30 protein-coding genes and 3 pseudogenes are annotated in these 42529 nt (G+C 45.9%); 7 read left to right on the plus strand and 26 right to left on the minus strand.

Annotated features, from left to right (window positions below; genetic code table 11):
- Positions 1-117: 117 nt before the first annotated feature.
- Positions 118-588: pseudogene (locus GOM71_RS21940) on the minus strand (glycoside hydrolase family 3 N-terminal domain-containing protein); the annotation flags it as partial.
- A gap of 325 nt (positions 589-913) precedes the next feature.
- Positions 914-1885 (minus strand): aldo/keto reductase family protein, encoded by a 972-nt coding sequence (locus tag GOM71_RS21945; RefSeq protein ID WP_156284995.1) that lies wholly within the window; start codon positions 1883-1885, stop codon positions 914-916.
- A 115-nt stretch (positions 1886-2000) separates the two neighbouring features.
- On the opposite strand from GOM71_RS21945, the gene GOM71_RS21950 reads away from it, so the two are divergent.
- Entirely contained in the window at positions 2001-2237 is a 237-nt protein-coding gene (locus GOM71_RS21950) for a MerR family DNA-binding transcriptional regulator (RefSeq protein ID WP_156284997.1), read from the plus strand.
- Here the strand turns inward: GOM71_RS21950 and GOM71_RS21955 are convergent.
- From GOM71_RS21955 to GOM71_RS22000, 10 genes are all read right to left on the minus strand, one after another.
- A complete protein-coding gene (locus GOM71_RS21955; protein WP_367649745.1) occupies positions 2223-2729 on the minus strand; it encodes a cysteine hydrolase family protein in 507 nt (168 codons plus the stop codon). The genes GOM71_RS21950 and GOM71_RS21955 overlap by 15 nt on opposite strands.
- A 445-nt stretch (positions 2730-3174) precedes the next feature.
- Positions 3175-8643, minus strand: coding sequence for a sugar-binding protein (locus GOM71_RS21960; protein WP_216651804.1), 5469 nt, complete (start codon positions 8641-8643; stop codon positions 3175-3177).
- A 36-nt stretch (positions 8644-8679) separates the two neighbouring features.
- A complete protein-coding gene (locus tag GOM71_RS21965) occupies positions 8680-9417 on the minus strand; it encodes a carbohydrate ABC transporter permease (RefSeq protein ID WP_253944976.1) in 738 nt (245 codons plus the stop codon).
- 91 nt (positions 9418-9508) lie between these two features.
- Positions 9509-10393, minus strand: a complete 885-nt coding sequence (locus GOM71_RS21970) for a carbohydrate ABC transporter permease (RefSeq protein WP_156285003.1) — start codon at positions 10391-10393, stop codon at positions 9509-9511.
- A 77-nt stretch (positions 10394-10470) separates the two neighbouring features.
- The gene (locus GOM71_RS21975; protein WP_156285009.1) at positions 10471-11838 is read right to left on the minus strand and encodes an ABC transporter substrate-binding protein; all 1368 of its coding nucleotides are present in this window, start codon (positions 11836-11838) and stop codon (positions 10471-10473) included.
- Positions 11839-12035: 197 nt separating this feature from the next.
- A complete protein-coding gene (locus GOM71_RS21980) occupies positions 12036-13643 on the minus strand; it encodes a response regulator (protein ID WP_156285012.1) in 1608 nt (535 codons plus the stop codon).
- 75 nt (positions 13644-13718) lie between these two features.
- Positions 13719-15515, minus strand: coding sequence for a cache domain-containing sensor histidine kinase (locus tag GOM71_RS21985; protein WP_156285013.1), 1797 nt, complete (start codon positions 15513-15515; stop codon positions 13719-13721).
- A gap of 469 nt (positions 15516-15984) precedes the next feature.
- Entirely contained in the window at positions 15985-17250 is a 1266-nt protein-coding gene (locus GOM71_RS21990) for an acyl-CoA thioesterase/bile acid-CoA:amino acid N-acyltransferase family protein (RefSeq protein ID WP_156285018.1), read from the minus strand.
- A 33-nt stretch (positions 17251-17283) separates the two neighbouring features.
- Positions 17284-17733: a DnaJ family domain-containing protein gene (locus tag GOM71_RS21995; protein ID WP_156285020.1), complete on the minus strand. Its 450-nt coding sequence runs from the start codon at positions 17731-17733 to the stop codon at positions 17284-17286.
- A gap of 30 nt (positions 17734-17763) precedes the next feature.
- Positions 17764-18771, minus strand: coding sequence for a P-loop NTPase family protein (locus GOM71_RS22000; RefSeq protein ID WP_156285022.1), 1008 nt, complete (start codon positions 18769-18771; stop codon positions 17764-17766).
- A 253-nt stretch (positions 18772-19024) separates the two neighbouring features.
- Between GOM71_RS22000 and GOM71_RS22005 the strand changes: the two genes are divergently transcribed.
- The gene (locus GOM71_RS22005) at positions 19025-19780 is read left to right on the plus strand and encodes a response regulator transcription factor (protein ID WP_156285024.1); all 756 of its coding nucleotides are present in this window, start codon (positions 19025-19027) and stop codon (positions 19778-19780) included.
- A gap of 113 nt (positions 19781-19893) precedes the next feature.
- Here GOM71_RS22005 and GOM71_RS22010 read toward each other — a convergent pair whose 3' ends face one another.
- The 5 genes and pseudogenes from GOM71_RS22010 to GOM71_RS22030 form a co-directional block, all read right to left on the minus strand.
- Positions 19894-22572 (minus strand): endo-1,4-beta-xylanase, encoded by a 2679-nt coding sequence (locus GOM71_RS22010; protein ID WP_156285026.1) that lies wholly within the window; start codon positions 22570-22572, stop codon positions 19894-19896.
- 415 nt (positions 22573-22987) lie between these two features.
- Positions 22988-24274 (minus strand): helix-turn-helix domain-containing protein, encoded by a 1287-nt coding sequence (locus tag GOM71_RS22020; RefSeq protein ID WP_367649747.1) that lies wholly within the window; start codon positions 24272-24274, stop codon positions 22988-22990.
- A gap of 30 nt (positions 24275-24304) precedes the next feature.
- Positions 24305-24634 (minus strand): annotated as a pseudogene (locus tag GOM71_RS25055) (response regulator); the annotation flags it as partial.
- Positions 24624-26393 (minus strand): sensor histidine kinase, encoded by a 1770-nt coding sequence (locus GOM71_RS22025; RefSeq protein ID WP_253944977.1) that lies wholly within the window; start codon positions 26391-26393, stop codon positions 24624-24626. The gene GOM71_RS22025 and the pseudogene GOM71_RS25055, both read right to left, overlap by 11 nt.
- Positions 26353-28059: an extracellular solute-binding protein gene (locus tag GOM71_RS22030; protein WP_483311060.1), complete on the minus strand. Its 1707-nt coding sequence runs from the start codon at positions 28057-28059 to the stop codon at positions 26353-26355. The genes GOM71_RS22025 and GOM71_RS22030 overlap by 41 nt, the downstream gene beginning before the upstream one ends.
- Before the next feature lie 668 nt (positions 28060-28727).
- On the opposite strand from GOM71_RS22030, the gene GOM71_RS24770 reads away from it, so the two are divergent.
- Positions 28728-28835 (plus strand): hypothetical protein, encoded by a 108-nt coding sequence (locus GOM71_RS24770; protein ID WP_367649748.1) that lies wholly within the window; start codon positions 28728-28730, stop codon positions 28833-28835.
- 72 nt (positions 28836-28907) lie between these two features.
- A complete protein-coding gene (locus tag GOM71_RS22035; protein ID WP_156285030.1) occupies positions 28908-30404 on the plus strand; it encodes an alpha-L-fucosidase in 1497 nt (498 codons plus the stop codon).
- Between the two features lie 342 nt (positions 30405-30746).
- Here the strand turns inward: GOM71_RS22035 and GOM71_RS25060 are convergent, their stop codons facing one another.
- Together GOM71_RS25060 and GOM71_RS22045 are read right to left on the minus strand one after the other, a co-directional pair.
- On the minus strand, positions 30747-30881 hold the full coding sequence (locus GOM71_RS25060; protein ID WP_156285032.1) for a Beta-galactosidase C-terminal domain: 135 nt from the start codon (positions 30879-30881) through the stop codon (positions 30747-30749).
- A 6-nt stretch (positions 30882-30887) separates the two neighbouring features.
- On the minus strand, positions 30888-31712 hold the full coding sequence (locus GOM71_RS22045) for an AraC family transcriptional regulator (protein ID WP_156285034.1): 825 nt from the start codon (positions 31710-31712) through the stop codon (positions 30888-30890).
- A 126-nt stretch (positions 31713-31838) separates the two neighbouring features.
- Between GOM71_RS22045 and GOM71_RS22050 the strand changes: the two genes are divergently transcribed.
- The 3 genes and pseudogenes from GOM71_RS22050 to GOM71_RS22060 all read left to right on the plus strand — a co-directional run.
- Positions 31839-33683, plus strand: coding sequence for an alpha-galactosidase (locus GOM71_RS22050; RefSeq protein WP_253944979.1), 1845 nt, complete (start codon positions 31839-31841; stop codon positions 33681-33683).
- A gap of 35 nt (positions 33684-33718) precedes the next feature.
- Positions 33719-34522, plus strand: a complete 804-nt coding sequence (locus tag GOM71_RS22055) for a rhodanese-like domain-containing protein (RefSeq protein WP_156285036.1) — start codon at positions 33719-33721, stop codon at positions 34520-34522.
- 27 nt (positions 34523-34549) lie between these two features.
- A pseudogene (locus tag GOM71_RS22060) lies at positions 34550-34657 on the plus strand (transposase); the annotation flags it as partial.
- Between the two features lie 131 nt (positions 34658-34788).
- Here the strand turns inward: GOM71_RS22060 and GOM71_RS22065 are convergent.
- From GOM71_RS22065 to GOM71_RS22095, 7 genes are all read right to left on the minus strand, one after another.
- Positions 34789-35598, minus strand: coding sequence for a polysaccharide deacetylase family protein (locus tag GOM71_RS22065; protein WP_156285038.1), 810 nt, complete (start codon positions 35596-35598; stop codon positions 34789-34791).
- Positions 35599-35749: 151 nt separating this feature from the next.
- Positions 35750-35965: a hypothetical protein gene (locus tag GOM71_RS22070; RefSeq protein WP_156285040.1), complete on the minus strand. Its 216-nt coding sequence runs from the start codon at positions 35963-35965 to the stop codon at positions 35750-35752.
- Between the two features lie 302 nt (positions 35966-36267).
- Complete coding sequence (locus tag GOM71_RS22075) at positions 36268-37959, minus strand: ABC transporter substrate-binding protein (protein WP_156285042.1); 1692 nt, start codon at positions 37957-37959, stop codon at positions 36268-36270.
- A gap of 69 nt (positions 37960-38028) precedes the next feature.
- Positions 38029-38922, minus strand: coding sequence for a carbohydrate ABC transporter permease (locus GOM71_RS22080; protein WP_156285044.1), 894 nt, complete (start codon positions 38920-38922; stop codon positions 38029-38031).
- A gap of 12 nt (positions 38923-38934) precedes the next feature.
- Positions 38935-39894, minus strand: a complete 960-nt coding sequence (locus tag GOM71_RS22085; protein WP_156285046.1) for an ABC transporter permease — start codon at positions 39892-39894, stop codon at positions 38935-38937.
- A 571-nt stretch (positions 39895-40465) separates the two neighbouring features.
- Positions 40466-41980, minus strand: coding sequence for a glycoside hydrolase family 43 protein (locus tag GOM71_RS22090; protein ID WP_483311061.1), 1515 nt, complete (start codon positions 41978-41980; stop codon positions 40466-40468).
- Positions 41981-42291: 311 nt separating this feature from the next.
- A partial coding sequence (locus tag GOM71_RS22095; protein ID WP_173275928.1) for a transposase occupies positions 42292-42529 on the minus strand: 238 nt, incomplete at its 5' end.

The following is a 42529-nucleotide window of genomic DNA, read 5'->3' on the forward strand; positions in this document are numbered from 1 at the left end:
GTGGGAGAACTGTTTTTAGTACGGGGTAATTCCCCAGGGGCTGTCACGTTCTCCCGGCTACCGCCATCATAAAACGACCATTAAAAAAGGCCAACCAGTAATCTCTGGTTGACCTAATAATACGAAAGGATGGTCCCCCTGAATGCCTTTCGAGAGTGCTGCAGTCAGCTTGCCGGCCAACACCGGATCCTCGCCGTACGCTTCTTCCGTCCGGCCCCATCGCGGGTCGCGCTCCATGTCTACCGTCGGAGCCCAGAGCGTCAAGCCGTTAAAAGTCGGATTCTGCTTGTAGAAGCCGCGGGCTTCGTCGCCTATCGCGCTGCCGATTCTGTTAAGCAGCTCTTTATCCCACGTACAACCTAGGCCGATCGGCTGCGGATAACTGGTCGCCTCCCCAAGCCATGCCATGCCGTGTGCCGCCTCCGTGCCATGCTTGTACGCTTGTACGCCCAGACGCTCTACTGCGATCTGATACTGCGGCATAAGCCCGATTTTCTCATCCAGCGTCAGTCGGGCGATCAGGTCGTTCACACGATCCTCGAGCGGCAGGTCTGGATTCCAATATGGGTTGGTCTTGTCAATACTCATTTCGTCACACTCCTCGGATCTCTAAAAACATTAAAGTTACTTATACACCATCTATAACCGACTCGGCTGTTTGATACTCACACCAAAATGCGCGAGCGAAGCGGAGTGAACGCTGTTTCCTATCGCTTACATAGCGATTAATACCCCGTAAACCCGCCTGCACCTCCTAGTATAATAGAGTATTACGAGCATGCCTTGATTTTTGAGACTTAAAATAGCATTATATAGACACATTTTTCGCGACCTCCTAAAAAAAAGCCAACCAGAAAAATCCGGGTGCCTAAGGATATATATTTGTCATTTAGAAGGATCATTACAAGTCAATTTATCTTAATGGTGCAAATCCGCTGACCTCGGACAAGATCTCTTCCGTACGTGCAAGCACTTCGTCTGTCAATTCCACTTCGATTGCTTTAATATTCTCTTCGATTTGGGAAGGACGGCTGGAGCCGATAATGGCCGAGGCCACATTGGGCTGGCGCAGCACCCATGCAAGAGCAAATTGGGATAACGTCGTTCCGAGCTCTGCGGCCAGCTCTTCAAGCTTAACCGTACAAGCGAGCACATCCTCTCGCAGGTAGCTGTTAATGACACCATTTGTCTTGTCATTAGCCGCTCTGCTCTCTTGCGGAATGGCTTGCCCCGGTTTATACTTGCCAGTCAACACGCCTTGCGCCAGCGGCGAGAATACAACCAGCCCCAGTCCTTCCGTTTCGCACTGCTTGACTACATTTTCTCTTTCTATATAACGTTCGAACATATTATAGATCGGTTGATTGGAGATCAAGGGACGCAAATTCAACCTTCCGCCTATCGAAGCCGCATCCGCAATTTGCGCTGCCGACCACTCGCTAACGCCGGCATACAATATTTTGCCTTGAGCCGTCAGATCATCTAGAGCGCGAAGCGTTTCTTCGACCGGTGTATCATTATCGAAACGATGGCATTGGTACAAGTCGATATAATCCGTACCTAGACGCTTTAGACTGGCATCACATTGCTCCATAATATGTTTTCGTGACAACCCCCTTTCATTCGGTCCATCGCCCTGCGGGAAAAATAGCTTCGTCGCAATTACATAGCTGCTTCGCGGATACGCCTTCAAAGCGCTGCCCATCACTTGCTCCGCGCCGCCGTAAGAATTAGACGTATCAAAGAAATTGATGCCTAACTCATAAGCTTTGCGAATACAGGCTTGCGCTGTTTCCTCTGCCGTTGCCGATCCGTATGTCAGCCAGCTTCCAAGGCCGATCTCACTCACCTTAAGCCCGCTTTTTCCAAGTCTTCTATAATTCATCTCATTCACTCCTAATCTGATTTCAAAAAAGATTTATTGATCCATTTCAGCATAAAGGTTAAAGTTGACTTTAAGTCAAGGGTCTATTTGATTTTTTACAGAAAAGGCGGTTCATATGGAATATACAATTAAACAGGTTTCAGAGCGTACGCAATTACCCGCTTCAACACTGCGATATTATGACAAGGAAGGACTGATGCCTTTATTAAAAAGAACCGATCGCGGTACCCGCAAATATTCAGACTGGAGATTTCCCGGGCAGCGGCAAATGACGCAAAGGTTCTCTTATATTTACAATTACGCTATCTCTCTGTCGAATGCCCAAACAAACAGTGTATTATTCCACGAGTGAGGCGATCACCGGATCGGATATTAAATCACGGTCGCGATACGTTGCGACAATAATGTCATCCTTGGAGCTAATAATCCCGTTCTGGAGCATGACACACTTGAAGTCTCTTTCGAGCGCGCCATTATAGGTGAACAACACGCATTGCTCTGCCGCGAATCCGGAGACAATAACCAAGTCGACCCCGCTTTCGTGAAGAATCTGTTCAAGGTCCGTTTTCCAGAAAGCGTTAGCATATTGCTTGGAGATCCGTTTATCGCCGGGATGAATTTCGATCTCGGGCAGGAAACCGATCGCCTCCATATTCGATTCATCCGCTCCTTCCACATCCTGTACATGAATGACGCAATGACCCTTGGACCGCAGCAAATCGGCCACGTAATTGATGTAGATGCAAGCTCTGGGAACCTTAAACTCTTTCATTTTCTCCTGCAGAAAATGCTTTTGCATATCCAAGATCAAAAGCGCCATCTTCATCCTCTTAAACCACTCCATTTCCAACGAGGTAATGGTTAAAGTGTATATATTTACCACACATTCATCAAGATCGATTTTAACGATCATGAAATGCTGGAAACATAGCATGATTTTATCCTGAATCGGCGAACGAATAGCTTTTTTGACTGGTTCAAAAACGAACTTTATGTCCCGAAGAACTACGTGCCGCAGACTCAAAACACGCCCACTTTTCATCTTGTTCTATAGCGGCATTCTTAATACGAGGTACTTCGGGGCCAGACTGTTTTACTATATTCATTAAGAATTTTTTGACGTTTTGGACACAACCCGATGTAAAAAACCGATTCAGTCGAAAGACTAAATCGGTCTTTTCCCTCAGATTATTTACTGTCATCAACGACAATTAAATGATTAACGAGGTCCAAATGCTTGAGTAACCCCCATGCCTTCCATGACTTGCGGCAACCCCCTTCCGCTTTCGTTAAGACTGCAGCAGCTCCGCGACGGCCAGCAGCAACGCCGCTTGCTCCTCCGTCAGACGCTTGCCGGTTAACGCCGCCACCTGGTTCGCGAAGGCGTCAAAGTTGCCATGCTCCGCTTTCGTGACCAGCGAGTTTTCGACGCCTTGCTCGCCGTCGCCCGACACGTATGCTTTGATCAGGCGCACGAGCAAGGCAGTGTCCGGCGCTTCGACCTCGTACGCTGCGGTCGCGGTCCCGACGTTGCCGGCCGCGTCTTCTGCGCTGACAGTTAGTTCGTGCGTTCCGACGCCGAGCTCAATTGCCGGAGCGTTGACGAGCGGGAGGGCGCAAGGGTCGAACACGACGCCGGAGATGGTGTCCGCTGCGGTGCACGTCACAACAACGAGCTCGTCGATCGCGTAGGCGCGCGCACCTTCGAAGGCGATCGACGGTGGCGTCCGGTCAATCCGGACCTCCAGCATCTTCATCTCCTCGACGTTGCCGGCGGCGTCCGCGCTGCGGTATGACACGCGATGAATGCCATCCGCGCTCAGCTCGATCTGTCCTTCGTAAACGCTCCAATCCGTCTCGTCGTCCATACGGTATTCGGTCCGCAGCTCGCCTGCACCGTTATCGGAGGCGGAAAGCGTCACGGTTACGCTTGATACGTGCCAGCCGTTCCGTTCTTCCCCGGCAGCGGCCGCCTCGGTAACCGGCGCTTCTGTATCCGGCTCTTCTGTATCCGGCTCTCCCAAAAGTTGAACCACACCCCAGTGTGAACCGTTCATCCAGGATTCTCCGGTCTCGTCGTGCCACATGATAACGTCCTGACGGCTGCCCTCTGCTTTCGCGTCATTGATCTGCAAATCAAATCCAATTACATGATCAGCCGCAGGAACAACAGCTTTGAATGGGATCTTTGCTTCAATGAAGTAACCGCCATCCACGACTTTGGCAAAAGACTCAAAACCCGCACTGATACTGCCTGGATTAAAGCTTTTCTCATTTAGATAGTTAATACGGTATTGTCCCATGCCTGTGCCGTAGGAGGTTTGTTTACTGTTGGTCTCATCCACAAAGATCTCGACCGAGTCCTTCTCATGCGCGTTGCCGCTGCTGCTGTTAAGCACAGGGTCTTTTACACGCATCAGCACATACAGGTTATTATCGTCCCATAGCACTTTAGCGGAGCCGTCCGCCGGACCGTTCACCATAGTCAGGTGCTTAAGAATCGGCAGCGTGATGGTCGTATTCCAGAGCGGGTCGAGCTCGGAGCCGCCGAGAACAGGCGTACCATATGCGGCGGTCCCAACGCCGCTAGGCAACAGTTGCAGCGCTTTGAACGCGTTACGCAGCGCGTAATACGAATTGTCCGCTGCTTCCTGACTGATCTCAGCATTCGAAGCTGCAGCTTGGGCCTCAGTTAAAGCGCTTGCAAAAGCGTTCCATGAACCGCTAGTATAAATCGTTTGATCTAGGTTATTGGCGTCCTCTATGAGGGCGTTCAGCAAGGTTTTGTCGACCACTTCGTCAATTGCGTTCGCGGATCCGCCTCTGCCTGCCTTAACGTCGTTAAAATAGGCTTCTATTTTTGTAACTTCTTCAGCTGTCAGCACTCTGTCGTAGATAAGAACCTGCAACACTTCACCCATGAAACGGAATGGAGTTGCAGACGACATCGTGTAACCGACGGCCAGATCCGATCTGTTCCCATATAGAGGCTTAGCGTTAGTTCCAGGGGTGCCAATGACGGTGTTATCAACAAATACAGTTCTCGTATTTCCGTTAAGCTGCGCCCGAACACTGACCAGACCGTTTGTAGCTGCGGTTGAAATTTGTTGCCCACCGCCTCCTACGCTGCCATCAGCGTTACCAAAGCGAATATTAACTCTATTTGTTCCAACACCGAGATTAATACCGCTCCAGCCATCGTTGGCGGCCCATGTTTCGTAAGACTCGTTTAATCCGAAGTAAACAAGACCGTTTTGGTCGCTGGAGTTGTTGGCTGCAGTTGTTGGTTTAACCAGCGTGTAAATCGTCATTTCCGTTTTGCCGTTATAATCTTTAAAGCCTGCAGCTTTTAACGGCCTTGAGTTAGCGTCAAATTCTACATACTCGTATACATCTTTCTTTATTTTTGGGTTGCCGTTTGGTATTCCGAGACCATCGCCGCCGCTGCCAGCGACGTTCGCTGGGACAAGCTTCGCTGGGACGCTTCCCATATTAGTCCATCCAGTCACGTTGCCGCTGCTGTCTCGTTCCACACCCTCATCGGCTTTGAGCCATAAATCAAGACCATTTCTAGGAATATCGACAGGCGTCATATCCCTTACTACAACACTAGCGTGCGACTGACTTAGTACTTCGCCGTCTTCCGCCAGTACATAAATGACGTATGGACCTGGCAACATAGGCGCTTTCATCGCGATTACATCGCCAGAAGCTACTGTTTCATCGTCGCCTCCATCAAAATGTCCGCCGCTCGACGAGGAGATCCATATCTTCTTAGTCGCGTCGTTCAAATCGTACGCGAACCTGACAGTCCCGCCAGGGGCTACTGACACGTTAGCCAGGAGCAGCTTATTTGCCACCGATACTGTAGTAGTAAAGTTGATGGTTCTGGAATTCGCCCCCGTCGGAGCGCTGACTACCAAAGTCCAGTTTCCTTCGGTGGCGATTTTGTAACCGCTCACCACGGGATTGCCGTTAAGCGTATAAGTGTTGTCTTCACTTAAAGTCAGCTCAAGAGGCCGTACCGCTGAAACTTCGTAATTTTGCCCGTCTTCCACATTGATCGATGACATGCTCAGGTCGACGTATAACGTATACTTAGAAGCAGCTGTTTCTCTACCGTCATCATATACGATATATAGTTTGTATTCTCCTGGCACAGAGGGAGCTTCGATAAATTTTTCGTCGCCGGCAGCTTTTGTCATCGTACTGCCTTCATTAAAGACGGTTGTGTTCGGAGGCGCAAGCCAAACCGTATCTTCAGCCTTTAGCAGACCTCTGCGGTTCAGCTTTTCCCCCTTAGCCATGATGACGTGGGAAGCCAGCTCAAACTCGGTGTCGGCAATGAGGCTTCTTGGGATCATATGCGTATATTCGTTAGTAAGACCCGAATTCAACACGATTTCGTTGCCTCTAACCGGCCAAATGCGGTCTTCACTTTTGTAATTGTCGTAACCAATTCTAGGAGCGCCATTCTGGTTGTTATTTCCGTCCACGTAACCTCCGACGGCAATCATATCGCTTTTGCGCTTCCAGTTGTTAAACTCATAAAGACGGCTTTGTCCGGGAGCATGCGAGAGCTTTGATTGGACGACGTTGCCTATCATCTTAATGAACGTGCTTCCTTCGTCGGGATGGAACCCGTTCGTCCAGTTGTTGGAGGTCGTGGGTTTGCCAGTTGGATTCGGGTCAAGGAAGTTGTAGTTCATCTCCGTGTAATTAGTCCAGTTGTCAGGATGCCAGTTACTGTTCTTGTCGGTGACGAGGGTATTTGTCAAATTATTGATCGTATCCCATGTCCCTCCACCCGGCATATTACCAGGATCACCTTGCCGTCCCAGAGAGTAAATGGCTCCGGAGTCATTAACGATCGTACAAATTTCCTCTATCCGGTTATAATTAATTTTGTTATTTCTCGAGGTCGTAGTAATTTCAGGAGACCTTGCGAGACTCGTTTCGTGCGTACCATGGTAAGGGCTGCCGTTCTTGTCAGTACCATGAGCGGTAAAGCCGAACCCATCGTACTCGTCCCAGCCCCAGCCGATGCTCATGGCGCCGTAAGTCGTATCATAAATATAATTATGAAGTACCTGCATATTCGTTGTGTAGAAGGAGGCCAGCGCGTTGGCGCCCGGGAATCCGTAGCACGTTCTGTACAAAAAGTTATTTGTAATATAAATATTTTCCGGCACGGCTTCCGTACCCGCCGTAAATTTTTCCTTGTTAACGCCAGCCCAGTTCCGTATTGGCGTTCCAGAGACCGAAACGCTGGATTCATGCTTAATCGGCTCATCGTTTTCATAGATATGCTGCGGATGTCCGATATTTATGCCGGAAGCGAGCGTATCTGCGATATAGTTGCCCGTGACTTCGATATCCTTGACATCGTTTTCCACATGGATGCCATTAAATCCTGTTAGCCGGATCTCGCCATTCAGCACTTTGATGTTCCTCGCTGCGTTAATCATTACCGCTGCCGGCGGTATGTCATACCCTCGGTAGAAAGTCTCATGCCAGTTTATGCTGCTGGGGAAGTAAACGGTGTTCACAATAGAGCCCTGAACGGACGCGTAGCCGCGGGAACTGGTCGTTACCGGACCGGATCCGTCACTAAGTGTATAGGTGCCCGTCAGTTCATACAGTTTGTAGTCGGTATGGGCAAATGTCAGCCCGTTAAAGGTTATGTTTTTGACGCGTCCGTCATCCGAGCCCTCAACAGGGTTCAACCGATCTCCTGCTGGGATTCCTCTAATATCGAGGACCGTTTCAAGCTTTGGAATGACCACGTCGGCGGTATTGATATCCTCGCCTTCAAGCGGGATGTAATAAAGGGTACTTTCCGCCTGATCGAAATAAAAATCTCCGCGTTTGTTGAAGAACTCGAAAGCGTTGCGGATTACTTGATTGTTGCCTGGATTGTATTGCGTGTTATTGCTCAAAGACTGCGAAATCGCCCCATACGGCATCTGGAACCGGAGCATGACACCGCCGGGCTTGTTGCTCGCTGCCGGCGCCTGTTCGATCGACGCGAAGGTGACGAAAGGCCTCGCCCATCTGGCGGTTGAGCCTCCCATGCTTTCGGCTTCGATGTTTTGGGGGTTTTTCGTTTCCACCGTCAGACCTACACTGGCGTCGAATACGATACCCGCCCGGATGTTGCTGCCGTTCTGCCACGCCCAAGGGTTGCCGTCAGCGGTAAAGCTGACAGTGGGGGTGCCGGCGACGGTTCTGTTGGCCGAAACGATTTGCGGGCTCAGCGTCATGTTCGCGCGCTTATCGTTTACATAGATCGCGCGCAACTTTTCGCTCCGGTTCAGTGTCGTTTTATACGCCTTTAAGCTGCCAGTCTGGGTAAGGCCAACGGCTTCTGTCCATACGCCTTTTTCCAGCATTTCACCGCCGCTGATTACCGGCTTCGCACCCGGCGCCGCCTCATAGCGAATCGTGCTGCTTGCACTTCCGGAATCATCCTTGTTAAAAACCAGGGTTTCATCAAGCGAATAAAATCCATCGGCAATTTGAACGACGATATCACCGCCGGTCTTAGGCAGAGTCCTTACTACTGCTTTTGCCTTGGCAAGCGTTTTGTACGGCTTTTCTTTTGTTCCGTCGCCTGCGTTATCATTGCCATTTGCAGCAACATAGATAGTAGTACTTGGCGCACTGTCAGCCGAGACTACCGGCCTTGATAAGGGCAGCATGGAAAATACCATTACGAAAATCATAAGCCAAGTGAACGATCTTCTTCTCACTTCCATAAAACCTCCTTGGATGTAAGTCAATTTTTATCAAATTCACTTCAAAATGGCCCCTGCAGTCAAAGCATTTTCGATCTTCTCGTTGCCTACCAAATAAACGATAATCATAGGCAAACTGGACAGCAGCATACTCGCGCCGATTAACCCCCAATCCGTAACTCCCACATTGACAAAGAAACCAAGCAATCCCACGGTAAGCGGCCGAAATTGATCCTTGGAGGCAATAATAAAAGCTAGCGGGAATTCGTTCCAGATCCGAATGAATATAAGGACGCATTGCGTCACCAGCGCCGGCATCACGATTGGAAATATAATTCTTATATACGTTTGATAGACATTCGCTCCGTCTATGCATGCCGCTTCTTCCAGCTCCTTGGGCAACGAACGGAGAAAGGCATACAGCATCAATACGCAAGAAGCAATAGCGAAGCCGGAATACGGCAGGATAAGACCTAAATAGCTATTTTTGATATGCATCCCTTTTACCAGCTGGAATAAAGGAATAACAACTACCTCGATAGGGACAATTAGTCCCATAGATACATAGAACAGCACCGCCGAATTGAATTTCCATTGCATGCGGCTGAGGCAATAAGCAAGCATGCTGCCCGTTGTCAACGTAATGGCAATTGTGCCTGCGGTATAAATCAAGCTGTTCTCGAAATACGTGTAAAAATGATATTTGGACAGCGCTTCGCTGAAGTTCAGCCAATCCAAGGAAGACGGTACGCCAAAAGGATTGTCGTAAGCTTCGCTTTTGGACTTCAACGACATCGTTACCATCCAGTATAAGGGAAACAGAAAACTGCATCCGACGGCTGCCCAAAACACCCGACTTAATACTTTCAGAAAACTCCCCCCCAGCTTAAAACTCTAGTTTTTCCCTAGCTACGTACCTTTGGATGACAAAGGAGATCAATAGGCATTCCAGAATAAAGATAACGGCAATCGCAGTACCTTTGCCGAACTCGGAAGTATCAAATGCCGTATAATACATCTGGTAGATGACCGTCCTGGATGTGTCGCCCGGGCCTCCTGCCGTCATGACTCTTACATGCGAATAGAAAGCCATCGAGCCTAAGGTAGACAGAATAAGTACGTATTTGATGACATTCTGCAGCAAGGGGATCGTAATTCGTAAGCAGACTTGAACAAAATTGGCGCCGTCGATCAAAGCCGCTTCATAGTAGCTTTTGGGTATGGTCTTGATTCCTGTATAAAACAGCATCGCGTTAAGACCAATATATTGCCATAGAAATGTCAGCCCAATGCTGGGCATTACCGTTTTCTTTTCCGTCAACCACGAATGCGTCCAGGAACTCAACCCTAACGAGTTGAGCATGCTGTTAAACAGTCCCCAATTCGGTTCGTAGAACGCCAGCCAGATCTGGGCAACGACTGTGACTGACAAGATAGCGGGGAACATCGCCGCCGTCTTGAAGAATCGACGAAACTTTGGTGTTTGAGCATCCATAAAAAGCGCAAGCATCATGGATAGGGGCAGCCCCAGCAATAATGAGACGGCTACAATGAGATACGTATTTTTATGAGCGGTCCAAAAGGATGGGGAAGCCATCACATCTTTGTAATTATCTAAACCAACAAAGCCCAAATTTCGAAATCCGTCATGCTTATGCAAGCTCATCCAGATCTCCGGCAGCAAGGGATATACGCAGAATACGGTAAATAGCAGCAATGCCGGGGAAGCAAACACAAATATGGACAATTTGGTGCTAAAGTACTTGTTCATCGTTCTCTCCACCATTTAATTTGTGTCTAAATCCCCCCGGGACTAACCGAAGGGGATTCAGCTGTTATCGGAGCCTTTTACTTGTTAAACCACGTATTCTCTTCCCAAATTTTGTTCATCGCGGCATTAAAATCTTCGGCTGCATACTCGCCCGTTAATAGGTTCGCTCCCTGTGTAGACATTTCGGCAGAGGTTCTCGCATCCAGCGAATTAAGAGCAAAGGACGCGATTTTATTAGGGATCGGATTGTACCAGTCAACGAACTTCTGCATAAGCGGGCTCCTGTTATTTGCCTGATTGCCGGTCTGCAAGGATATTGGCGCTCCTGTAGATTCGAAGTATAGCGCATCCGCCATGGCCAGAAATTCGGCAAGCTTCACGGCTTCTTCCGGATGCTCGGTTTTGCCGTTTACCGCATAACCGTTAACCGGAGAACCCCAGAACTGTACGGTCTGTGCAGGATCATACTTATCGCTCGCGCTTGGGAATGGGAAGAAATCAACCGTTTCATCTTTGGCCAGATTTGGCAGCTCCCAAGTAAACATCCATAACATTGCCGCTTTTTTGGACGTAAACATCTCCATCGCCGGACCGTAATCCAGGTTGGCTATGCCGTCTGGGAACACGCCTTCCTTGACCAGCGTTTCGATGCGGGCCGCCCCTTCCTTGACGGATGGATTCGTAAAGTCCGTTTTGTTGCTGACAAGGTCCGCCATCGCCTGCGGATCCCCGATTTGAATCATTTGCTGCAGCATGAAGAGTTTTGGCCCCCATCCGTCCTTGCCGGGAGTCACAGCTGGAACCATGCCCTTACTCTTGAGCGTCTTCGAGATTTGAATCAGCTCATCGAACGTGGTCGGCACCTTAACCCCTGCTTCCTCAAACATGTCTTTATGGTAAAAGATGACGGGGGTGAAATAGGTGTCGGCTCCGGAGGATAGGCTGTAAATTCCGTTATCGACATGCTTTAACGCATCCGGCACCGCATATTTGTCCAAGAAGCCGTCTTTGGAAATATAGGGTGTCAGATCCAGAATGCTGCCCGTGTTCTTCAGCGGGGTAAAGAAGCCTGCATCGCTCCAGAATACGTCAGGCATATCCCCGGACGAATTCAACGTCTTCAATTTGTTTGCCATATCCTCGCCGCCGCCGCCGGGCTCAAACTCGACTTCAAGATTGGGAAGCGCAGCGGCAATGTTAGGCTTGATGAATTTTTCCATGATGTTGTTGCGATTCTCGTCCGTCGTAATCGTAATAACTCTCATCTTGATTTTTTTGCCGTCCGTCGCAACAGTCTCCTTGTTATCTTCCGTGCTTGCCGCCGAAGGCGACGGACTATCGGACGGCTGGTTGGACTTTGTTTCATTCCCGCTGCTGCATGCCGAAGAAACCAGAAGAATGCTTGCCATAAGGAACATAGTTGCTGCCTTTGACTTCGTTTTCATTGTTTACCTCCCCAATTTGTCGACGCGGATATCGGGTTGACTCTAGTTATTGAAAGCGTTATCAACCTTGAGACAATTTTACGAATCTTCCCAAATTTAGTACAGAGATTATTCTCGGGCCAACAGTAAAATTAACGGCAAAAAAATAGACGATAGAGGAAAGCTTTCACTCTCGTCTTACGTCTGCAGGAAATAAGTTATTGGATTTGATTCACATATTTGCTGGGCGTGATCCCCATATATTTTTTGAAGCATTTGCTGAAATAATTGGCGTCCGCATATCCCACCCGGTTCGCTACGCTTTGGATAACCTTCTCTCCCTGATCAAACAGCTCTTTTGCTTTAATGATCCGTATTTCGGTCAGGTAGTCATTGATCGTAAAGGTCGTCTCCTTTTTGAACACAAAGCAAAGATGATTGTAATTCATATGAACGCTTCTCGCGATGTCTTCGATTCGCAATTCCTCATTGCCGTAGTGCCTCGAAATATACGATTTAACCTCCTCTATGACTTTGACGGCTTTATTGGTTTTGCGGCTATGCACATGATCCATCGCCTTTAAAATCAAAGCACGCATCCACTCCTCCAATTCGTTGAAGGTCTTCATTCGCTGAACATGTTGTATCATGTCGGGTTGCCTCGTATCTCGGAAGACATCCTCAAAGCTTTGCGACGCTTCAGCCAAAAATTCAAGGCATGTGGAAACGATTTCGATTCCGGCAAGGAGCAGCATTTCCATAGAAGCTTTATGAACGCGAGCGTCATGAAAAAAACGTATGAGCCACTCTTCCGTCTCGGCGATATTTCCGATTCGCATGAGCATCAGCAAGCCGCTTCTTTTTTCCACCGAGAACAACCCGGCCTTCATCCCGGTTTCCGCATGTAAGGAATGAACGAACACCTTGTTTCCGCCCCATACAAACCGATGCTTCAAGGCGATCAACGCTTCCTTATATGAACGCGGGATCGACTCAAACGTATCGCAGCCAATGCCTAATCCGATCGTTATCGTACAGGCCATATCGTTCTGTACGTTTAATCGAATCCTTTCACAAATCGTTTCCAGATTGTTGAAGGAGCCGTCAGGCGATCCTAGAATCATAACCAGACGCCCGTCATGATCTTGGCAACTCATACAGTGAAAGGCGTTTTGCATATATTGCTTAGCGATTTCTTGCACCTTGGCTTTATAAACGGGCATACTCTCATCAAGATGGTTCTCATCGATTTCATCCAGATCGACGACAACCGCCCGATAATGCAATCCTTCGAGCGGTATTCCCCAGTCGTGCAATCGTTCCTGTTCGGATCGCGTTCTAGAGCTGCCGCTGCCCTGCAACCAACCGTTTAGCACTTGCTCCTTTATGACAGACAAACCTTCGCTCGCCTGCTTTCTTAAGTCGTCCAATTCAAACTCTCCCAGACGCTCTGATTGTATCAGCTCCTTCATATCCATTAAGGAGCTTTGGAGTTCTTCTTCATTAATCGGTTTCAGCACGTAGTTAAAAACCCCCAATTGCACGGCCTGTCTGGCATACGCAAATTCGCTGTGACCTGACAAAACCAGAAACTTTGTTTTCTGGTCGCGCTCCTTGGCTTTATGTATAAACTCCAATCCATCCATAATCGGCATATTCATATCGACCAACACGACATCCGGCTCTACCTCGGGCATCAGCTCCAGCGCTTCCGCCCCGTTTTTTGCTTCCCCCGCGATTTCAAAGCCCAGCTCACCCCATGGCAGCGAAATCTTCAAGGCTTGCCTGAAGTAATATTCATCATCGACGATCAGCACTTTGTACATGATCCGACCTCCTGTTCTATTCAATCCTTAACATGCGGATACTAGAGATGCCAGCCACATGGATGCGGGCAGGAGCTAATGATGACGAAGAGGCAGTACGATTATAATTTTTGTATAAACGCCGTATTCGCTTTCAACTTGTAGTCCGTATCTGTCCCCGTACAGCATTCGGATCCGATTGGATACGCTTCTGATCCCAAATCCGCCGGTTTCATCAGGAACGCCGGACCCTTCCATTATTGCCTTGGTTTGATTCTTGTGCATTCCAGCCCCATTATCGTAAATTTCGATTTCCACATTGTTGCCGCAACGCCTTCCTGTAATGCGTATGATTCCTTTTTCCTTTTTGAGCTTCAACCCGTGATAGATGGCATTCTCCACGATTGGCTGCAAAGTCAGCTTTGGTATCGAATATGTCATAATTTCATTGTCGATTTCCATCGTATACGCCATATATTCCACATAACGAAGCTGCTGAATTTCCAAATAACTTTCCGTTAAACGCATCTCTTCACCTATCGATATAATATCGTTGCCTTTGCTTAACGAGATCTTATAGAAATTCGCCATGTATTGGGCTGCCGTTATGGCTTGCTTCCCAAAGCCCAGCTTAATGAGCGAAATAATGGTTTCAACCGTATTGTACAAAAAATGAGGCTTCACTTGCGATTGCAGCAATTTAAATTCGATCTCGGCCTTTGTCCTTTGTTTCTCGACGTTCTCGGCCATAAGCGCCTCAATGCGGTCCATTAAATTATTGAAGCCCTCGCTTAAATATCCAATTTCATCTGTTGATTGGTACGAGCTTCTGACTTGCATCTTTCCCGTTCGGATTTCTCTCATTGTCTTGGCAAGCCGGAAGATGGGCCTCGTGATTGATCGGGACAATAAAAAGGATACAATTAATGCCAGCAGCAAGCATGCTGCGCCGATCCCGATAATCAGTTGATTGATTTCCTTCCGCTCCGAAGTAATATCATCCATAGGGATAGCGCTTACAATTGTCCATTGCAACGGTGCGAAGCGATGAGTGAGTATCAACTTTTCTTGACTTCCGCTGCCTTGAATAAAGCTTGCGTCTTTACCATCGTCGGGAATGCTTATGGAGACGGCTTCTTTGAAATCCCGGTATAACATGGCTTTATTCTGTGCGGAAATAATTCGGCCGGCGGAATCGACGATATAAAATTCCCCGCCCTTATTTTTTCCTTCCTCGTAAATCGAAGCAATAGTCGTTTCTTTCACGTATAAAAAAACGCTGCCTATCGTTTTACCGGTATCTTTGTGAATGACCGTTTTGGAAACCGCAAATACATTGTCTTCACCTTCATACAAGAATCTGAATTTGATCAAACCGGTCCAAGCGGGCAAATAGACACGATCCTCCGCGCCATAACCGTTACCGAATATGCGGGAAGCGTATGCGTTATCGGCAAACCCGACGTCTGCCCAGTAATGATTCGAGGTGAGGATGCTTACCGCTTTAATTTTAGTGTTAGGCTCCACTATATTGCTGATGGTCTCTGAAAGGGTTTTGTTTATCGAGAGGTTATTTAAGCCTTCAACCGGTTTGCTCGCATCGAACTCATTGTTTAATAAAAAATCGTTATAAAGCACGTTCTGCAATCGATAATCGCTTGCCAAAATTTTGGAATAATCTTCAATTGTAAATAACAAGGTTTGAAGGTTGTTATTGATGAGCACAAGTTCCCGGGATGAATTATTGATCGCTTTCTCAATAATAGCCTTCTGTGAAATCGTGTTGGCAAAGAACGACTGAGTGGAAATAAGTACGACAATGATTAAAATATTCGTTATGAATATTTTATTTTTAATGGAAATCCCGCCTATATACTTCGAGAACCCTTTCATCTCGTGATTACTTCCTTTCTCTTATATAAGAAAGTTGATGTGAAGTGCGTGGATACAGCGCCTTTACATCAGAATAGCAGAGGTTTATTTAGTGTCAACTTGAAATGTTCGGATGCTTCCCCTTCTTTTTGGTGTTACTTATGATTTTAATTTACAGGTTAAAGGCAAACGGAGAAATTCGAATGATTCTGGAGAAGCGTCAGCGTTCGCTTTTGCTCGGGGATTCCAACCCTATTTCGTTGATTCAAAGGAATCCCCGAGCAATAGCGATCGGAAGAACATTCGAACTCGCAGGTTGCTGCTTTACCTAAAAAGAGCGGCCGTCTCATCGTCAATTTAATGACTTTTGAGACGGCCCCTTCCGATTTCACTTCTTCGCTTAATAAAATTTCACTTCTATTCTTAGCTTTGGGGCTCTGCTGTTTATCCATGATTTGTAATTGTGAAACACCATAAAATCCATATTATTCTATAAATGTTGTTGAAAAAAATGTAACACTTTATTCCATGAATCTACGGATGCATATGCGTTGTTTTTAGGAGTCCCGCCGTTAAAAAAAGTCTGTGTTGCCGGTACATATGGCAATCCAATCAGATGTCCAGCATTTTCGTATTTGAGACTTTCAAAAGTATATGGGAAATTGTTCGTCTTCATTCTACTCTCGATCATGTCATGATAGTGAAATTGAGGACCATATGCATCGTCTTCGCCACCGATAATCATAATTGGCCCATTGGTTTTTTCTGCTTGGATTGCAGCATTTTTAACGGCTTCCCTATCCTTTATACTTTCAATAAACATCTCCCTTAGCCGTCCGTTTTGCAAATAACTATTCATTTGTTCTTCATTGGCTTTGAATCTTACATAAGGTAAAGCATTACCTCTATAAGACCAAGAGGAAACGTCTTTTGGAAAGGAACGCGGATTGCCTGGAACCCCCTGAAAGACACAGGGATGGGGAGAAGAAGCAACAACTGCTTTTATTTGAGGGATAGTAGCGCCAAGCAATAATGCAAGTTCAGCTCCTTTTGAACGTCCGAAAACACCAATATTGCTTACACTCACATAATGTTGTTTCTGAATCCATTCAACTGCTTTTTCAAAATATTCTAAGGGAATTTCTTGTAACGAATCAGGAAGGTCTTTAAATTTGAAATAGGAAAGGGCTAGAGCAGAAAATCCACGTGAAGCCAAAATGGCTGCAAAATTCCTTGCTGGTGCCAATCCACCCTCTCCGCCTCCAAGAACAACAATTACCGGAGAAGGTTCTGATTTTCGTTGATAATAAAATAATCCATACATACTATCTTCATTTAATAAATGAATGTTTATACTTGGGGATGTATACAACCGTTCAAAGTTGGCGGTTGCCAACACTATTCCATTTGCTTCTGCGGAAAAAGTAATAATTGTTGATGGGACTTGTGCGATTTCTAAAAGGTTTTCAGGAGGTGGGTACTTCATATTGGTCATGTTCATCGACCAAAATAATCCCATTGGATCAATAGCATCATATGTCCCAGAAACAGGTTTTTGCTTTTCCAAATCAATCGAACCGTTTTCATCGGTTACATACGTAGCATAGGATTCTGCCGTTACTTCGATATCGTATAGATGATTCATTTTTGCTCTTATCGTCACTAATTCACTTGGATTAAAGCCAGTTAATTTAATTTTCACCGGCTCATCCACAAGACCTTTTTCAGGGTTGATTTGTATTTTACTATTGATCATATCTATCTCACCTACTCACTTAAATTGCTAGTTTTAGTGCCATTTCTGATATTGTTCTGCAATATTTTCTGTAGTTATTATTATTCTTTGCATATAACGCGAAGGGACTTGAAGGTTATATTTCTTTATTTCCTGATTGATTTCATCAAGCTTGTGCTCAAGGTCAGTCTTGTTCATATTCTCCATCTGATCGATCAATGCTTCTATTGTCTTGCAAATTTCTTTTTGCAGTTCTAACCATGGGGGTAAATAATTAGCATTTTTAAGTATGCTTTGAAATGGATCGCCTTCTGCCACTTTAAGCGGTTTTCCGAAGCCCGGAAGCTCCTTTAAATCGCCGCGTTTTTCATAGTCGGAAACGATCTCATCCATTTGATGATTGAATGCACGTTCCTTCATGATCGTTGCAGGCGCATCTTCCATGACATCTCTTGAAAGTGGGGATATTTTACTATTCGTTTTTTTGCTTTTCTTGAAAAACACGCTTCATCCTCCTTCAAGTCGGGATATGATTTAATGATCTGTGCCGCCATCAAGAATTCTTCTTACATCCTCTAAGGTTTCTTGCAGTGAAATCCATTCTCCGTTTTTTTTAGTATATGACTCTGAGATATAAAACGGCTGTGAAAGATAGGCCTCCAATCTTTCTCCACGGTAGTATTGCTTTAACTCTGATTCAGGCAATTTATCTGCTCGTTCAGATACTACGATTGGTCTTAATTCACGGTACCGTCGCAGCAATTTTCTCGCACGCTGTTGAATGGACGAATGTATTGACCCTAGTTGAGCTCCCTCAAGAATAATAGACGTCGATATAACGGGGTCTACAGCAGGATATAGGCCTCGTGCGGTTAATTCAGAGTCGAATTTTATAAATGTATCCAGCGGGCCGTACGGTAGTTCCTCATCGACTGACGTCCATCCAGTATCCACCAAGATCGTTGTGACTTTTCTTATCCCAGCAGCTTGTAACTTTTCACTAAGGTTAAAAAGTTCTCCTGACAGTACCATTGAGCGATCCGCGCCTAATATCACCTCACTATGTTTTGTGAAGTCCATTATTTCCTTATAGACCTGTTCCAACGTATGACAAGTGACTGCAGATTCTTGAACCACCTCATCAATTCCAATGCTGTCATGAGTTGGTTTCCAAAATATTGTTGCAAAATGATTTTTGTTAAACCGATTCATTAATTCCGCCAACATCACCAATTGACCGGTATGAGGTCCCGCAACTATTCCAACGGTTCCTCCTTTAACAATAGGAGCTAATAAATCTAATACTTTAATCCCGGTTTCAATCATACCCATTTGGCTGCCACGAATAATTAATTCGTCCATTGTACAACCTGCCAGGCTTGCCAACTTCGCTAAGGTTTGAACTTCTGCCCGTCCTATCGGAATTTTACCCGTACATAGATTGGACACGGTTGCTGGCCGAAGACCCATTTCTCTAGCGTTTACCGTTAAGTTAGGAACACGCGCTCGAAGAAGTGACACATTTAAATGAAGGTCATCCATAATCTCCCTCCTAATTACTCTTTATAGTAATATAATTTCTTTTAAAAGTAAACTAAGCATTTCAGGTCAATGACCTGTCAATTTATAGGTTTTCGAGGAATAACGCGAATTGTCAGGCAGCTGTTAACCCAAGAGGTAAACAAATGCATGATGGATAAAGAAATGCACATTGTCACTTGCCTGTGCAATGAACAATAATAAAACCATAATCCGTTCGAGATAAACCTACTTACAGAAAGTGAGGCTCGGCTTTATGTATAAAGCATTACTTGTTCATCCCGACAATATTTCGAGAGAAGAAACCAGACTGCTGCTTCCATGGGAACAGCATGGCTTCCAGCTTGGTGCCTATACGGATTCTCTCTTTGACGCTCAAGCTCTTGTTAAAACACAGATGTTCGACCTAATACTTATAGATCTTAAACCTTCTCAGGCTATTGGAATGCAAATCTGTGAACAGATTCGCGAGCATAGCCGAGTCTCTATTATTCTTTTGGGAGGCAGTGATGATTTCCAGATTATGAGAAAAGCTTTAGCCTTTCAAGTAAGCGATTACATTTCGGATCCGGTACAGCCGGAAGATTTGGCCGCCAGCCTGTGCAGGGTAAAGAAAGAGCTCGATGTTCAGCCCAATCACTCCAAGCGGTTAACCTTACGTTACGAGAATAAAAAAAATCTGAATCCGTCCATCATTGATCTCGTCAAGCAATACGTTCAGGAACAATTGCATGTGAATATTACTTTAAAAAAAATATCAAACATACTGCATTTCAACTGCGCCTATCTTGGCCAAAAATTCAAAGACCAGGAAAACATGTCTTTCAACGAATATCTTCTTCAACAGCGAATGGAGAAGGCTAAGTTACTTCTGGAGAAAACAGATATGAGGATCTACGAAATTGCACATGAAGTAGGATACACGGAAATTGACTGGTTCTATAAGAAGTTCAAGGAATACACCGGCACGAGCGCCAATGAGTACCGCAAGCAAAGCACGGTATATGCGTAATGAATTTATACGAATTGTCATTTTAGTAAGCGCTTGCAATGAAAGGAATGTCTCGTTAAAGTACGAACGAAAAAGCTTTCCAGGTTAATGGAAAGCTTTTTCGTTCGTACCATTTACTTTGTTCCTAACAGCTTCAGCAGTCCAAAGCCGGATGTGTTCGTGAAGGACTGACCGGAACGGTCATTCCAGATCGCCACACTGTCACGGTCCCCGTCTCCGTCTTCATCATTGTTCACCTGAACATCAAAGCCAATGATGTCTCCAGCTGCCGGAGATGTGCCGTTCCATTTAATTGAGGCCTCGACTAGATAACCGTTGGCCGTACGTTTTACTGCGGACACCAGATTTTCGCTTAGCGAGCCCGGATTCACACTTTGCTCGTTGTCGAAGTTAATCCGGTATTGTCCATCATCAGCCTGATAGCTGGCAGTTGCGGCTTTGTTCTGATCAACAAATATTTCTACCGAATCCTGCTCCCATACATTTGGACTTAGCTTGGAAAGCAGCGAATCTGTCACTTCCGCGAGTACGTATAACCGTCCTTCATCCCAGAGCGTTCTGACCTTTGCTTTAGCCCCGTTTGTCCCTTGTACCCATCTGTCAGTTGTAATCAGGTTTGCCTTGCTCCAGAGGGCATCGATATTGCCGTCTATAACTGGCGTGCCCATTTGAGCCTTTGTATCTTGCGGACCTTCTATTAAAGTTAAGACGCCATATTGGGACGTATCGAAATCTTGCGAAGCCGTTCTGTCGTTCCAGGAGGTTTTCGTTACCGTGCTGCCCTCCTTGTTAACAATCCGAACATCAAGTCCAAGCTTTTTATTCAGCGATAAGCCATCAACCGGAATTGCCGCTTCGATCCGGTATCCGTCTGCGAGCTTAACCGCTTTGTATTCAGCAGGTTTACCTGAATTTTCCCCGCTCCGACTGAACGTATATTTCTTGTCATCCGCTTCGTATTGTGTTGTTTTACCGTTATTGCCATCAATAAATACTTCTACTGCATCATTTCCGTTCGTGCTTGTATCCGATACATCAACTGTAATATAAAGATGGTCTGCAGCCCATAACGTCTTGAATTTTGCGACAGGCGCTCCTTCGTTTAGTATGGAAACGGCTGCAGACTTGCTCCATCCATCCCCCAGCTTGCCATCAATAGTCGCCTTGACATTAGCCGCCGTTGTATTCTGAATATCTACCGGAAGCTTGCTTGGATCTACTAATGCCCAGTACGCATATTTCGCCTGCAGCCGTTCGTCGAACAGCAGAGGCCAGTTATTACGGTCGACCGGGAAGGTGCGCAACCAAGTATTCAAATCATCCTTACCCCAGAAAATAACGGCGGTCAGTTGATCTGCGTGCTTCCTGAATACATCGAAAATTTCCTTATACCGCCTTGCCTGCTTTACTTGAAGCTCCAGAGAGAATGTCTCATACGCATCGTTGTCATTGGTATAGACGCTCATATCCAGCTCTGTTACTTGCTGCTCAATGTTCAAATCTGTGAAAGCCTGAATCATGTCATCGAGTTCTTGGGCCTGCGGACTCTCAATGCCTATATGCGTCTGATGACCAACGCCGTCAACAGGAATTCCTTTATCCTTCAGTCGTTTAATTAGATCATGCAGATCCTGCCGCTTGTCCGGCATATTCGTATTGTAGTCATTGATAAACAGCTTCGCATTTGGATCTGCTTCATGTGCATATTGGAATGCCTTCTCAATAAATTCTTCTCCTGCGATCTTGTACCATAAGCTGTTGCGGAGACCGCCCGGCTGTTTATCACCAGGCTCAAGCACCTCATTAACAACATCCCAAGCATAGATTTTGCCTTTGTAACGGCCAACAACATTCTCAATATGACGCTTCATCCTTGCAAATAGCAGCTCTTTACTTGCAAGGTTTCCATTCTCATCGTAGAACACCCATTCCGGGGTTTGAGAATGCCAGATCAGCGTATGACCACGCATGGCTATACCGTTCTCCACCGCAAAATTAACAATCTTGTCCGAGCGTGTGAAGTTGAACTGTCCCTCCTGAGGTTCCGTAGCATCCCACTTCAGCTCATTGCCGGCAGTCAAGCTGTTGAAATGCTTCTTGATCAACTGAGCATCGGGACCATTGGGATCTTCGATCTCATTAACCAGTAGTGCCGTCCCAAGCATGAAATCATCGGCAAATTCATCCTTCAGGGATGGAATATCCTGCTGTATAACAATCGGTCCCGGTTCAGGAAGCTGCTCTATAGAAAAATCATCTATATAGAAATCCAATGTTGGGTTGGAGGATGCTTCAAAATAGACGAAGAGACTTTGGATCGGCTGCTTCAATTGATATTGACCGCTAAACTTCGCCCAACCGTCTGCTGTTACATTCCCGGAAGTAACCCCTTCATAATCCGTTTTTCCGTCCGTAGTACGCTGAACCGTCATCGATACCGACGAGGCAGCTGTTCCTGCCGGAAGCTTGACCCATGCAGTAAGCGCATAGGTTTTCCCTTCCGTCATAATGGAGGTTACATCGAGCTGCATGCCATTCCAGCTTTGTGTCCTTCCTGTTACCTGAAGTCCGTATGACCCTGTGTGGGCAGCGGCTCCTAAAGCTGAGAGCACTTCATTGCCTCCGCGTCCTTGCCAGCCTTGAACCGTGCCATCCTCAAAATCTGTTGCGATTTTCATTGAACTTGCTTCCGCTTCTGCCTGTTTCGGCAGTACGCTGAGCGACAATGACGCCAGCATCAGAGCGATGGCCAACACGCCTGAAAGAGAGCGCTTCAAACCCTTTTTCTTCATAATACACCTCACCTTTCGCTTTTCTTGTATATTCCATAAAACCACCCTTTGAGAGGCCGGCGGGAATATCGAGACGACGTTATTTCTTCCTTCCTTAAAAAGTGTATTGGTTATAGAAAAAGGCAACAACCTGTCGACTTTTGGTATAACACCTGCCAAGGTATAGAAAATGTCGCACACTAATAAAGCAATAAAAGCGCGTTCCCATTTGGAACGCGCTCAAGTTATAGTTACTAGCTGTTTATTAACATAGCGGCAGCAGAAACAACAATTGTCCATACAAATAACAAACTCCACCTATGGGATGGAATTCATGGAACACATTTACCTGGGACATTAATGAACAGTTGATCCGGGATGTTGCCGATCGATATGAATGGTTTATCCGGCTTAAGCCCGGTCATCGCCAAAGCTATCAAGATTGGGTGAGAGCGTCCCGATATTCCTGAGGCGTCATGCCGGTAGCCTTTTTAAAAAATCTTGTAAACGAATGAGCCGCTTCATAGCCCACGCCAACAGCGACTTCACGCACCTTGAGCTCATCCTCCTTGAGCAGCTCCTTGGCTCTTCTCACACGGCAATTATCAATGTATTCAGATAAATTGACACCACATTCCTGTTTGAAAAACCGGGATAAATAAGAAGGATTGAAATAATGGATCTCGGCCAGCCTGACAAGAGACAAATCTTCGCTTAAATGCTCATTGATATAGTCACAGATTCTATCAATGACAGTGGCCGCATTTTCTTTGTTCTCCTGGCTTTTAACTTTAAACAGTTGTTCCGCTGCTTGCTTTAAGTATTGTACGGCTTCTCGCATGGAAGAATGCTCATCCAGGCGCATCAGCTGATAGTAATCACTAATCTCGCTGCTTAGCCCCAACCGGTTAATATGTGCATACAAAATAAGCGCAATTGAATAATAGATTTCAATTTTTCTATGGACAGGACTGTTCGCATACAGCATCACCATGCTTAATTCTTCAAAGATTTCGTTAAATTTTTCGACTTTACCCGCTTCCAGAAACGCTGACAGAACCTCCGCTTTCGGGGCTACTTGTCCTTCATTCTTCTTGTACAGTTCATGCGAATCTTCAAGCTGTTCCCCTCGGTCAGTCACAATAACCGTTATTCCTTCACCGCCGATTTTCATGAGCTGAAGATGACGAAGCCGTTTATATTGCTGGCTCATTTCATCCCATCCGCAGGAAGCACCGCTTATCGTGAAAGCTACAGGCAAACTAAGTGATTGCAAGCAGCTCTCCTGAATTAATTCCAATGTACCTTCCAGATAGCGAACCAGATGATTATAAAACTTCTCTTCCGCATGCTCGGAGGGCTGCAGCAGCAACAAGAGATCCCCTTGACTGTCGACAATACTGATTTGTTTCATTTTCTCGGACAAATAAGAATTGCAGACCATTCGCGCCTTTGCAAGAAGACCGCTTCTTTCAATATAATTGGCGCCCTTCGGATACGATAAGTGTCCCATCACAAGAAGTATAGGAGAAGCAGGATCAAGGCCAATGCTCATTTTATGAAACTCATCAATCAGCCTGTCCCTGTCCAGACCATGCCCTTTACTTTCCTGGAGCAGATGTCGGATGTAATCTCCTTGTGCTATCTGCTCGAGTGCATAGAGCTGTTCGCGGGATTGTTCCAGCAACCGGCTCATCTGATTCTCATACTCAATTTCTTGCATCACTTCCTGAACGGTTCCCGTAACCTTGTCATAGCCCTCCGTCTTCAGCAAATAACGAACATTGGGCATTTGAATCGCTTTATATGCGTAATCAAATTCACTGAAGCCCGTCAGAAAGATTACTTTGCATCTTGGCCAAAAGACTTGAATTTCCTCTGACAGCTCTAGACCGCTCATACCCGGCATACTGATATCGGTCAGTATGATATCTATCCTCGTCCGCGACATCCAATGCAAAGCCTCCTTGGCAGAGTAGGCTTTGCAGACATCAAGCTTTTCCGGGTTAAGTCGATGAAACACCTCGTACAGCGAGTCTGTAATAATGTCTTCGTCATCAACAATCAACAATCTATACAACATCACCGGCCCCCTCAAGCTTGATTCTGATCTCCACCTTCAGGCCATTCAACTCGCTTCTGGACAAAAACAAACCGCTGCCTTCCCAATAGGTCAACATAATACGCCGATGAATGTTGATCATCCCGGTCATTTCTCCGGATCCCCTTTTGCTGTCTAATCTTGCTTGCAGGGCTTCAATCTGCTCGTCGCTGATTGGATAATCACCATTATTCTCAACGATAATTCTCGCTTCATCCTCATCCAAGCCGAAAGAAACATGGAGCAAGCCTTCATTTGTCATTTTCTCCAGACTATGCTCATAGGCATTTTCGATAATCGGCTGAATAATCAGCCTTGGCACCCGGATTCGCTCCATGTCCTTTGGCAGCTCATCGAACTCTACCTTAATTCTTCTGGAGAACCGGAGCTTCTGAATTTCGGTATACATTCTGGAATGTCGGGTTTCTTCCGCCAAGAGAACGTTATCCTCTCCGTTGCGGGTGATGAACCGATAATACTCGCCAAGCTTATTCGTGAAGAGCTCTACGCGCTCCAAATCCCCTGTTTTCGCCAATGAGCTCAGAATAAAAAAGTTGTTGTACAAAAAATGCGGTTTAATTTGGGATTGAAGCTGCTTAAGCTCTGCTTTCTGCATCATCATCGTTTGTTTGAAATCTTGATCGATCAGCGTCTGCAGCTTCTTGACCATCTGGTTGAACCGGTTATACAAATAGCCGAATTCATCCTTTTGCTCATGGTCAATATGAATGTCCAAAGCACCTCCTTCCATCTTTCTAAAGCTCTGCAAAAGCAGCAAAAGCGGCTTATGAACAAACTTGTACGTCGATAACGCATAAATAATGATGGCACAACAGGATGTCAGAGCGAATAACCATGCCCATTTATTAAATCCGCTCAACGGCTTCTTCACTGCCGATTCCGGCAAGTAGGTAACGACAGATAATCCAAGCGGCTCAGAATAAGCCTTATCAAGGTGATAATTCATGCCATCAATCCGCTTGATCAATGTATTTTCATCTGTACGAAGAGCAGCAAATACGTAGCTCAGCAAATCGTTAGAGACCTCTGCGTCACTGGCCAATGTATACCCTGTCATATTGGAGATAAGGAAAGACCCGCTCTCGGGATAAACGCTTATCTGCTGAAGGGATTCTCTAAGCTTATTCATATCCAGTTCAATCTGGACGATAAATATTGGTTCTCCTTCTTTACCTCCATATTTAGCCGTGCTCAAGTAAAGGGAATTATTATAGCTAATGAGACGTGCTTCCTTCTTATCCACCTCATTGTGGAAATAATTGAAGCCGAGCTGGTTGAAATCATCGACCTCGTTGCTTGATGATATCGTCTTCTGAATGGTGCGCACATGCACATAAATATCTTTTATATAAGCGCTGCTATTTTTAATAGAATTAAGCCGATGAAGCAGATAATCGATGCTTGCCTTCTTGTCGGCGTTGTCCATCAAATTCCAGGTAACCGCCAATTTGTTCAGACCTTTATCCTGCAAAATATCATATTGCTGAATTTCCAGCCATTCGATTTCATGGTTCAAATCTTCCAAATAATAAGAAAGCTGAGCCGTCGTATTTTTTGATATTTCATTGCTGGCATTCGTATAACTCCAGTTATACAAATAGACCCCCAGTAGAACAATCGGCAGGATGACAACCAAATTGGTTATTATAAGACGTACAAATAAGGCATTGCGCCATGAATTAGCGAGCAGTCTTAACAAGCGAATACCTCCGTTGTTCATACCACTGATTAACCTCATCTGTTATTTTGTCGCCGCCCAGCTTATACCACTCCTGTACGAATTGGTCGAAATCATCGATTGGTCTGCCCAAAATAATATTCATGTAGGTTTGATCCTGCAGATCGTTAAGAATCTGCTGCTTGTCAATCATGGTATCTGTAGGAGCACCAACAAAACTCTCATACAGCAGCTGATTGTTTTTCTCATACTGATCAATAATGGAAAACGCACCTGTTGGACCATAGGTTTTCAGCCAGCCCCAGCCCGATTCGCCAACGTCTTCTCCAGATAAATACACATCCATTCTCTTTTTGATATAGATAGCTTCGTCCTTCATATTCGCCATGTTACCGGTCTTTCGCGCGTCTTCTATCTGCCTGTAGGCCTCCAGGTTTTTTCTTGTCGGAGACGGGGTAACCGGAGATAACTGCCATACCGGGTATGTCGTGTTGTAAAACTTCTCATATTCTGCGGTCTGCCCCCAGTTCTTCTCCAGATGCAAATTAATTAGCTTCACAACAGCCTCCGGATGCTCATAGCCTTTTTTAACCGCAAAGAATGTGTTTGTGTTGAATTTAAGCGGCACCTTTGGCGCTTTCCCCGTCGCAGAAACAATGGGATACGCCTGCCAATCCGCATTTGGATCGTTGTTCCGGCTTATTTGCACCAGAAAGGAAGCCCACTGCTCCCCGTAGATCATGCCGATCTTTCCATCGGCAACCAGCTTTCTAGCCTTTTCCCCGTCCTTTAAAGCAAATTCGGGGTCTAGCTGACCTTGACTATATATCTTCTGAATCACTTTTAAAGCCGTTTTGACTTCGGGCTGAATTCCGCCATATACAAGCTTGCCTTGCTTATCCTTGATCCATATATTTGGAAAGGCATCGTAACCAGCCATAAGATCAACAAGCCCCATAACCGGATCACCCAAATATTTGGTTGCAGCAATCCCATAAGTATCGTTCTGACTGTTTCGATCAGGGTCTTTCTCGGTAAACGCTTTCGAAATCGCCAATAAATCATCCATTGTTTTCGGCGGTGCCAGCTTCAGCCTCTTCAGCCAGTCCGTTCTGATCCATAACAAATCCGCATCTTCAATCGACGAGCTTGTCTGCGGAATGCCCATCAGCTTGCCGTCAATCGTTGCCGCCTCAAATGGGCCGTCGCCTTCCTCGCTAAGTACTTTTTTCGTTAATGGAGAAGCATAATTATGATACGCTTCCGTCAAATCTTCAATTAACCCTGCGTTGCTGAGCTCTCTAAGCTGCTGGGGGGTCACCTGCACGACATCCGGAATATGGCCGGAAGCAATGGATGCCCCAAGCTTTTGGCGGTATAAATCCCCATTCGCAGTCCATTCGTATTTAATCTTGATTCCCAGCACTTCCTCATTCAGTCTTGTCCAGCGGTTATCTTCCAAAGTTTCTCCAGGCAATTGTTTGATAAATCCGTCCATAACTTCGCTTACTTCTCTTACAAAAGACAGCTCAATAGGCGGATCATAACGGATTAGCGCAGGATCAGCGTTCGTTACCGGCACAGGTGTATCATTCTTAGGCTCTTCCGAAAGCTTTGCATTGTTTTCATTCTCGCATGCTGATAAGACTAACAGTAGAATCAGCGCAGTAAGTATTAAATTTATCTTGTTTATACTAGGCCTTGGTATCCGCAATAGGATTACCCCTTTACACTCAGGCGCAACTGCGACGAGCTGTATGCTATTAATCATCTTGTTTGGAACCTGATAATACAATACATATCTCTTTACGCAGTTACCCATTGTTTACTTTTCATACTATGAAATGTACAGCAGCTGCGAGCTAGTTACAAGTCAAAAAACCGTGCGGGCTGTAACCCGCACGGTCGTTTCGAGCTGAAACTATCATTGCGCTTCCCAGCTGCATGCCGTGAACGAAGTATTTTCGCAGTAAAGGTGTGCAACCGCTTTCGAAATGATCATTTTAATTATCTGACCAGCGGACAAAGCTAAACAATATGCATTTCTTTATTTCGTTACCCGTTGTTTACTAGTTTGAGCGCTTCAGTTCATCCTCCATACCGCATGACAGCCACAGTAGACGCAGCTTTTGCTCTTAAATCTGGATACGGAACCCGTACATGATTTGAGCTGTAATTGAATTTCAATATGATTTTCAGTTCATTTTTTGATGTATTATCAGGAAGGCTACACCGTTAAAATAATAATGACATTGCTTTCAGATGTTGCTCAATAAGGGGGTGCTTGAAATCATCATCTAAGCGCTTGGACTGTACGTCAAAAGCAACACAATTTATAAAACAAAAGTAGAATTTCAATAAGAGCAAAAAAATCATATCTTTAGGACATTCCGACTAACTGATAAGTTTCACTTCTGGAGCGGCGCCGCCAACGAGTATACGATTACGAAGAACGGCACGAGCATCGCGGGCACAGCTTCATAGAGCCTGAAGATTTTACATTCAAGACTTTGCTAGAATAAAGGCTGTATCCATGAAATAGGAGGCCAGTATTGTATGGTTAAAGCGCAAATTGCTAAGGGTCCTTTCGAACCTACATTTGAATCGCTCAGGAAATTCGAGTGTCCGGAATGGTTCCGTGACGCGAAGCTGGGCATATGGTCGCACTGGGGCGCACAATCGGTGCCGATGTTCGGAGACTGGTACGCCCGAAACATGTATTACGAGGGTTCTGAGCAATACCGGTACCATATTCGCCATTACGGACATCCGTCGAAATTCGGCTACAAAGATATCGTTCAGCTATGGAAAGCGGAAAATTTCGATCCAGAATCGCTGATGGACTTGTACGTGGCTGCCGGCGCCAAGTATTTCGTTGCGCAGGCGATGCACCATGACAACTTCTTTAACTACGATTCGAAAATTCACCGCTGGAACTCGGTCAACATGGGACCGAAGAAAGATATTGTTGCGCTGTGGAAAGCATCCGCTTCCCGCCGAGGACTGCCTTTCGGTCTGAGCGAGCATCTGGGAGCGACGTTCAGCTGGTTTAAATTCAATAAGGGTCAGGATAAGGAAGGCCTTTATGCGGGAGTCCTGTATGATGGTAATGACCCTGAATTCGAGGATTTATATTTGCCGAACCGCGAGCATTATGATCCGGACAAGCTGCTGTCCGAGCCGAGACCATGGTATACAACCAATCCTTTGTGGCATCAGCGCTGGCTTGACGTCATCAGGGAAGTCACCGATCTGTACCAGCCGGATTTGCTGTACTCCGACGGCGGTCTGCCGTTCGCCAGCGCATGGGATAATAGAGACGCATCTTTGGACGATCCTTTGTTCGCAGCCGGGCTGCAGGCGGTCGCACACCTGTATAATACCAGCGCCGCGGCTAACGGCGGGGTGAATCGCGCCCTTTTTAATCAGAAAGACCGCAGGCAGGACGTTTACCGCATCGGGATCCTCGACATTGAGCGTAGCCAGTCTCCGGAGATCAGGCCTGACCCTTGGCAGACGGATACGTGTGTCGGGGATTGGTTCTATAATGTCAATACTGTTTATAAAAAACCGGGGCATGTCATCGAAATTCTGGTCGATATCATTGCCAAGAACGGCAACCTGCTCCTCAATATTCCGCAGAAGCCGGACGGTACGATTGATGATGAATGCAAGTATATCTTGCAAGAGATGGCCAAATGGATTCGGGTTTGCGAGGAAGGCGTATACGGCACAAGGCCGTTCCGCGTATCGGGCGAAGGTCTTTCCCGCGTCGTCATCGACCATTTCACGGAGGACAGGGTAGACTGGAACGCAAGCGACTTTCGTTTCACACAAAAGGGAAATACGCTGTACGCTTTCCAAATGCGGTGGCCGGAAGATCATCGCGCCGTCATTCGTACATTGACTCCAGCAGACCAAGTGAAGTCCGTCCGGTTGCTTGGAGCGGGAGATGTTCCGTTCGAACAGGCGTACGGAGCTCTGATCGTTTCGCTGCCGGACAGACGTCCGACACCGTATGTCAACTGCCTAGCGATTGAACTACATTGTTAATTCTAAGCCTATAAGCAAAGCCGGCTGACGTTATCCGATCAGCCGGCTTTATTGTTCATATGGGCAATGGATATTCCTCCAACCGCATATGGGTCCTAGACTACATCAACTTGATTTAGCACTCCACAACCAACTTGATGACGGTATCAAGCGGCTCCCAATTATCTTGAGGAACTTTGATCGATATCCCTCGTTCATCTTGTTCGGTGAAGTTTTTCTCCCAGTCGATGGGCATAATGTTTCCGGTAATTTCATGAGGACCTTCGTCGCATTGAAAATCGCCGATCCATCCGGATCGCGGATTGATTACACATGGGGGAAGCTAAGGCCGATTATTGAAAGTTATATGTGGACGATTTCAATCGCATATGGATCCAAGTCTACATTAGGACCGACGGTTATTTCTTTCAGAAGGCTCCTGTACGTGCCCTTCAGCTCGACCGTTTGCTGCTTTTGCGTCAGATTCAACAGGAACAAATAATATCATTCATAGTTGTTTATAGACTGTTGAAAGATATCTTGTTCTCTCCATTGTGTGGGAGTCATATTAAAGTGTTTTTTAAACAGCTTCGAAAATTCCATTTGATTGTCATATCCGACACTATTGGCAACTTCTTTAATGGTCATGCTGCTTTTTTTGAGTGATTGTGAAGCCATCTCCATTTTAAGAGAAATTATAAATTGTTGTGTGCTTATGCCGCAAATGCTTTTGAAGATACGTGCCAGATGACTGCGGTCTATGTTTAAAAAAAGTGCAATTTCAGCAACGAATATCCTTTTGTGAACATTGCTTCTTATATAGTTTTTTGCATAAGAGACATATGTTTCTGCTAGATTCTCATCTTTCTTTAATAATTTACCCTTCGTAAGTGCCGCGATAAATGACCAAAGATGGCTCATGATTGTTTCGAAGTCACACCAGCCTAAATCTATTATATTCTTAAGTGCGTTTCCAACGCCATTATCATCATTTATAACGTGGTTTTCGTTTGAGAAGCCTGCCACAGTCATAAGCTTTTCCGAAAAGCTGCCGTCAAACTCAATCCAGCGATACAGCCACGGCTCAGTGTCATCTGCCTTATAATATGCAGTTTGTTTCGGATAAATCAGAAAAAGCTGTCCTGCATGTACGTTATAAGCTTTTTTATTAATATGCAATTCGCCTTGCCCGCTGTAAATGTAATGAATTAAATAGAAGTTACGCACTGCAGGTCCAAAGGAATATCCGTTATCACACTGCTGTTCACCATATTGCATGGGATAAATATCAGATGAGATTAAAGGGCTTTTTGCATAATATAGTTTCATTGAAATCAGCTCCCGAAATTAATATATCACATTTCCCCATAATCACTCGATAAAAACATATTTATCAACAAATTTATTTGTCTTATCATAACAATGAAAATGCAAGCGTTTAAGGGAGGGTTTCTTATGGACAAGTTTATGAATTTAAATTCAATATCTGCCTCCGTATCGGCTAGAACGACATCAAGGACTGCTCCGGACGAGATCACGGATCCTGACTATATGTTTCCGGCTTTCTCAAACGGCAAGGTGCTTTTAGATAAAAAGCAGGGACGCCTCCCCGCCATGGGCTGGAACAGTTGGAATGCTTTTGGCAGTAAGAACAACGAGGCACTCACAAAGGCTATGGCAGACGCAATTGTTGATTTGGGACTGGCGGATCTGGGATACAAGTATGTCGTGCTCGATGACGGCTGCTATAAGTCCGAACGCGTAAACGGATTGCTTTCAAATGAAACGATTAAATTTCCAAGCGGCTTTAAGGCATTATCTGATTACATACACAGCAAGGGACTTAAATTCGGCATGTACAATGATATAGGCACAAATCTTTGTGCAGGCTCTGCCGTAGGTACTTGCGGCTTTGAGGATGTCGACACGAGGTCTTATATGGACTGGGGGGTTGACTTTATAAAGGTTGATAACTGCTATTACCTTTGGGACAATGCAACGTTCTCAGACTCAACAAATTCAAAATATTCCTATGCCCCGAATATCAGAAGCATAACGGTTACGGGCGAGGAACTGAAAATAACTTTAAATGCTGTTAAGGACGGTGTGCTTTTAGGCCAGGGTGCATCAAAAAACAGTGGCGACTATGTGACAAATATCGGTACATTCGACGGAACAAACGTGGGTACAACACCTGTGGGCGACCGCTGGGGCGAGCTTGCGTTTACTGTGAACGCACCGGCTAGCGGAAAATACGCCATAACCATAAATTACGCAAGCGGTGAGGAGGATGGCACGGGACGCTGGCTTCAGCTTGCAGTAGGAAACGCAGATCATGAAACTCGATATTTTGATCATTTGCTTCCTCTTACCCAAAGTACAGCTACCTTTGCAGATTCGGAAGAAATAACGGTATCCTTAAATAAGGGTGAAAATATTATACGTCTTATGAACCACAGAAGGCAGGAAAATACCCTTAATTCATATGCGGCTTTGCTCGAAGGCTTGAACAAGGCTGACCCTGACCATGATGTTGTATTCTCCATCTGTGAATGGGGTAAAACACAGCCGCATAACTGGGGATATAAGGTTGGAGACTCATGGCGCATTCTTAATGATATAACCTTCAGTGTCGGCTCTGATGGTAATCCGGGCTCCGCCGAATGGAGTTCAAACCATACCGCAAGTATAACCTCGCAGTACAGCAAGGCGGTTATTATGGACGAGTTTGCCGGACTTGACAAGGGGTGGAACGATCCCGATATGCTTGTAATCGGTATGAACGGAATCACAAATACCATGAGTAAAACTCATATGACGATGTGGTGTATGATGAATTCCCCGATTATGCTTGGAATGGATTTAAGACGGGTTACAAAGGATGACGAGCTATGGACGATTATTGCGAACAAAGATGTAATTGCATTGAATCAGGATACCCTCGGTATTCAGGCAAAAAGAATTTACTGCTCTATCGATAATGCCCATCCCGATACGGCCTATATTGCGAATAACAACCGTGTTGATATTCTTGTAAAGCCTCTTGCGAACGGAGATATTGCAATATCCTATATTAATCTCAGCGACTCAAGAGACACGAAGAAGCATTCCGTTGATGTAAGCCGCATTATCGATTATATTGGGCAGAAAATAATCGATGCTGAAAAATTTAAAAATGCCGCAAGCTATTACCTAAAGGATTTATGGACAGGTGAGATTACAACGAACATTTCAAGCACCTTCTCTGTTACAGGCATTGACGCCTATGACAGTGTTACCATAAGAGTTACTCCTGTTTAACCAGAGAACTTCACGCGAATTATAGGAGGAAACTAATGGAATCAGCAATAGACTTTGATGCGGAAGCCAAACTTCATCTCGAGGATCATGTTACTACAGAACAGTTTGTGACAATGGTAATTAGAAGTTGTAAAGGCAATATAGAGCCAACGCGTGGCTGTTGGTCATCAGGGTATATGGATTACGCTTTGTATAAGGGAATAATAGAGGACTATGATCTAACAAACATAAGCAAACCCATTGAGCGCCGTTCCGCTGCAAGAATCGTTCATGAGGCGCTTTTAACAGAATTCGGAGAAAAAGATGAGTACGAATGGTCGGCGGCAGAAAAACTTAGGGACTTATATTCCTGCCATACCTGCGTTATGCATATAGCGCAGGTGTATGTGAAAGGTATAATGCTCGGGCGTGACCATTACATGTTCGACGCTGCGGGCAGCTTAACTCGTGCGGAAGCTGCAGCAGTTGTTGTAAGAATGCTTGATAGGGAGCAGCGTATTCCTCAGACTGGGGGCAGAGAATTTCAAAGTAAAAATCTGTCCCCCGATGAAGCGAGGGAGCTGATGTTAACTGATCATACTGCAATGCTTGTTGATGTGCGGACTAATGAGGACTATGAAACAGGGCATCTACAGGAAAGCATTTGTATACCGTTACATCATATATCAAATAACCCGTACTCGGTATGTGTGAGAAAAGATATTCCATTAATCCTTTACTGTCAAAGGGGCTATAAGAGTTCTGTAGCGGCACAAGCGCTTATCGATGCAGGCTATAGAAGAGTCTACACGATTCCAGGTATAGAGCAGTATCCGTATGATTTAATAGCAACAACTTAATCAATCGCTGTCTACACGAGCTTGCTACAGTTCAAGGATGCCAAACAACTCGTCGCCTATGCGGGACTAGATCCTGGTATATTTAGCTCAGGGAAGTTTACTGCTTCCAGTAGCCGAATTACAAAGCGGGCTACTAGCAATTCAATACTTCCCCAACACTAAATGGTTGACAAACATTAGCTGGTTTTTATGCGCAAACTTCAATTAAACAGAAAGTTATGAAAATCTAGAGAACATTAATGCAACGCTAGTGGTTGCAACGCTCGCTATCGCAGCCTTTTCGTTTCGCCTGCCGCAATACGGACAACTTCGCCGTCTGCGCTGAACCAAACCTCAACGGCGCTCGGATTAAACACGATGCTTCGATCAACCGTGAAACGGAGCGCTCTGAGCGCATTTTGATAGGACACGATATCCGTCATCGACGCTTTCCAGACCGACTCCTCCCCGCCGAGCAGCTCGCCTGCCTTGTCCACCAGCTCCCAGTTATCATCGTTGTCGAATTCGTAGCTGTGGCCCCAGATGAACAATAGCTCCATCCGGCTGAACCAGCTTTTAGAAGCCAGCAGCTGTTCGATTTTCACCAACATGTCCTTGTGGTGGCAGGTCGGATGCCATCTTAGCGGATCATCCGGCATATGGAAGCCGCCGTGGCTCTGGACAGTGCGGGCATATTCAATACCTAGCACCGGCAGCGCGTGCACAACACGATCGTTGTAGGTGCCGAACGGATAACTCATGCCGCGTACAGGGTATCCCGCAATCGCCTCCAAATTTCGGCGGTCCGCGATCAGCTCCTCCGCGATCTGGTCGTCCGGGGATTGCTCCAGGAATGGATGCGTGACGGTATGGGCCGAAATCTCGTGGCCGCGATATAAGTCCGCCGCTTCTTCGGCACTGATGTATCCTTCCTGACCGAATTTGCCTGAATTCAGATGGAACGTTCCTTTAAGGCCATATCGGTTAAAAGCCTGCACCAGCCTCCTGTCTTGCTCGCGGCCATCGTCAAAACTAAACACGACCGCCTTGCCAAGCCCTCCCGGAAACCGGTCAAATTGAATGCTCACGTTATCCATTATGACTCCTCCTCGAGTGAGTATTAAAATCTCGGTAAGCGTATTCCGCTAACATTTCACCTGAATACCTCCGAACCATTATGCCGGAGATATCAAGCTTCTGAACTAGCTTATTTATTTTCCTGATTGATCATGAGCAACCGTAACGGTGTCAGCTGCCTCCGTAACATTCCATGCTTGATCTGATGTCTGGCCGTACGGCCGCTGCTTCGCTTCCGGTCGAATCCGCTGCGAATGCCCTGTCAGGGAGCGTCAACGAAGGGCACATGCTTACCGTCAACGCGGCGGCCGTCAGCAGAAGTGAAGCGGTCTTGCATAAGGAAATGTTTTGTTTGGTGAATCCACGCGACTTTTCCCTTGTTTTCATCAATCTAGTCTCCTTCTTTAATCGTTTTCTTCTTGCGCTCACGCCACTCGCGTTTGTTCCTTACATAACTACTTTATCAACAGGCTGAATAGTGAACCTTGATTTTTTGGACATGGTATAGCATGATTAAGCCTGGATAAATTTGGTTTTCTTTCGCGAATCATCAGCCCCCTCCGAGTGCTCCTGGCTATCAGCCTCATCCGCCGGTACAGTGCCGGACACCTTGCTTCCGCTTAATATTTATAACGAAGGAAGAGAGCTCACAAAATGAGCTCTCTCCATTCCTTGCTCTTATACAAATCTTATTTCGACCAAAGCTCAACGCGGTCCTTAACCATTTTCGTTAACTCGGCATTCATTTTGGCTACGCCCGCATCTTCTAGATCTTTCAAGAAGGCGTCGTATACTTTATCGAAATCAGCCGGTTTGGCAAGAATCGCTTCTGGAATACGTTTCTTCATAATATCTTGCGTTTTTTGGAAAATAACGTTTTCTTGAGAGCCTGTTTCGAACTGCAACGTCCAAGCCGCACCGTATTTGCGTTCAGGGAACGCATCATCAGAAGGCCACAGATCCTTGTAAGTCGTTGCGCCGTAAGCAGCAAGCGTCTTCTTGTCTTCTTCCGAGTAAGACGTTTGAATTTGTTCAGGGAATGTTGTCGTGTAGTAGTTTCCGGACGGATCCTTCACGCCGTCGCCGTAACGGGCGGATATGTTGTAGTTGCCGATACCCGTTGTTTTCATAAATGTGTTGTTATCGTTTATTTTCTGCTCTTGCACATCGGCAGGAATGACTCGTTTGCCGTCTACCACATTGTAATGCTTGCCTTCAATCCCCCAGTTTAAAAGCACTTGGCCTTCATCGGAAGCAAGGTAGTCCAGGAATTTGATCAAACGAACCGGATCTTGAGCATCTTTCGTAATAGCAATTCCGAGGGCTGGAAGGTAACCAGTACTCTGGAAGGTATGATCTTGGTAAGTGTCGTTTAATGTTACAGGGAAACGAGCATATGTCGAAGCGAATTTGCCTTCAGCTTTCAAAGCGTTCTCAGCTTGGCCGTAATCCCATTGTTGGTCGATAAGACCCAGAACGCGGCCGGAAGCGATTTTTGCTTTGTATTGATCGTATTTTTGAACGAAGCTTTCTTTATCAAGCAAGCCGATATCGTTCATGTGATTCAGCCAACGGAAGTATTCTCTTTCTTCAGGACGCTGGTAGTGCATGATTGCCTCATAAGTATCTTCATTAATGAAGAACTCGCCATTGTCAGGAGCGCCGGTTGCAAGGAACGCCGGATTTGTTGCGGAAATCAGAATTTGCCATTCCCCGCCGTTAAGAGACAAACCGATATTCGGTTGGCCGTCTGCCGTTTTTGGGTTTTTCTCAATATATGCTTTGATTGCCGCTTCGTAATCTTGAACGGTTTTGATTTCCGGGTAGCCGGCTGCTTCAAGCACTTGGTGCTGCAATTGGAAGCCGCTTCCTGAATCAAAGTACGTATGATTAACGCCGGTCAGCGAAAGCGTATAAATCGCGTCATCATCCTTGCTCCAACGAAGTCGGTTATAATATTCGCCGTAAACCTTTTTAATGTTAGGAGCATACTCTTCGATCAATGGACGAAGGTCGATCAAGGCGCCTGCATCAACCATTTTGTTTGTGCTGCTACCCGGCACAACCATATCCGGATACTCATCGCTTGCTATCATAAGCGCGAACATCTCATCTTGGGTGCCGCCGACAGGGAATTCTTCTTTAATTGTAATGCCCGTTTTTTCTTTAATAAATTTGCCGATATCGGATTGCATGTCATCCCAGTTCGAGTTGTTACCGGTTGCCAAGCGAATCGTAATTGGCTCAGCTGCAGGCTCATTTGTTGCATTTGTTGTTTCTTTAGTGTTATTACCGCCTTCATTCGAATTGCTGCATGCTGTGACGAATACGAATACGAGTGCCAACATTAAGTTAAGTGCCATTTGAATCTTTCTTTTCATTTTATTAAGCCTCCCTTTTTTCTGTGCGTGATTTGCATGTATATAACAGGAAACCTGCTATTACCAAAATTAGCTTTTTACTGCGCCAAGTGTCATTCCTTTGACAAAATACTTTTGAAGGAATGGATATACGAGCAAGATGGGTACGGTAACGACGATCGTAATCGCCATCTTAATGGATTCAGGCGATACCGCCGCCATCGTTTGCTGTGCGTTCGGGTCGCGGTAATTGCTGCCCGTCTGCGTAGATAACAGCACCTTCATCAGCTCGTACTGAAGCGTCGTATTTTCCGGGCTCCTGTTATTAAACAAGTACGTATCAAACCAGGAATTCCAGTGTCCGACAGCAATGAACAATGCGATTGTCGCAAGTACGGGTTGGCAAAGCGGAAGGATCACCTTCCAAAATATAGTCCAATCATTCGCACCGTCAATTTTCGCTGATTCTTGAAGCGCATACGGAAGTCCGTCGATATACGAGCGGACAACGAACACGTTCCAAACGCTGAGCAGTGCAGGAATGATGTAAACGTAAAAGGTACCGATCATGCCTAAATTTTTAATTAATAGGAAGCCAGGAATGAGTCCGCCTGAGAAATACATCGTGAGAGCGAACACAACCGACATCCATCTTCTAGCTTGAAAATCAGGACGGCTTAACGTGTAAGCCATCATAGACGCTGCCACAACCCCGATTGCCGTACCGACAACCGTCCGAATGACGGTGTTTTTAAAGCCGGTGATCAGGCCCTCATAGCCGAATATCGTTTCATAGTTTTTTAAGGTAAATTCACGCGGATAAATCGTCAGACCGCCTCGCACGGTATCCACCGAATCGTTAAATGAAATCGCGAGTACATTTAAAAACGGATATAAGGTTACAATAGCTACCATAGCCATGAATACATAGATGAATATGTCAAAGATTTTATCGCCAATATTTTTTTGAACAACTCCTTGCATTTGCCGCGCCTCCTATATGATTGATTCTTTGGTGACTCTCTTGTATATTCCGTTCGCGATAAACACTAATAGGATGCTGACTACGGAATTAATTATTCCGATTGCCGTACCGTACGAATATCGGCTCATTTGAATTCCGTACTTGAGCGCATACAGATCGAATACCTCTGAATAATCAGATACCAGCGGGTTGCCCAGCAAGAACTGCTTCTCGAATCCAATACTGATTAAATGTCCAATCGACAAGATGAAAAGTACCATGAAGGTTGTACGTATACCAGGCAGCGTGATATGCCACATCTTGCGGAATCTGCCTGCGCCGTCAACCGTTGACGCTTCGTAAAGCTCGGGATCGATGCCCGCCATCGCTGCCAGGAAAATAATCGAGCTCCACCCCATTTCCTTCCATAGATCCGAAGCGGTTACAATTCCCCAGAACAAATTGCCTTTAGCCATAAACTGAATAGGCTCATCGATAATATTAAGCCACATGAGCAATTGGTTCACCGCTCCGCCGTCAGTCGAAAGCATTTTATATACGAGTCCGGCCACGACAACCCATGAAACAAAGTGAGGTAAATACGAAATCGTTTGAACCGACCGTTTGAAAAACTGACCTTTCATCTCATTTAACAATAATGCGAATATAACAGGAGCCGTGAAGCCTACAATTAGTCCCAATGTACTCATGGCCAGCGTATTTCGTAAAACAATATAAAATCTATCATCTTGGAATAATTCAATGAAATTCTCAAAGCCAACCCATTTCTGATCGAGAATTGAATTTTTCGGTTTGTAATTTTGAAAAGCGGTAAGCCAGCCCCATAAAGGTACGTAGCTGAAAATAAAAATCCATACTACGAATGGAAGTGACATCATGTACAAGTAACGCTGCTGGAATGCTTTGAACCAGAACCGGTTTCTCTTGAGCGTCGGCCCTGCTTTCTGGGCACCTTCTGTTAACGCTTTCATAAGTGTTCCTCCTAGCTTAGTAAGATTCCTCTTTAGATGTGATAGCTTACCCTCTCTTGTCTGTACTTATCATAAACGATAGAGCCCCTTCCATAACTCCCAGTAAAATAGATAATAACAACACTAGTGATAGTAAACCTTGATATTTAAGACATCGAATAGCATGATATAGACATTTCAATTAAAATACCTCCGAACCAAAACGGCTGGGGATATCAAGCTTCTGAACAAGCATATAAGCCTTGACGGTTAGTTCCAAGCAGATAGCCCCGATTGCTGGAGGAAACCTTTTCCTTTTTATTCGTTCCATTTTGTGAAAGCGCCAAAGAAAGCCGAGGCAACCGCGAGGAGCCGATTGCTAGAGTACTTCCGCAATATCGAATATGCGATCGACCCCGGCAATAGCATGGCTTCGTATAGCCTGATTCACCTCCCTCCAGACAAGCTCCTGCGCGTCATTAAAATTGTAATGTCTTGATATAAGCTCTGTACGTATGGGTAAAGTCGGAATCATGCCTCACAGAAATCCATGGGCCACACACAGAAGGGACTTAAATAAACGAGCTGAACATCATCCGTTCAACGGCTCATATTCGAACCAATCAAAGCATGCTGGAGAACCCTGCCCCGTTTCGCAGACTGCGTACATCGCAATGATTAATCCCGTAAAGCCGCCCGCAACCTCCGTTGAGAGCAAATGCGTTTCACCAGATCCCGCTTCGAGGACATTGGATGGATTCTGCTGAATCTTGAAATGAAACCATTCCGGCTGAGCTTCAATCTGAAGTACGAAAGGACCTTCTGAGCACTCCAGTGTGCGCTCCGTTCTCAAGGATCCTACGGTTCGCCGGAAAACGATTACCTTACGTCCTTCTTTGAGCATTACGGCCAGATCGTAATGATATCTTTCGTTCATATATACAGTAAGTCCAGCTTCCTCGCCCTCGTGCAGCGGTTCGAATTCCAGCAAGGCGGAAATGTTGCATGTCCAGTGGCGCAATCGACGGCCTACAAAGGCGGGTGAGCCGGTTTGATCGAGAGAAGTCTTATTTCCGCGCAATACTAGATTCCCCGGAGAAGCGTTCAGCGACCAACATGACGGATCCGGATTCCGCAGGAACACCCAGTCCAAGCCTAAATTTGCATCGTTAAAATCATCTCTTGTTCCGTTAGTCTGCCACCGGACTTCATTCAACTTTGGAGACTCCATTACGGTCTCGACGCTTCCCCCGTTACCAATGATCGGCCAGCCGTCTGCCGTCCATGACACAGGCGCCAGAAACGTCTCCCTGCCCAAATGATGCCGGTAGGGATAGGAGACAGGTCTGACACCCAAGAATACCGCCCACCAGCTGCCGTCATGCGCCTGTACCAGATCTGCATGCCCTGTTGCTTGTATGCTGCTCTTCAGACTTCTGTGAGAAAGAATCGGATTATCGGGACATGGTTCATAAGACCCGTATGGAGCGCTGCTTCTCGCTATCGTCACCATATGACCGTATTCCGTCCCGCCTTCGGCAATCAACAAGTAATAAAGTCCGTTGATCTTGTAAAGATGAGGCGCTTCGGGATGCGCTCCGCCCGTTCCCTTCCAGATCAGACGACTCTCAGTCAGCAGGTTCCCGGTCGATACGTCAATCTCGCATTGATAAACGCCATCGCCTTCATTGCCGGAAAAAACGGATTGAAAGTATACGCGGCCATCTTCATCGAATAATAACGATGGATCAATGCCATCCTGCGCGACAGGTATCGGCTCGGACCAGGGACCGGCAGGCTGTTGGCTGCGAACAAAGAAGTTGCCGATCCCGCTCACATTCGTCGTAACCATATAGAACCAGCCCTCGTGATAACGGATCGTCGGGGCGAAAATCCCTCCCGATAACCAGGTGTTCGCCAGCGGCAATTGCTGCTCGGAAGTGAGACAATGTCCGATCTGGCGCCAATTGACAAGATCCTTGCTGTGAAATATAGGAACTCCGGGAAAATAGGCAAAAGTGCTTGTCACCAAATAATAATCATCCTCGACACGGCATATGCTCGGGTCAGGATAAAAGCCGGAAATTACCGGATTGCTGTACGTCACCATGTTACACTCCTAATCCGTCTAAAGTTTAATGCGATGCCAAAGCCCTGCTGAACCCCCGCCTCTGATGAGTCGAAAGGCTCAATGAATCGACATCTTCAATACGGATTATAATGCACGATATAAGATTGAACCTTGATTTTCAGGTCATCGATTAGCATGATTTAGCCATCTGCATTTCAGGCGAAAATTTGTTCTTCCGAAATGCTCGCAAAGTCGAGTGATCAAGTGATTCCGCTATCCCCCCTTTCTTTCTCCGCAAAAAAGGGGCCGTCTCAAAAGAGGTTCGCTCGCTAGAGAAATGGCTCGCATCAGTAAATTACAAAAGTGAATTTCATAAAAATAGCGTTGCGGACCTGCAACGCTATTTTTAGATTTTTATCCTTTGCAGCTTTCTTCAGCAAATGATGGGCAAGTGAAAGCCACCCGACCTCTAGGCTGACTTTCGGCAAGCCTCGAAGCAGGAACCGGCGGAATCCTCGGTTATTCTTGATTTGGCCAAACACACGCTCTGGTTCGTGCATGCGTCGAACCGATAATGCATATCCA

The organism is Paenibacillus sp. NEAU-GSW1 (genome assembly GCF_009737085.1).
Classification (GTDB): Bacteria; Bacillota; Bacilli; order Paenibacillales; family Paenibacillaceae; genus Pristimantibacillus.

Coding starts and splice junctions, on each gene's coding strand:
- GOM71_RS22080 (WP_156285044.1), bottom strand. CDS start 38,922: ATGCAAGGAGTTGTTCAAAAAAATATTGGCGATAAAATCTTTGACATA.
- GOM71_RS22070 (WP_156285040.1), bottom strand. CDS start 35,965: ATGAAAACAAGGGAAAAGTCGCGTGGATTCACCAAACAAAACATTTCC.
- GOM71_RS21985 (WP_156285013.1), bottom strand. CDS start 15,515: ATGAAAGGGTTCTCGAAGTATATAGGCGGGATTTCCATTAAAAATAAA.
- GOM71_RS22045 (WP_156285034.1), bottom strand. CDS start 31,712: ATGAAACTATATTATGCAAAAAGCCCTTTAATCTCATCTGATATTTAT.
- GOM71_RS21975 (WP_156285009.1), bottom strand. CDS start 11,838: ATGAAAACGAAGTCAAAGGCAGCAACTATGTTCCTTATGGCAAGCATT.
- GOM71_RS21955 (WP_367649745.1), bottom strand. CDS start 2,729: ATGGAGTGGTTTAAGAGGATGAAGATGGCGCTTTTGATCTTGGATATG.
- GOM71_RS21965 (WP_253944976.1), bottom strand. CDS start 9,417: ATGTCGTTGAAGTCCAAAAGCGAAGCTTACGACAATCCTTTTGGCGTA.
- GOM71_RS22075 (WP_156285042.1), bottom strand. CDS start 37,959: ATGAAAAGAAAGATTCAAATGGCACTTAACTTAATGTTGGCACTCGTA.
- GOM71_RS21950 (WP_156284997.1), top strand. CDS start 2,001: ATGGAATATACAATTAAACAGGTTTCAGAGCGTACGCAATTACCCGCT.
- GOM71_RS21970 (WP_156285003.1), bottom strand. CDS start 10,393: ATGAACAAGTACTTTAGCACCAAATTGTCCATATTTGTGTTTGCTTCC.
- GOM71_RS22010 (WP_156285026.1), bottom strand. CDS start 22,572: ATGAAGAAAAAGGGTTTGAAGCGCTCTCTTTCAGGCGTGTTGGCCATC.
- GOM71_RS21980 (WP_156285012.1), bottom strand. CDS start 13,643: ATGTACAAAGTGCTGATCGTCGATGATGAATATTACTTCAGGCAAGCC.
- GOM71_RS21945 (WP_156284995.1), bottom strand. CDS start 1,885: ATGAATTATAGAAGACTTGGAAAAAGCGGGCTTAAGGTGAGTGAGATC.
- GOM71_RS22085 (WP_156285046.1), bottom strand. CDS start 39,894: ATGAAAGCGTTAACAGAAGGTGCCCAGAAAGCAGGGCCGACGCTCAAG.
- GOM71_RS22050 (WP_253944979.1), top strand. CDS start 31,839: ATGGACAAGTTTATGAATTTAAATTCAATATCTGCCTCCGTATCGGCT.
- GOM71_RS22055 (WP_156285036.1), top strand. CDS start 33,719: ATGGAATCAGCAATAGACTTTGATGCGGAAGCCAAACTTCATCTCGAG.
- GOM71_RS22065 (WP_156285038.1), bottom strand. CDS start 35,598: ATGGATAACGTGAGCATTCAATTTGACCGGTTTCCGGGAGGGCTTGGC.
- GOM71_RS22000 (WP_156285022.1), bottom strand. CDS start 18,771: ATGGATGACCTTCATTTAAATGTGTCACTTCTTCGAGCGCGTGTTCCT.
- GOM71_RS22005 (WP_156285024.1), top strand. CDS start 19,025: ATGTATAAAGCATTACTTGTTCATCCCGACAATATTTCGAGAGAAGAA.
- GOM71_RS22020 (WP_367649747.1), bottom strand. CDS start 24,274: ATGCAAGAAATTGAGTATGAGAATCAGATGAGCCGGTTGCTGGAACAA.
- GOM71_RS22035 (WP_156285030.1), top strand. CDS start 28,908: ATGGTTAAAGCGCAAATTGCTAAGGGTCCTTTCGAACCTACATTTGAA.
- GOM71_RS22025 (WP_253944977.1), bottom strand. CDS start 26,393: ATGAACAACGGAGGTATTCGCTTGTTAAGACTGCTCGCTAATTCATGG.
- GOM71_RS21960 (WP_216651804.1), bottom strand. CDS start 8,643: ATGGAAGTGAGAAGAAGATCGTTCACTTGGCTTATGATTTTCGTAATG.
- GOM71_RS21990 (WP_156285018.1), bottom strand. CDS start 17,250: ATGATCAATAGTAAAATACAAATCAACCCTGAAAAAGGTCTTGTGGAT.